46 protein-coding genes and 2 pseudogenes (1 of these 48 running past the window's edge) are annotated in these 57,671 nt (G+C 67.8%); 17 read left to right on the forward strand and 31 right to left on the reverse strand.

Features of this window, described 5'->3' with window-relative positions; translation table 11 throughout:
- Nucleotides 1–827: 827 nt before the first annotated feature.
- Both NF20_RS26130 and NF20_RS26135 read right to left on the reverse strand, forming a co-directional pair.
- The gene (locus tag NF20_RS26130) at nucleotides 828–1,355 is read right to left on the reverse strand and encodes a TNT antitoxin family protein (RefSeq protein ID WP_075362269.1); all 528 of its coding nucleotides are present in this window, start codon (nucleotides 1,353–1,355) and stop codon (nucleotides 828–830) included.
- Nucleotides 1,352–1,588 carry a glycohydrolase toxin TNT-related protein gene (locus NF20_RS26135; protein ID WP_269199412.1) on the reverse strand — a complete coding sequence of 79 codons (237 nt, stop codon included), beginning with the start codon at nucleotides 1,586–1,588 and terminating at the stop codon, nucleotides 1,352–1,354. The genes NF20_RS26130 and NF20_RS26135 overlap by 4 nt, the downstream gene beginning before the upstream one ends.
- Before the next feature lie 9 nt (nucleotides 1,589–1,597).
- Here NF20_RS26135 and NF20_RS28905 point away from each other — a divergent pair.
- Nucleotides 1,598–1,908 (forward strand): annotated as a pseudogene (locus tag NF20_RS28905) (PPOX class F420-dependent enzyme); the annotation flags it as partial.
- Here NF20_RS28905 and NF20_RS27120 read toward each other — a convergent pair.
- From NF20_RS27120 to NF20_RS07445, 4 genes are all read right to left on the reverse strand, one after another.
- Nucleotides 1,889–2,458 carry a hypothetical protein gene (locus tag NF20_RS27120; protein WP_132160240.1) on the reverse strand — a complete coding sequence of 190 codons (570 nt, stop codon included), beginning with the start codon at nucleotides 2,456–2,458 and terminating at the stop codon, nucleotides 1,889–1,891. The pseudogene NF20_RS28905 and the gene NF20_RS27120 sit on opposite strands and share 20 nt — an antisense overlap.
- A gap of 33 nt (nucleotides 2,459–2,491) precedes the next feature.
- Nucleotides 2,492–3,283, reverse strand: a complete 792-nt coding sequence (locus NF20_RS28065) for a TNT domain-containing protein (protein ID WP_224113116.1) — start codon at nucleotides 3,281–3,283, stop codon at nucleotides 2,492–2,494.
- Nucleotides 3,284–3,755: 472 nt separating this feature from the next.
- Nucleotides 3,756–5,513 (reverse strand): hypothetical protein, encoded by a 1,758-nt coding sequence (locus NF20_RS28070; protein ID WP_255343441.1) that lies wholly within the window; start codon nucleotides 5,511–5,513, stop codon nucleotides 3,756–3,758.
- 105 nt (nucleotides 5,514–5,618) lie between these two features.
- On the reverse strand, nucleotides 5,619–6,746 hold the full coding sequence (locus NF20_RS07445) for a M24 family metallopeptidase (protein WP_023861519.1): 1,128 nt from the start codon (nucleotides 6,744–6,746) through the stop codon (nucleotides 5,619–5,621).
- 117 nt (nucleotides 6,747–6,863) lie between these two features.
- Here NF20_RS07445 and NF20_RS07450 point away from each other — a divergent pair, with 117 nt between their 5' ends.
- The gene (locus NF20_RS07450) at nucleotides 6,864–7,820 is read left to right on the forward strand and encodes a 5'-3' exonuclease (protein WP_023869097.1); all 957 of its coding nucleotides are present in this window, start codon (nucleotides 6,864–6,866) and stop codon (nucleotides 7,818–7,820) included.
- 4 nt (nucleotides 7,821–7,824) lie between these two features.
- Here NF20_RS07450 and NF20_RS07455 read toward each other — a convergent pair whose 3' ends face one another.
- The 11 genes from NF20_RS07455 to dop form a co-directional block, all read right to left on the reverse strand.
- Entirely contained in the window at nucleotides 7,825–8,586 is a 762-nt protein-coding gene (locus NF20_RS07455) for a DUF4333 domain-containing protein (protein WP_033712597.1), read from the reverse strand.
- 65 nt (nucleotides 8,587–8,651) lie between these two features.
- Complete coding sequence (locus NF20_RS07460; RefSeq protein WP_023861516.1) at nucleotides 8,652–11,459, reverse strand: DEAD/DEAH box helicase; 2,808 nt, start codon at nucleotides 11,457–11,459, stop codon at nucleotides 8,652–8,654.
- Nucleotides 11,449–12,405, reverse strand: coding sequence for a twin-arginine translocase subunit TatC (gene tatC, locus NF20_RS07465; RefSeq protein WP_009976637.1), 957 nt, complete (start codon nucleotides 12,403–12,405; stop codon nucleotides 11,449–11,451). The genes NF20_RS07460 and tatC overlap by 11 nt, the downstream gene beginning before the upstream one ends.
- A gap of 54 nt (nucleotides 12,406–12,459) precedes the next feature.
- Nucleotides 12,460–12,741 carry a Sec-independent protein translocase subunit TatA gene (tatA, locus tag NF20_RS07470; protein WP_033712766.1) on the reverse strand — a complete coding sequence of 94 codons (282 nt, stop codon included), beginning with the start codon at nucleotides 12,739–12,741 and terminating at the stop codon, nucleotides 12,460–12,462.
- Nucleotides 12,742–12,840: 99 nt separating this feature from the next.
- A complete protein-coding gene (locus tag NF20_RS07475; RefSeq protein WP_023861515.1) occupies nucleotides 12,841–13,809 on the reverse strand; it encodes a helix-turn-helix transcriptional regulator in 969 nt (322 codons plus the stop codon).
- Nucleotides 13,806–14,855, reverse strand: coding sequence for a helix-turn-helix transcriptional regulator (locus tag NF20_RS07480; protein ID WP_033712768.1), 1,050 nt, complete (start codon nucleotides 14,853–14,855; stop codon nucleotides 13,806–13,808). The genes NF20_RS07475 and NF20_RS07480 overlap by 4 nt, the downstream gene beginning before the upstream one ends.
- 55 nt (nucleotides 14,856–14,910) lie before the next feature.
- Nucleotides 14,911–16,269 carry a Pup--protein ligase gene (gene pafA, locus NF20_RS07485; protein WP_003878078.1) on the reverse strand — a complete coding sequence of 453 codons (1,359 nt, stop codon included), beginning with the start codon at nucleotides 16,267–16,269 and terminating at the stop codon, nucleotides 14,911–14,913.
- Between the two features lie 127 nt (nucleotides 16,270–16,396).
- Entirely contained in the window at nucleotides 16,397–17,167 is a 771-nt protein-coding gene (gene prcA, locus NF20_RS07490) for a proteasome subunit alpha (RefSeq protein ID WP_003878079.1), read from the reverse strand.
- Complete coding sequence (prcB, locus tag NF20_RS07495; protein WP_033712769.1) at nucleotides 17,164–18,075, reverse strand: proteasome subunit beta; 912 nt, start codon at nucleotides 18,073–18,075, stop codon at nucleotides 17,164–17,166. The genes prcA and prcB overlap by 4 nt, the downstream gene beginning before the upstream one ends.
- Nucleotides 18,072–18,266: a ubiquitin-like protein Pup gene (locus NF20_RS07500; RefSeq protein WP_003872163.1), complete on the reverse strand. Its 195-nt coding sequence runs from the start codon at nucleotides 18,264–18,266 to the stop codon at nucleotides 18,072–18,074. The genes prcB and NF20_RS07500 overlap by 4 nt, the downstream gene beginning before the upstream one ends.
- A 132-nt stretch (nucleotides 18,267–18,398) precedes the next feature.
- Nucleotides 18,399–19,907, reverse strand: coding sequence for a pup deamidase/depupylase (gene dop, locus NF20_RS07505; RefSeq protein ID WP_023861514.1), 1,509 nt, complete (start codon nucleotides 19,905–19,907; stop codon nucleotides 18,399–18,401).
- 150 nt (nucleotides 19,908–20,057) lie between these two features.
- On the opposite strand from dop, the gene NF20_RS07510 reads away from it, so the two are divergent.
- A complete protein-coding gene (locus tag NF20_RS07510; RefSeq protein WP_033712770.1) occupies nucleotides 20,058–20,702 on the forward strand; it encodes a hypothetical protein in 645 nt (214 codons plus the stop codon).
- Nucleotides 20,703–20,823: 121 nt separating this feature from the next.
- On the opposite strand, the gene arc is transcribed toward NF20_RS07510, so the two are convergent.
- On the reverse strand, nucleotides 20,824–22,653 hold the full coding sequence (gene arc / locus NF20_RS07515) for a proteasome ATPase (RefSeq protein WP_003872166.1): 1,830 nt from the start codon (nucleotides 22,651–22,653) through the stop codon (nucleotides 20,824–20,826).
- Nucleotides 22,654–22,971: 318 nt separating this feature from the next.
- On the opposite strand from arc, the gene NF20_RS07520 reads away from it, so the two are divergent.
- Both NF20_RS07520 and NF20_RS07525 read left to right on the forward strand, forming a co-directional pair.
- Nucleotides 22,972–23,586 carry a hypothetical protein gene (locus tag NF20_RS07520; RefSeq protein WP_033712771.1) on the forward strand — a complete coding sequence of 205 codons (615 nt, stop codon included), beginning with the start codon at nucleotides 22,972–22,974 and terminating at the stop codon, nucleotides 23,584–23,586.
- A gap of 8 nt (nucleotides 23,587–23,594) precedes the next feature.
- A complete protein-coding gene (locus NF20_RS07525) occupies nucleotides 23,595–23,894 on the forward strand; it encodes a DUF503 domain-containing protein (RefSeq protein ID WP_003872168.1) in 300 nt (99 codons plus the stop codon).
- Nucleotides 23,895–23,907: 13 nt separating this feature from the next.
- Here NF20_RS07525 and trmI read toward each other — a convergent pair whose 3' ends face one another.
- Nucleotides 23,908–24,753 carry a tRNA (adenine(58)-N(1))-methyltransferase TrmI gene (gene trmI / locus NF20_RS07530; protein ID WP_019733401.1) on the reverse strand — a complete coding sequence of 282 codons (846 nt, stop codon included), beginning with the start codon at nucleotides 24,751–24,753 and terminating at the stop codon, nucleotides 23,908–23,910.
- 75 nt (nucleotides 24,754–24,828) lie between these two features.
- Between trmI and NF20_RS07535 the strand changes: the two genes are divergently transcribed.
- On the forward strand, nucleotides 24,829–25,734 hold the full coding sequence (locus tag NF20_RS07535) for a PD-(D/E)XK nuclease family protein (protein WP_011724764.1): 906 nt from the start codon (nucleotides 24,829–24,831) through the stop codon (nucleotides 25,732–25,734).
- Here the strand turns inward: NF20_RS07535 and NF20_RS07540 are convergent.
- The 5 genes and pseudogenes from NF20_RS07540 to NF20_RS07560 all read right to left on the reverse strand — a co-directional run bounded on the left by NF20_RS07540 (nucleotide 25,731) and on the right by NF20_RS07560 (nucleotide 29,611).
- Nucleotides 25,731–27,101 (reverse strand): FAD-containing oxidoreductase, encoded by a 1,371-nt coding sequence (locus NF20_RS07540; protein ID WP_019733400.1) that lies wholly within the window; start codon nucleotides 27,099–27,101, stop codon nucleotides 25,731–25,733. The genes NF20_RS07535 and NF20_RS07540 overlap by 4 nt on opposite strands.
- A 52-nt stretch (nucleotides 27,102–27,153) precedes the next feature.
- A pseudogene (locus NF20_RS07545) lies at nucleotides 27,154–27,664 on the reverse strand (DUF4126 domain-containing protein).
- 149 nt (nucleotides 27,665–27,813) lie between these two features.
- A complete protein-coding gene (gene hisG, locus NF20_RS07550) occupies nucleotides 27,814–28,668 on the reverse strand; it encodes an ATP phosphoribosyltransferase (RefSeq protein ID WP_003872173.1) in 855 nt (284 codons plus the stop codon).
- A 2-nt stretch (nucleotides 28,669–28,670) separates the two neighbouring features.
- Nucleotides 28,671–28,952: a phosphoribosyl-ATP diphosphatase gene (locus NF20_RS07555; protein WP_003872174.1), complete on the reverse strand. Its 282-nt coding sequence runs from the start codon at nucleotides 28,950–28,952 to the stop codon at nucleotides 28,671–28,673.
- A gap of 26 nt (nucleotides 28,953–28,978) precedes the next feature.
- A complete protein-coding gene (locus NF20_RS07560; protein WP_019733398.1) occupies nucleotides 28,979–29,611 on the reverse strand; it encodes a TetR family transcriptional regulator in 633 nt (210 codons plus the stop codon).
- Nucleotides 29,612–29,914: 303 nt separating this feature from the next.
- Here NF20_RS07560 and NF20_RS07565 point away from each other — a divergent pair, with 303 nt between their 5' ends.
- Genes NF20_RS07565 through NF20_RS07610 form a run of 10 tightly spaced genes read left to right on the forward strand, consistent with a single transcriptional unit; the run spans nucleotide 29,915 to nucleotide 40,492 of the window.
- The gene (locus tag NF20_RS07565; protein WP_003872176.1) at nucleotides 29,915–30,775 is read left to right on the forward strand and encodes an MlaE family ABC transporter permease; all 861 of its coding nucleotides are present in this window, start codon (nucleotides 29,915–29,917) and stop codon (nucleotides 30,773–30,775) included.
- Nucleotide 30,776: 1 nt separating this feature from the next.
- The gene (locus tag NF20_RS07570; RefSeq protein ID WP_009976617.1) at nucleotides 30,777–31,640 is read left to right on the forward strand and encodes an ABC transporter permease; all 864 of its coding nucleotides are present in this window, start codon (nucleotides 30,777–30,779) and stop codon (nucleotides 31,638–31,640) included.
- 23 nt (nucleotides 31,641–31,663) lie between these two features.
- Entirely contained in the window at nucleotides 31,664–33,256 is a 1,593-nt protein-coding gene (locus NF20_RS07575; protein WP_019732252.1) for an MlaD family protein, read from the forward strand.
- A complete protein-coding gene (locus NF20_RS07580) occupies nucleotides 33,253–34,308 on the forward strand; it encodes an MlaD family protein (RefSeq protein WP_023899548.1) in 1,056 nt (351 codons plus the stop codon). Before NF20_RS07575 ends, NF20_RS07580 begins: the two co-directional genes overlap by 4 nt.
- Before the next feature lie 28 nt (nucleotides 34,309–34,336).
- On the forward strand, nucleotides 34,337–35,392 hold the full coding sequence (locus NF20_RS07585; protein WP_033712774.1) for an MCE family protein: 1,056 nt from the start codon (nucleotides 34,337–34,339) through the stop codon (nucleotides 35,390–35,392).
- A complete protein-coding gene (locus NF20_RS07590; RefSeq protein ID WP_023863786.1) occupies nucleotides 35,389–36,504 on the forward strand; it encodes an MCE family protein in 1,116 nt (371 codons plus the stop codon). The genes NF20_RS07585 and NF20_RS07590 overlap by 4 nt, the downstream gene beginning before the upstream one ends.
- Nucleotides 36,501–37,730, forward strand: a complete 1,230-nt coding sequence (locus tag NF20_RS07595) for an MlaD family protein (protein WP_033712775.1) — start codon at nucleotides 36,501–36,503, stop codon at nucleotides 37,728–37,730. The genes NF20_RS07590 and NF20_RS07595 overlap by 4 nt, the downstream gene beginning before the upstream one ends.
- Nucleotides 37,727–38,986, forward strand: a complete 1,260-nt coding sequence (locus NF20_RS07600) for an MlaD family protein (RefSeq protein ID WP_019732248.1) — start codon at nucleotides 37,727–37,729, stop codon at nucleotides 38,984–38,986. Before NF20_RS07595 ends, NF20_RS07600 begins: the two co-directional genes overlap by 4 nt.
- 31 nt (nucleotides 38,987–39,017) lie before the next feature.
- On the forward strand, nucleotides 39,018–39,728 hold the full coding sequence (locus tag NF20_RS07605; RefSeq protein ID WP_019732247.1) for a tetratricopeptide repeat protein: 711 nt from the start codon (nucleotides 39,018–39,020) through the stop codon (nucleotides 39,726–39,728).
- Nucleotides 39,725–40,492: a mannan-binding family protein gene (locus NF20_RS07610; RefSeq protein WP_019732246.1), complete on the forward strand. Its 768-nt coding sequence runs from the start codon at nucleotides 39,725–39,727 to the stop codon at nucleotides 40,490–40,492. The genes NF20_RS07605 and NF20_RS07610 overlap by 4 nt, the downstream gene beginning before the upstream one ends.
- 15 nt (nucleotides 40,493–40,507) lie before the next feature.
- Here the strand turns inward: NF20_RS07610 and metH are convergent, their stop codons facing one another.
- Nucleotides 40,508–44,296 (reverse strand): methionine synthase, encoded by a 3,789-nt coding sequence (gene metH, locus NF20_RS07615; RefSeq protein WP_019732245.1) that lies wholly within the window; start codon nucleotides 44,294–44,296, stop codon nucleotides 40,508–40,510.
- A gap of 415 nt (nucleotides 44,297–44,711) precedes the next feature.
- On the opposite strand from metH, the gene NF20_RS07620 reads away from it, so the two are divergent.
- Nucleotides 44,712–45,614 (forward strand): PAC2 family protein, encoded by a 903-nt coding sequence (locus NF20_RS07620; protein WP_003872187.1) that lies wholly within the window; start codon nucleotides 44,712–44,714, stop codon nucleotides 45,612–45,614.
- 34 nt (nucleotides 45,615–45,648) lie between these two features.
- Here NF20_RS07620 and NF20_RS07625 read toward each other — a convergent pair whose 3' ends face one another.
- The 6 genes from NF20_RS07625 to pks2 all read right to left on the reverse strand — a co-directional run.
- The gene (locus NF20_RS07625; RefSeq protein WP_019732194.1) at nucleotides 45,649–46,548 is read right to left on the reverse strand and encodes an SDR family oxidoreductase; all 900 of its coding nucleotides are present in this window, start codon (nucleotides 46,546–46,548) and stop codon (nucleotides 45,649–45,651) included.
- Nucleotides 46,549–47,279: 731 nt separating this feature from the next.
- Nucleotides 47,280–49,016, reverse strand: a complete 1,737-nt coding sequence (locus NF20_RS07630) for an AMP-binding protein (RefSeq protein WP_019732196.1) — start codon at nucleotides 49,014–49,016, stop codon at nucleotides 47,280–47,282.
- Nucleotides 49,017–49,018: 2 nt separating this feature from the next.
- Entirely contained in the window at nucleotides 49,019–49,786 is a 768-nt protein-coding gene (locus NF20_RS07635; protein WP_019732197.1) for a siderophore-interacting protein, read from the reverse strand.
- An 11-nt stretch (nucleotides 49,787–49,797) separates the two neighbouring features.
- A complete protein-coding gene (locus tag NF20_RS07640; RefSeq protein WP_009976598.1) occupies nucleotides 49,798–50,133 on the reverse strand; it encodes a hemophore-related protein in 336 nt (111 codons plus the stop codon).
- A 39-nt stretch (nucleotides 50,134–50,172) separates the two neighbouring features.
- Nucleotides 50,173–51,423, reverse strand: a complete 1,251-nt coding sequence (locus tag NF20_RS07645) for a cytochrome P450 (RefSeq protein ID WP_019732198.1) — start codon at nucleotides 51,421–51,423, stop codon at nucleotides 50,173–50,175.
- 41 nt (nucleotides 51,424–51,464) lie between these two features.
- Nucleotides 51,465–57,671: the 3' portion of a sulfolipid-1 biosynthesis phthioceranic/hydroxyphthioceranic acid synthase gene (gene pks2, locus NF20_RS07650; protein ID WP_033712776.1), read on the reverse strand. 168 nt of this gene lie beyond the right edge of the window; the window shows 6,207 of its 6,375 coding nt (coding positions 169–6,375); its start codon lies off the right edge, out of view; its stop codon occupies nucleotides 51,465–51,467.

A 57,671-nucleotide genomic window follows, 5' to 3' on the forward strand; every position in this document is an offset into this window, starting at 1 on the left:
CAGCGGTGTCGCCAATCGCTACGACTATAGCGGTATTGATGACGGATGGGTCCACGCCTCCCCCGGTATTGTTGTTGCTGCAGGGCGCTGTAGAAACAGGTCCTTGTTTTCTCGTCTGGCGGGTTTCAGCGAACCCGACCGCCGAATCATGGAATCGCAGTCTCATCGGCGTTGATTGCTGCGAGCACTTAGCACTTTTTGATCGGGCAGCACCATGGTTGGCGAGTGTCCAAAAGCAATCGCACGTCGAGGTTGACTCTGCATCTATTCCTCTCCGCGACGGGGATCATACTCTGTACACGATATGTCGTCCCAAAACTTTGGTGAAATCTCTGTCGGCCGATCTTCATCGGCAACGGCATCTACCTTCTGCTGAAACTCATCAAGGACTTGCCGTGCACGCGCAAGCTTCTCTTCACTTGGTGGAGGTGCACCCGCCTCCTCTCGAGTTAAAAAGATCTTTCCCGCAATCTCCCGCACGGTTCTACCTCCTCGGGGCGTTGATCTGGCTTAGCCGTGAGTCTTCAACCATGTCGATAATAGTTCGACCCGTTCGCGGATCAACCGTCTTCCGCAACACCAGAAATCGTGTATGCGCCGGAAATAGAATCTCTTGCTCGGCGGAAACATCACGACCGGTAAACGAATGGGGCCGCCCATCTCTAGTACTTGAACCAGGTGTCAGAGTGTAATCAGTTAGCTTCGCCCATTGCTCAAGACGCTGAGAAATGGTTATGCCGCCACTCATTGCAATACACTACGTCGCATCTGATACCTCTGCGAACACTCACCCAACGCATGTGCTAGCTGCGTCTCAACGCTCGAAGTTACGGCTGAGCGTTCTCCCAGATGCAGAACAGGGGCTTACCATCGGGTGCCTGGAATGAAGTCTTTATATCCTCAATCGTTGCGTCTAAATAATGTGACAGTGTGACTAACCGATCAAGCGCTGCGACCGCGATATAGCTACCCGATCGATCTCTTAGAACATGACGTTCACGCCCCGCAAACAACTGCTTCTCTATGCAGTAGCCTGCACGCAATTCATGGCGTTCAAACGGCGCTTTGAGCATCGGAAGATCATTGCGCCGCACTGACCCACCGAACAGCCCATAGAGATACCTCTCAGTGACGCCCATCCACCTTCCCGCAAAGTTAAAGTTTTCGGGACCCATTCGATCAGAAGAATTTACTGTATACCAATTATCTGCAAAGTCGATAAAATATCGACTTTCGCCGCCCGGATTCCAGATAATGGTACGCCCGTCGTTCGTCTCCGAGCCTTGAACAGTATCTAAGCCGGCCAGACGAATCCAGGCTTGCAAGTCGGACGTGAGATCCACACCCTTCGTCACTTTCGTAATACGCCAATCAGCGTCAGTTCCTCGACGGGCCGGGGAACGCCAGTATCGTCCAATATGCGAACTTGAATTGAGCCACCGGGCTGACCCACCCCTGGCGCCACCTCCGACACTTCAATGCTCCAATCCTCTGGCAGCACGCCAAAGGCATACGCGTTGTATGGATCGCGGAGGGAATTCACGTGCAGGGCACGCTCCTCCCAGGAGGCAGGTTCACCATCTTCCATTACGGCGAGGTACTGGCCATTCGTTTTGCCGATCCGATCGACGGAGTTACCGTAGTCCCGTCAGTAGGAGTTCGCATCTGTAACGCCGATCGCGGCGGGCCGGCCGTGCTCAGTCAGGTCGACGGGGCGCTGGAGGGCCGGTCCAACGTGAACAGCGATGTTAACCCGGTGCGCGACGCCGAGCTGCGCTACGCCGAGCGCTACCGCGCGCCGCGGCCCAACCCGCGACGGGTCGTCATCGAGGTTCAGATCGAGCGGGTGCTCGGGTCATCGGATCTGTCGCACCGGGGCGTAACGTCGTCAATTCATTTCAGACTTGAGTCGCGAGACGACGTTGTCCGGGAATCCTTCGAGAAGTGATGCGTTCAGCTCGTCGTAAGAAAGTGGCAGGATGTGACTATACGGCGTATCGCCCCGCGTCATAATGAAGTACGACTGCGGATCACTCCGGAGCACATACTTGACAATTCGATCACTTTCAATTTGCGCGTCGACTCTTGGATCAAGGCCTTCATCATCCCATTTCCAGCTTAAAGGGTCCAGTCTGCAATTAATTCGCAGAGACTCTGCCACTTCATAGATCAAGAATTTGCCCGCATCCCGAATCCGTGAGAAAGTGCCTTGAAGCGATTCGATAGGAACCGCACTGCGTTCAGTCGATACCCTAGATACTGCGTAATCGCCGCCAGCGCTTGCAAGTACATATCCCCACCAGTCAGGGTGAGGAAAGCCGACGCGAAAGAATAAGCGACCGTCGTCCCATGCCGCTTCGTCCGGAGGCGCCTGGCCTGCCCAAATATATATGTGCCGCCAAGTGTCATACTGAGCGACCAACTCGGCAACATCGGGGTCATCTTTTTCTAAAGCCACCGTTTAACTCCCTCGGTATCGATCGCCAGTTTATCATTTCGGCGGCGTTATCTCTCTGAGAAGTCGTCTACGGATCAACTCGTCGACAGGAACGGGCCGGTTTGTTGCTCTGTCGAGGACGATCCATTGGTCGCCGCCTCCAGGTTGTCCGAATGCTTCTTTTGCCGGCCCATGCTGAACGACCCAATCCTTGCCCGCGGGGATTTCGCGGCCGGTTCCCTCGAATACATGGTATTGGGCGGCCAATCCGGGCGGTGTAGCACGCTCTGCCAGCGGAACGCCTTCGGGTGACAGGAAGCCTCCTCCATTTGGGCCTATCCGATCGAAATGGAGACCAGCTGGAATATGGTTGCTTTCTATGGGATTTCCCGCGAATCCGTTTTCAGGTGCCTGAGCTTCCCAGTCCCAACCTCTTTCCCCGTTCGAAGTCTCGATCGTGAATTCTCGATTGAAGTCGTCGACACTGCGACCAGCTAACGGTTCATAACCCTCGAGAATGCTGGACGGAACACCACCGTCAGCCAAACGCTGAAGTTCAGCCCCGGGATGCTCCAGCACACGCAAGGCATCTGATGGCGGCAATGGATAGTCGACACCGGCAACCTTGGCCGGTGTCGACTGGCCGTCATCGCCGGCCGGCCCGTCATCGATTTCACCCGCCGCGCCATCATCACCATTGCCCGGAGTGCCATCAGGATGTGAATCCTCGTCCGGTGGACCGCCATCACCACTTGGCTTGCCGCCGTGCGGTGGCTCGCCCGGCGGGTGCCCGCCCGGAGGGCCACTCTCGCCAGGACCGTGCGCGCCGCCGTTGGGCGCTGGCACTTCTGAGGGTCGCCCGCCCGGGGACTCGAAGTGCGGAGCCGCTGATGAAGCCGACGACGGTGAATGCGCGCCGACAGACGCAGCCTCACCGGACGATCCACCGGCCGACACGGGCACCTGTGACGGCGTGTGGTCGAACAGCTGAGGAGTAGCCGACGGCAGGCCGTCGCCCGCGGCAGCCTGCACAGACGCGAGACGCGACCCGGCGGCCGGAACCGATGCTGGCTCATGCGGACCACCCGTCGGCTCAGCGACCGGGTCGTGCACGCCGCCGGCAGGCACGGATACCGGCTCACGCGGCTCCTCCGCCGGAACCGATGCGGGCTCGTGCGGAGCGCCGGACGGCACCGACACCGGATCGCCCGGGCCGCCCGAAGCAGCAGGGGCCGGCGCGGGCGCGGGCTCAGCCACCGGATCATGCGGACCACCAGAGCCACCGAAAGGAGCGGCCGGCGCTGGCGCGGGCGCCGGATCATGCACACCACCCGAGCCACCAGGACCGTCCGGCGAAGCCGCGGGGGCTGGCGCGGGCGCGGGATCGTGAGGGCCGACGGGGCCACCCGGCGGCGCAGCTGGAGCGGGCGACGAACTCGGACCGTGCGGGCCAGCGCCCGAATCGCCTGCCGGGCCGGGAGAAGCCGGGGACGTTGTCACGGGCGGCGAGCCCCGCTGCGCACCCGGCGTGCCATCCGGCGGACGCGGCGCTGACTCGACCGGCGCCTCGACCGGCTTGCCACCGGGCCCCAAACCCACCGGAGTGCCACCCGTCGGAGGCTTGATCTCGGGCAAGTCCTTGGTGACGCCCTCGAGGTTTTTCGGCAGATCGGCGGTTGACTTGGCGATGTCTGTCAGCGCGCCCCGGGCGCCGGCGATCCGCCGACCCGCCCGGCCGCGCCGCGGCATCCGCCTCGGCCTCGGCGCCGCGGGCGGCCGCGCCGGCGCCGTCCGCTGCCGCGCCGGCCTCACCGAGACCGGGCGCGACGAGCGTGGCCGCATCGAACGCGACTTCACCGGCTCCCAACCCCGGCCGGTCTCGGGTCCAATCGTCCGCGTGCACAAGGCCTTTCAGCTCCTGCAGCCGTGCTTGCGCGAATTCCTGGGGATTGACGGCGGCGTTGACAAAGCTTTCCTTCCACGCGTTCTTGACCAGACCACCCCAGGTCGCGCCCGCACCCTCGGGATCGAGGGCGATCCAATGCGGGCTCAGATCCACAAGGCCCAACCCCATGCCGACCGCACCCTTGACAACGCCCTCCTGGACGTTGATCCCGAAGTCGAGCGCGGTCGCCACCGGATTACCGACGTCTTCTCCCAAAAACGTGATCAGTCCGCGACGCGCATACTTCTGGCAGGTGACGATCTCGCGATCGGCCGCTTGCATGAGCAGCCTGATCTCCTGCTCGAAGGCCCGGGCTTCCCGCCCGAGATGCTGCAGCACGGCGTTGACGTCCCGGGCGATCTTTTCGATCTCGTCCCACGCGTCGCCGTCGATGATGAGCATGATGTCGTGACCGATGTCGCCGAGCGCTTCGATCCGATGCAGCAGATCCCGGATCGCCTGTTGCGCGTGGCCGACCCGGTCCGCGAATTCGTCGACGGTGCGGCCCAGGGCGTCACACTGCTGACCGATAGCCGCTGCGGCAGCGCCTATTTCGGCCAGAGCGTGATCAATTCTCTCGCCTTCGGGAATCTGTTGGCTGTCGAACAGCGCCTTGGACGCGTTGAGAGTTCCCTGCACCCCGTTCATCGCCGCGGCGAAACCGTGCCAACGGGATGCGGCCGCATGCAGGCCCGCCACGTCGCCGTCGGGCCACACCTCGGAAACGAGCGCCTGTATGACCGCCCACAGCAACGGCGGCGGCTCTCCCTTACCCCAGGTCCCCGGAGGCCCGGGCGCGGCAAGGTCAGCGGGCGCGGACGGCGCCGGCAAAACGCCGCTTCCCCCGCCGAGCGTCGAGGCCGCTTCGGCCGCCGAATAATTCGACGCGCCTTGCTGGATCAGGGCCCCGCACTTCCGGCACGCGTTAACGACGGCGGCCGCCGCCTTCAATAACGTCTCGGCCGAGTCCTGATAGCCCAGGCCGAACACCTCGCCGGCACGGTCAACACCCGTGTGGGCCGAAACGCCGGCCGTCAAGATCGTCAGGTTCGCCGCCAACGAATCGCCGATGGCCGCCACGGCGCTGCCGGCGGCATACATCGCCTCCGGATCAACCGCCAAGGGAGCCACGTGCGGAATTTTCGCTCAAGCCCGCCCGTCGCCGCTACTCACCCAATGATCGCTCCGCCAAGCTAACCGCGGCGGCTCAACACCACAAGTCGTTCATGCACAGCGCTACGACACCGGCACCACGATCAGTTCGTGCGGCCGGTTGTTGACAGCCAGGGCGCCGTCGTCCGTCACGACCACGATGTCCTCGATGCGAGCGCCCCACCGTCCCGGGAAATAGATGCCCGGCTCGATGGAGAAGGCCATGCCCGCGGCGAGCGGCAGGTCGTTTCCCGCAACGATGTAAGGCTCTTCGTGCACCGACAGCCCGATGCCGTGCCCCGCGCGGTGCACGAAATACTCCGCGAGTCCCGCGGCGGCCAGCACGTCACGGGCGGCAGCATCGACCTGCTCGGCCGTCACACCGGGCCGGACCGCATCACAGGCCGCCCGCTGAGCGCGCTGCAGAATCGAATACTGTTGGGCCACTTCGTGACTCGGCTCCCCGATGCTGTAAGTTCGGGTCGAATCCGAATGATAGCCCGGCTCGTAGGAGCCCCCGATGTCGACGACGACGATGTCGCCCACCTGCAGCTCGCGATCCGAATACCCGTGGTGCGGGTCGGCGCCGTGCGGGCCGGAGCCGACGATGATGAAGGCCACCTCCGAATGCCCTTCGGCCACAATGGCTTCAGCGATATCGGCCGCCACGTCAGCCTCGGTGCGGCCCGGTACCAGAAACGACGGCACCCGGGCGTGCACCCGGTCGATGGCCGCGCCGGCCTTCCGCAGCGCGTCGACCTCGCACTCTTCCTTGACCATCCGCAGGCCGCGCAACACGTCGGTGGCCAGCACCGGCAGCACGCCGAGCACGCCGGCCAGCGGCAGCAGATGCAGCGCCGGCATGGAGTCGGTGACGGCGGTCGCGGCCGGCGCCCCGCCCAACGCCGCGGCCACCAGCTCGTAGGGGTTCTCACCGTCGACCCAATCCCGCACCGGCAGACCGAGTTCGGCGATCGCCGACCCCTTCAGCGAGGCCACCTCCAGCCGCGGCACCACGACGGTCGGCTCACCGGAGGCGGGCAACACCAGGGCGGTGAACCGCTCCAAGGTCTGCGCCCGCGACCCGACCAGGTAACGCAGGTCATATCCCGGCGTGATCACCAGGCCGACCAGCCCGGCGGCGGCGGTCGCCGAGGCGGCGGCCGCCAGCCGGCGCGCATACACGTCCGCATCAAAACGGTGGGATTCCATGGCAGCCAGGCTAACCTGCGCGCCGACCGTGGACTTGTTGCGCCATTTCGCGAGAACGGGCCGCAACAACTCGACGCTCGACGGCCTGGCAACACGCGGCGTGACAAGATAACCGGCATGCGATCGCCACTGGTGCTGCTCGACGGCGCCAGCATGTGGTTCCGCTCCTATTTCGGGGTGCCGTCCTCGATCACCGCCCCTGACGGCCGGCCGGTGAACGCGGTGCGCGGATTCCTCGATTCGCTCGCCGTGGTGATCACCCAGCAACGGCCCAGCCGTCTCGTCGTCTGCCTTGACCTGGACTGGCGCCCGCAATTCCGGGTGGACCTGGTCCCGTCCTACAAGGCCCACCGGGTGGCCGAGGCGGAGCCGGCGGGCGAGCCGGATGTCGAGGAGGTGCCGGACGATCTGACACCCCAGATCGACATGATCGCCGAACTCCTTGAGGCGTACGGGATCCCGACGGCCGGGGCCGAGGGATTCGAGGCCGACGACGTGCTGGGCACCTTGGCGGCCCGCGAGCGCGACGACCCGGTGGTAGTGGTCAGCGGCGACCGCGACCTGCTGCAGGTGGTGTCCGACGATCCCGTGCCGGTGCGGGTGCTCTACCTCGGCCGCGGCCTGAGCAAAGCCACCCTGTTCGGCCCCGTCGAGGTGGCCGAACACTACGGCGTACCGGTGGACCGGGCCGGGCCGGCCTACGCCGAACTCGCGCTGCTGCGCGGTGACCCCTCCGACGGCCTGCCGGGCGTGCCGGGCGTCGGCGAGAAGACCGCCGCGACCCTGCTGGCCCAGCACGGTTCGCTGCACCGGGTCCTGGCCGCCGCCCACGACCCGAAATCGAGGATGGCCAAGGGCCTGCGGGCCAAGCTGCTGGGGGCGCTCGACTACATCGAGGCGGCGGGCCCGGTGGTGCGGGTAGCCACCGATGCGCCCGTCAAGCTGTCGACGCCCAGCGACGCAGTGCCGCTGGTCGCCGCCGATCCGCAACGCACCGCCGAGCTGGCCACCGAACTCGGCGTCGGCTCGTCGATCGCCCGACTGCAGAAAGCGCTCGACGCGCTGCCCGGCTAACCGGTCACTGGGGGCGGCCGACCTCGTAGGTACCCTTGTTGTCCTGGAAGGTCACCGTCACGTGCTTGGGCGCGCCGTCGATGCTGACGTCACAGTCGAACGTGGCGCCCTTCTTGACCGTCGGGTTCTGGCCGTGGTTGCACTTGACGTCCTTGACGTTCTTCGCTCCGTAGCCGTTGGTCTCGTCGGACAGCACCTGCTGAACCCCGGCCTGCGCCTTGTTGACGTCCAGCTTGGTGGTGACGAAGAACCCGGGCTGCCAGAAACCCAGCACCAGCACGACGGCGATGAGCAACAACGCGATCCCGCCGGCCACCCCGGCGATCAGCCCGACGGGGCGCTTCTTGCCGGGCTGCTCATAAGGCTGGTACTGCTGCGGGTACTGACCCGGTTGGCCGTATTGCCCGTACTGGCCCGGCTGCGGATACTGGCCCGGCTGTGGATACTGGCCGGGCTGCGGGTACTGACCCGGCTGGGCGTACTGCCCGGGCTGGCCGTATTGGCCGGGCTGGCCGTATTGACCGTACTGCCCGGGCTGGGCGTAGCCCTGCTGTTGCGGGTACGGCTGCGGATAGGCCTGCTCGCCCGGCTGCTGATACTGCGGGTACTCGGCCGGCGGCGTGTAGGCCGGGGCCTGCCAGGACGCCTCCTGGGTGGCGTGGTCCTGCCAGGTCGGCGCCACCTGGGTCGGGTCTGACGAGTGGTCGCTACCTTGACCTTGACCGGGCGGTTGCCACTGCTGGTCCGATCCCTGCGGTCCGCTCATCTTTCTCCTCAGCCCCTTGTATCTCGGCATGAACTTTCGGCGCTTAACGGTAGCTCCGGCCTAGCCTACCCGGCGTCAACTGCGACGACGCCGCGCCGAATGTCGTTGATCGCCCGCTTGGCGGTAGCCCGCAGCTCGGTGTCCGGGGCGGCGTTGCGCACCTGGTCGAGCAGGTCGAGCACCTGGCGGCACCAGCGCACGAAGTCCCCGGCCAGCAGCGGGGAGCCGGCACCTCCGGGGTCGGCGGCGGCCAGCGCCGCGGCCAGGTCCGCGGTCCGCGCCCAGCGGTAGATGACGGTGACGAAGCCGTCGTCGGGCTCGCGGCTCGGGGCGATCCGGTGCGTCTGCTCGTCGGCGCGCAGTGCCGACGACAGCCTCGACGTCTGCAGCAAAGCCTGCCGCAACGGCTGCGTCGGCGCCTCGGCCGCGAACGCGGCACCCGGGCCTTCGCCGCCCCGGCTCTCATAGAGCACCGACGACACGACCGCCGCCAGCTCGGCCGGCTTCAGCCCCGACCAGGCGCCGGTGCGCAGGCATTCGGCGACCAGCAGGTCGCTCTCGCTGTAGATGCGGGCCAGCAACCGGCCGTCGTCGGTGACCCGGGGATCTCCGTCGCGGCGTTCGATGAAGCCACGCTCGGTGAGCAGCCCGACGATCCGGTCGAAGGTCCGGGCCAGCGAATTGGTAGCCGTGGCAACCTTTTTCTCCAGTTGCGCGTTGTCGCGTTCGATCCGCAGGTAACGCTCGGCCTGCCGGACCTGCGCCTCGAGGCCCGGCGTGTGGTGCGACGGATGCCGGCGCAGCTGTTCGCGCAGCGACGCCAGCTCCGGGTCGTGGAACCCCTCGTCGGAGTCCCCGCGGCGGCGCTTGGCCGGAATGCTCAGCCCGGCGGCCGCCGACCGCAGCGCCGACGCCAGGTCACGCCGGACCCGCGGTTGGCGGTGCTCGACCCGCTTCGGCAACGGCATCGAACCGACCGGTGCCGAGTTGCCCGAATAGTCGGCCGAGGAAATCCGTCCAGCCCAACGGTTTTCGGTCAGCACCAACGGTCGCGGATCGGAGCTGTCGCGGGCCGATTCCAGGACCACCGCCAGCCCGCCGCGGCGGCCGTGGGCGATGTTGATGATGTCGCCGCGGCGCAGCGCGGCCAGCGCATCGCTGGCCGCCTGGCGTCGGTGCAGCCGCGACGCACGGGATTGCGCGCGTTCCATCTCCGAGATCCGGGCCCGCATCCGCGCGTACTCCAGAATCGGCGCCTTGGGCCCACCCAGCTCGGCGGCGATCTCGTCGAGCATCGCCTGGCCCCGCTCGATGCCCCGCACCAGGCCGACCACCGAGCGGTCGGCCTGGTACTGCGCAAAGGACTGCTCCAGCAGCCGATGCGCCTGCTCGGGGCCCATCTGCTGGACCAGGTTGATCGTCATGTTGTAGGACGGGGCGAACGAGCTGCGCAGCGGGAAGGTGCGGGTGGAGGCCAGCCCGGCCACCGCGGACGGCTCGGTGGTTTCCTCGGTGGGATTCCACAGCACCACCGCGTGGCCCTCGACATCGATGCCGCGCCGCCCGGCGCGGCCGGTCAACTGGGTGTACTCCCCCGGTGTCAGCGCCACGTGCTGCTCGCCGTTGAACTTGACCAGCCGTTCGAGCACCACCGTGCGGGCCGGCATGTTGATGCCGAGCGCCAGCGTCTCGGTGGCGAACACCGCCTTGACCAGGCCCGCGGTGAACAACTCCTCGACCGTGTGCCGGAAGGCGGGCAGCATGCCGGCGTGGTGGGCGGCCAAACCGCGCAGCAGCCCCTCGCGCCACTCGTAGTAGCCGAGCACCGCCAGGTCGGCGTCGGCGAGATCGCCGCACCGGTGCTCGATCACCTCGGCGATCTGGACCCGCTCCTCCTGAGTGGTCAGCTGCAGCGGCGAACGCAGGCATTGCTGGACGGCGGCGTCACAACCGGCCCGGGAGAACACGAAGGTGATCGCCGGCAGCAGCCCTTCGGCGTCCAGGGTGGCGATCACGTCCGGGCGCCCCGGGGTCCGGTAGAAGCGCGGCCGTCCGGCCCGGGCGGGTGGACGGCCGCGTCCGGCGCCGCGGCGCGGTTGCCAATCCGAGAGCCGATCGGCTTCGCGGCGATGCGCGATGTGGCGCAACAGATCCGGGTTGACCCGCGGCTCGCGGCCCGCGCCCGGCTGCCCGGGTGCTTCGGAGTTGCGGTAGTCGAACAGGTCGAACAGTCGCTTGCCCACCAGCACGTGCTGCCACAGCGGCACCGGCCGGTGCTCGTCGACCACCACCGTGGTGTCACCGCGCACGGTCTGGATCCAGCCGCCGAACTCCTCGGCGTTGCTGACCGTCGCCGACAGGCTGACCACCCGCACCTCGTCGGGCAGGTGCAGGATGACCTCCTCCCACACCGGGCCCCGCATCCGGTCGGCCAGGAAATGCACCTCGTCCATCACCACATACGAAAGCCCTTGCAGCGCAGGTGAATCCGCGTACAGCATGTTGCGCAGCACCTCGGTCGTCATCACCACGACGGGCGCATCCGCGTTCACCGACATGTCCCCGGTGAGCAGGCCGATGCGGTCGCGGCCGTAGCGGGCGGTCAGATCGGTGTGCTTCTGGTTGCTCAGCGCCTTTAGCGGCGTGGTGTAGAAGCATTTGCCGCCGGCCGCCAGCGCCAGGTGCACCGCGAATTCGCCGACCACGGTCTTACCGGCCCCGGTCGGCGCGCAGACCAGCACGCCGTGTCCGCGTTCCAGCGCCGCGCAGGCCCGCCGCTGAAAGCCGTCGAGCGCAAAGGGCAGTTCGGAGCTGAACCGGGTGAGCTCGACCAGTTCGGTCGCGGCGTCGGGTGCCGACGGGTCAGGTGACATCGTCATGCTGGCCGGCCGACAGCGACGGCTCCGGTATGGCCGTGGGCGGTTCGATGACCGAGGCTTGGTCGTCGGGAATCACGGCCTGGGCTTCGCGTTTGGCCTTGCGCTTGTCGTGCAGCCGGGCGATCTGGATGGCGAACTCGAGCAGCACCGACAACGCCACGCCCAGCGCCGTCATCGAAAAGGGATCGGAGCCGGGCGTGAAGATCGCGGCGAACACGAACATCGCGAAGATCAGCCCGCGCCGCCACGCCTTGAGCCGCGGGTAGGTCAGCACGCCGATGGTGTTGAGCATGACGATCAGCAGCGGGAATTCGAAACTCACCCCGAAAACGATCAGCAGGTTGATCAGGAAGCCGAAATACCGGTCCCCCGACAGGGCGGTCACCTGCACGTCGCTGCCGACCGTCAGCAAAAAGCCCAGCGCCTTGGACAGCACGAAGTAGGCCAGCACCGCGCCGGCCACGAACAGCGCCACGGCCGGGATCACGAACGCGATCGCGAAGCGGCGCTCCTTCTGGTACAGCCCGGGCGTGATGAACGCCCACAACTGGTAGAACCACACCGGACAGGCCAGCACCACCCCGGCCGTCAGCCCCACCTTGAGCCGCAGCATGAACTGGTCGAACGGCGCCGTGGCCAGCAGCCGGCATTGCCCGTTGGCGCTGATCTCCGCCCGCGCCGACTGCGGAAGCGCGCAGTAGGGATGGCGCAGCCACTCGCCGAGGCTTTCCAGCCCGAAGATCGAATGCGAGTACCAGAAGAACCCGAAGATGGTGGTCAGCGCGATTGCGGCCAGGGAGATCAGCAGCCGGGTGCGCAGCTCGGTCAGGTGGTCGACCAGCGACATGGTCGCGTCCGGATTGGTGCGGCTGCGTCTGTTGCGCGGATTGAGACGCTTCAGCAGGCCGGATGTGCGCGCTGAAACCTTGAATGCTTTCACGATGCTCGGTCGGAGCTGGTCAGGGGCGCTCGGGCACCGCGACGGGACGTCGGGCTACGACGCCGGGCGTGCTTCGCTGTGCCCCTGCTCGCTGGGCGCCGGAGGGTCGACGCGCTGCGACTGCACGGGCGTGGGGTTGGCCGCGGAGGACTCGCTCTGCGCACCCCGCGCCGACGTTTCCGTCTTGTTCTCGCTCTGCATCTCGCGCAGTTCGGACTTGAAGATCCGCATCGACTTGCCCAACGAACGCGCCGCGTCGGGGAGCTTCTTGGCACCGAACAGCAAGATCACCACGACCGCGAGGATCGCCCAGTGCCACGGACTAAGACTGCCCACTTTGATTACCTCCAGACGTTCACCCGATGCTACCGCAGTGACGTGAACTGGCGGTGGGCCCGCGCCGCGCCGGCGCCGGGCGGGACGGCCCGGATTTTCTCAGCTCAGGGCCTCATACGCCGCGAGGGCGGCCGCCGCGGCCTCGCGCACCCGCTGCGCCAGCGAGTGCGGCGCCAGCACCTGCACGCCGGATCCCAGGCCCAGCACCAGCCGCGTCATCCAATCTTCGGAGGCGTAGGTCATCACCGCCTCGCAGGAGCCGTCGGGCAGCTCGCGCACGTCGCGCATCGGGTAGTACTCGAACATCCAGGACGCGTGCGGCGCCACCCGCAGCGTGGCCGACGGCAGCGACGGGTCCCCGTCGAACAGCGAGGTGTCGGGCGGCGCGTGCAGCACCGGTTCCGGTGGCGCGGCCGGCTCGTCGAGCTCGCTGGCCTCCACGATCCGGTCGAAGCGGAACAGCCGGACTCCCTCGGCCTCCCGGGACCAGGCCTCCAGGTAGCTGTGCCCGCCGATCAGCAGCACCCGGATGGGGTCGACGACCCGGCTGGTCAGCGTGTCGCGCGAGGCGGAGTAGTAATCGATGGCCAGCGCGTGTCGGGACTGCACGGCCGCGCGCACCGCGGCGGCGGCCCGGCTCTCCGCGGGAGCGGGTTCGTCGACGGCGGTCGCCGCCTGGGTGGTGTCGTGCCCGACGGCTCCGGCGGCGCCCTCGATCTTGGCGATCGCGCTGCGCGCCGCTTCGGGGTCGACGACGCCGGGGATGTCGGCCAGCGCCCGCAACGCCACCAGCAGGCCGGTGGCCTCCGGCGAGGTGAGCCGCAGCGGGCGGTCGATGCCGGCGGAGAAGGTCACCTCGATGGTGTCGCCGGAGAACTCGAAGTCGATGAGGTCGCCCGGGAAATAGCCGGGCAGACCGCACATCCAGAGCTGGTTGAGGTCCTCCTCGAGCTGCTTGGCCGACACCCCGAGGTCGGCGGCGGCCTTGGCCCGGGTGACCCGCGGGTTGGCCTGGAAATACGGGACCATGTTCAGCAGCCGGACCAGACGGGTGGAGATGGGCGTCATGCCGACACTCCCCCGCGGCCGCCGGGCCGGCCGGCGCCGACGGCATCGGCACCGGCATGCGCGCGCAGCCGGGCCAGCACGTCGTCGCGCAGCGACGGCGGCTCGAGCACCACCGCGTCGCCGCCGTAACCGGCGATGTCGCGGGCGAGCTGGTCGGTGCCGCGGATGTCCAGCTCGATCACCTCGCCGTCGCGGCCGCCCAGTTGCCGGGTGCCGACGGGCCGCCCGGCCCGGCGCAGCGCGGTCGCCCGCCCGTCGGCCACCCACACCCGGGCCTGCCCGCCGGCCGGCGTCGCGGACACGTCGGTGACGGTCTGGGCGACGATCCTGCGCAGGTCGACGCCGTCCGGCACGGTGACCGCGCCGGGCGGGCCGATCGGGGTGACGCCCGGTCCGATCCGGGACAGCCGGAAGGTGCGGGTGGCGTCGCGGTCGCGGTCGTGGCCCACCAAATACCAGCGGCCCTTCTGGGTGACCACGCCCCAGGGCTCGACGGTGCGCGTGGCGTACGGCTCGGCCCGCGACGGCCGGTGCGGAAACTGCACGGCCTGACGGGAGTCGATGGCGGACAACAGGATTCCGAGCACTTCTTCCGAGCCGCGCAATCCGGGCACTCCGGCCGGGGAGGCGATGGCGACCGGCGCCCCGTCATCCAGGGGGTCGACGTCAACGCCGGCCGCGCGCAGCTTGAGCAGCGCGCCCTGGGTCGCGGTGATCAGTTCGGGCGACTCCCACAGCTGGGTGGCCACCGCCACCGCCGCCGCCTCGTCCGGGGTCAGGTCGACCGGCGCGAGCGCATAGGCGTCGCGGTTGATGCGGTAGCCCTCGGTGGGGTCCATCGGCGAGACCCGCCCCACCTCCAGCGGGATGCCCAGGTCACGCAGCTCGTTCTTGTCCCGCTCGAACATGCGGGAGAACGCCTCGGCGCTGGCGCTCTCCGAGTAACCCGCCACGCTCGACCTGATCTTTTCTGCCGTGATGTAGCCGCGGGTGGACAGCAGGGCAATGACCAGATTCACCAGCCGTTCGACTTTTGACGTCGCCATCGGCACCAGGTTATTCGATGGTCAGCACCCGGCGCTTGCACCGACGCACGCGTCGCTACATGCTCGCGATCAGCCGCTTGACCCGCTCGTCGACGGCCCGGAACGGGTCCTTGCACAGCACGGTCCGCTGCGCCTGGTCGTTGAGCTTGAGGTGCACCCAGTCAACGGTGAAGTCGCGGCCGGCGGCCTGGGCGGCGCTGATGAACTCGCCGCGCAGCCGCGCCCGGGTGGTCTGCGGCGGCGTGTCGACCGCCTCGGCGATGTCCTCGTCGGTGGTGACCCGGGCGGCGAGCCCCTTGCGCTGCAGCAGATCGAAGACGCCGCGGCCGCGCTTGATGTCGTGGTAGGCCAGGTCCAGCTGGGCGATCTTCGGGTCGGACAGCTCCATGTTGTAGCGGTCCTGGTAGCGCTGGAACAGCTTGCGCTTGATCACCCAGTCGATCTCGGTGTCCACCTTGGCGAAGTCCTGGCTTTCGACCGCGTCGAGTTGGCGGCCCCACAGGTCGACGATCTGTTCGATCTGGGCGTTGGGCTCCCGGGTCTGCAGGTGTTCGACGGCGCGGCTGTAGTACTCGCGCTGGATGTCCAGCGCGCTGGCCTGACGCCCCCCGGCCAGCCGGACCGGCCGCCGGCCGGTGATGTCGTGGCTGACCTCGCGGATCGCACGGATCGGGTTGTCCAGCGAGAAGTCCCGGAACGGGACGCCGGCCTCGATCATCTCCAGCACCAGCGCCGCGGTGCCCACCTTGAGCATGGTGGTGGTTTCGCACATGTTGGAGTCGCCGACGATGACGTGCAGCCGCCGGTATTTCTCGGCGTCGGCGTGCGGCTCGTCGCGGGTGTTGATGATCGGGCGGCTGCGGGTGGTGGCGCTGGAGACGCCCTCCCAAATGTGCTCGGCGCGTTGGGAAAGGCAGAACGTCGCGGCCTTCGGCGTCTGCAGCACCTTGCCGGCCCCGCAGATCAGCTGGCGGGTGACCAGGAACGGCAGCAGTACATCGGAGATCCGGGAGAACTCGCCGGCCCGCACGATCAGGTAGTTCTCGTGGCAGCCGTAGGAGTTGCCCGCCGAGTCGGTGTTGTTCTTGAACAGGTAGATGTCGCCGCCGATGCCCTCGTCGGCCAGCCGCTGCTCGGCATCGACGAGCAGGTCCTCGAGCACCCATTCCCCGGCGCGGTCGTGGGTGACCAGCTGCACCAGGTTGTCGCATTCGGCGGTGGCGTACTCGGGGTGGCTGCCCACGTCGAGGTAGAGCCGGGCCCCGTTCCGCAGGAAGACGTTGGAGCTGCGGCCCCAGGACACGACGCGGCGGAACAGGTAGCGGGCCACCTCGTCCGGGCTGAGCCGGCGATGCCCATGGAATGTGCACGTGACCCCGAACTCGGTCTCGATGCCCATGATTCGCCGCTGCACGTAATCGAGCGTACTGGTTGTCCGACCGCGGCGGTGGGCAAGCCGCGCCTATCGGTGTGACGAAGTTTCCGGGCGCGGTTTCCGGCGGCGGTGTCGGGCGGCGTTTTCGGGTGCGGGCGAAGGGGCGCTAGTCGGAGGAGCCGCCGTTGAGCTCCGGCGCGTCGCCGTTGCCGTCCGAACCGTTCGAGTCGAGTTCGCGCAGCAAATTCTCCAGCGTGGGCCGGTTGATCCGGCGGAACGCCCGGCGGGGCCGGTTGACATCCAGGATGGCGACTTCCAGGCTGCCCACGTCCAGGGCGGACTGGTCGCCGTTGGAGGATTCGCTGCCGGCCCGCAACGCCCGCACCGCGATGCGGGTGGCCTCGCGCAGGTTGGCGTTCTCGGCGTAGGAGTCCTTGAGCGCGGTGGTGATCGGCTCGGTGGTGCCGCCCATGACCACGAAATGCGGCTCGTCGGCGATCGACCCGTCATAGGTGATCCGGTACAGCTCAGGCGGTTTCGTCTCGCCGTAGTGCGCGACCTCGGCGACGCACAGTTCCACCTCGTAGGGCTTGGCCTGCTCGGTGAAGATGGTGCCCAGCGTCTGCGCGTACACGTTGGCCAGTTGCCGCCCGGTCACGTCGCGGCGGTCGTAGGCGTAACCGCGGGTGTCGGCGAATTGGATGCCGCCGCGGCGCAGATTGTCGAATTCGTTGAACTTGCCCGCCGCGGCGAAGCCCACCCGGTCGTAGAGTTCGCTGATCTTCTGCAACGACCGCGACGGGTTCTCGGCGACGAAGAGCACACCCCCGGCGTAGACCAGCGCGACCACGCTCTTACCCCGGGCGATGCCCTTGCGCGCGAGCTCGCTGCGCTCGCGCATCGCCTGCTCGGGCGAGATGAAATACGGGAAGCTCACTTGTCACCACCCGCGGCGTCGGGGCCGAAAGTGTCTGCGCGCGAACGGCTTTGGATCACCTCGCGGGCCAGCTCGGCGATGCGGCTCTCCGGCACCTCGAGCGCACCCTCGGCGCCGATGGTGACCGCGGTGGGATAGATGCCGCGGACCAGATCCGGTCCGCCGGTCGCGGAGTCGTCGTCGGCGGCGTCGTAGAGCGCCTCGATCGCGACGCGCACCGCGGAGTCGGCGTCGACGACCTGTGAGTACAACTTCTTCATCGACGACTTGGCGAAGATCGAGCCCGACCCCACCGACTGGTAGCCCTCCTCTTCCAGGTTCCACCCGCCGGCGGCGTCGAACGACACGATGCGGCCGGCGCCTTCCGGGTCCGGCGCGTCGATGTCGTAGCCGGCCAGCAGCGGCAACGCCACCAGTCCCTGCATCGCGGCGGCGAGGTTTCCGCGCACCATGATGGCCAGCCGGTTGACCTTGCCGGCAAACGTGAGCGGCACGCCTTCGAGCTTCTCGTAGTGCTCGAGTTCCACGGCATACAGCCGGGCGAACTCCACGGCGATGGCGGCGGTGCCGGCGATGCCGGTGGCGGTGTAGTCATCGGTGATGTACACCTTCTTGACGTCGCGCCCGGCGATCATGTTTCCCTGCGTCGAACGCCGGTCGCCCGCGAGCACCACGCCGCCGGGGTATTTCAGCGCGACGATGGTGGTCCCGTGCGGCAGCTGACCCGTGCCGCCGCTCGACGAAGCCGGGCCGGACTGCGCCCCGCCGAGGGCCGCCGGCAGCAACTCCGGCGCCTGGCGGCGCAGGAAGTCGGCGAATGACGACAGATCTACGGCGGGTTGTCCGGAGAATGCGGGGCCCGGAAGTGCGGAATCGGTGGACAGGCGATCAGGGAACTGCCAGGTCACTGGCCGCCCTTTTGGACGTATGCCCGGACGAAGTCCTCCGCGTTCTCCTCCAGAACGTCGTCGATTTCGTCCAGCAGATCGTCGGTGTCCTCGGCCAGCTTCTCCCGGCGCTCTTGGCCCGCGGCCGTGCTGCTGGCGAAGTCGTCCTCGTCGTCGCCGCCACCGCCACGCTTGGTCTGCTCCTGAGCCATCGCCGCCTCCTGCTTCGTCTGGGCCTGTTGAGTGGCTTGTCCCAATTATCGAGTTCGATTGCCAAGCCACGCTGCCCGTTGGTCTTCTCTACCCTACCGGTCAACTCCGACGTTGCCCGCCTGAACCGGCGTCTAGCTGGTGAGTTGTTCGACCAGCTCGGCGGCGCTATCCACCGAGTCCAATAACGCTCCGACATGCGCCTTGCTGCCGCGCAGCGGCTCCAGCGTCGGAATGCGGACCAGCGAATCGCCGCCCAGGTCGAAAATCACCGAATCCCAGCTGGCCGCGGCGATGTCGGCGCCGAACCGGCGCAGGCATTCGCCCCGGAAGTAGGCGCGGGTGTCGGTGGGCGGATTGTCCACCGCTTCGAGCACCTGGTGTTCGGACACCAGCCGTTTCATCGAGCCGCGCGCCACCAGCCGGTTGTAGAGGCCCTTGTCCAGCCGGACGTCGGAGTACTGCAGGTCGACCAGGTGCAGCCGCGGCGCCGACCAGCTCAGGTTCTCCCGCTGGCGGAATCCTTCGAGCAGGCGCAGCTTGGCGGGCCAGTCCAGCAGCTCGGCGCATTCCATCGGGTCGCGCTCCAGCTGGTCGAGCACGTGCGCCCAGGTCTGAACGATGTCGGCCGCCCGCGGATCAGGGTCGCGGCTGTCGACCAGCTTGGCCACCCGGTCGAGGTAAACCCGTTGCAGCGCAAGCCCGGTCATCTCGCGGCCGTCGGCCAGCGCCACGGCGGTGCGCAGCGACGGGTCGCGGCTGATCGCGTGGACCGCGTGCACCGGCCGCGCCAGGGCCAGGTCGCTGAGGTCGATGCCGTACGCCGGGCCTTCCTCGATCAGGTCGAGCACCAGGGCCGTGGTGCCCAGCTTCAGATAGGTCGACGTCTCGGCCAGGTTGGCGTCGCCGATGATGACGTGCAGCCGCCGGTACCGGTCGGCGTCGGCGTGCGGCTCGTCGCGGGTGTTGATGATGCCGCGTTTGAGCGTGGTCTCCAGGCCGACTTCGACCTCGATGTAGTCCGAGCGCTGGGACAGCTGGAAGCCGGGCTCGTCACCGGAGGGCCCGATGCCGACCCGCCCGGAGCCGGTGACCACCTGACGGGACACGAGGAACGGGGTGAGCCCGGCGATGATCGCGGAAAATGGCGTCTGCCGCGACATCAGATAGTTTTCATGTGCGCCGTAGGAGGCGCCCTTGCCGTCGACGTTGTTCTTGTAGAGCTGAAGTTTGGCGGCGCCGGGCACGCTGGCGACGTGCCGGGCGGCGGCCTCCATCACCCGCTCGCCGGCCTTGTCCCAGATCACCGCGTCGAGCGGGTCAGTGCATTCGGGCGCGGAGTATTCCGGGTGGGCGTGGTCGACGTAGAGCCGCGCCCCGTTGGTGAGGATCATGTTGGCGGCGCCGACCTCGTCGGCGTCCACCACCGGCGGCGGGCCGGCCGAGCGGCTCAGGTCGAAACCGCGGGCGTCGCGCAGCGGCGACTCCACCTCGTAGTCCCAGCGGGTGCGCTTGGCGCGCTGGATGCCCGCTGCGGCCGCGTACGCCAACACCGCCTGCGTCGACGTGAGGATCGGGTTGGCAGTCGGGTCCGATGGCGATGAAATGCCGTATTCGACCTCCGTCCCGATAATCCGTTGCATGACCTAAGCGTAGGCCGGACGACGATGCGCCCCGCGCAGCGGGGCGGGAGGAGCCGGCCCATCAAACCCCGCCGGACGACGATGCGCCCCGCGCAGCGGGGCGGGACGCTGCTTGTTGACGGCACCGACACCAGTGATTAATTTCACCCTGTGTCCGCACCCGGATCCGATGGCGCCGTCGGGAAACATGCCCTGGACCTGGCGGGGAAGCGTTACGGCGAAGTCCTGCTCGTCACTCCGGGTGAGGCGGGCCCGCAGGCAACGGTTTACAACAGCTTTCCGCTCAATGACTGTCCGGCCGAGCTGTGGTCGGCGCTCGACCCGCACGCGATCGCCAAGGAGCACGGGGCGGCCATGGCGTTGCTCAACGGCCCGCGCTACTGGCTGATGAACGGCATCGAGAAGCAGCCGCAAGGCCCCCGGATCACCAAAACCTTCGGCGGCATCGAGATGATCCAGCAGGCCACCGTGCTGTTGTCGTCGATGCATCCCGCGCCCTACAGCCCCAACACGGTCCATCGCCACACCGTCTTCGTCTTCGACGCGGGCCAGGAGATTTACGAGCTGATCGACCCCGAGAACCAGCACTGGGTGATGCAGACCTGGAGCCAGGTGTCCGACCCGACGTTGTCGCGAGCGGATCTACCCGGCCTCGCCGGCCGCCTCGACCTGCCCGCCGGGTGGAGTTACCAACCTCGGGTGCTCACCAGCGAGCTGCGGGTGGACACCACCAGCCGGCCCGCGCGGGTGCTGCAGGACGACCTGACCAACAGCTATTCGCTGGTGACGGCCTGACGGCCTGACGGCGGGCAGGGCCCACGAGCACGAGACTGAAACTACGCACATCCGCCGCGGCGTGTCGTGTGCGTAGTTGCAGTGTCGCGGAAGCGGAGCCGGCAGCCGGCACCCGCGACCGCTACAGGTACTGGCCCAGGTTGGACTCGGTGTCGATGGCCCGCGACGCGCTCGAGCTCTTGCCGGTGACCAGGGTGCGGATGTAGACGATCCGCTCGCCCTTCTTGCCCGAAATCCGCGCCCAGTCATCGGGGTTGGTGGTGTTGGGCAGGTCCTCGTTCTCGGCGAACTCGTCGACGATCGAGTCGAGCAGGTGCTGGATGCGCAGACCCGGCTGGCCGGTCTCCAGCACCGACTTGATCGCGTTCTTCTTCGCGCGGTCGACGACGTTCTGGATCATCGCCCCGGAGTTGAAGTCCTTGAAGTACATGACTTCCTTGTCGCCGTTGGCGTAGGTGACCTCCAGGAACCGGTTGTCGTCGATCTCGGCGTACATCCGCTCGACGACCTTCTCGATCATCGCCTTGATGCAGGCGGTGCGGTCGCCGCCGAACTCGGCCAGGTCGTCGGCATGCAGCGGCAGCTCCTCGGTCAGGTACTTCGAGAAGATGTCTTGCGCCGCTTCGGCATCCGGGCGCTCGATCTTGATCTTCACGTCGAGGCGGCCGGGCCGCAGGATGGCCGGGTCGATCATGTCCTCGCGGTTGGAGGCGCCGATCACGATGACGTTCTCGAGCCCCTCCACGCCGTCGATCTCGGACAGCAGCTGCGGGACCACCGTCGTCTCGACGTCCGAGCTGACCCCGGTGCCGCGGGTGCGGAAGATGGAGTCCATCTCGTCGAAGAACACGATCACCGGCGTGCCCTCGGAGGCCTTCTCGCGGGCGCGCTGGAAGATCAGCCGGATGTGCCGCTCGGTCTCGCCGACGAACTTGTTGAGCAGCTCGGGGCCCTTGATGTTGAGGAAGTACGACTTGGCTTCGCGGGCGTCGTCGCCGCGCACCTCGGCCATCTTCTTGGCCAGCGAGTTCGCCACCGCCTTGGCGATCAACGTCTTACCGCAACCGGGCGGGCCGTAGAGCAGCACGCCTTTGGGTGGCCGCAGCGCGTACTCGCGGTAGAGCTCCTTGTGCAGGAACGGCAGCTCGACGGCGTCACGGATCTGCTCGATCTGGCGGGTCAGGCCACCGATGTCCTCGTAGCTGACGTCGGGGACTTCCTCGAGCACCAGGTCCTCGACCTCGGCCTTGGGGATGCGCTCGAAGGCATAGCCGGCCTTGGTGTCCACCAGCAGCGAGTCGCCGGGCCGCAGCTTGCGCGGCCGGGTGTCGTCGTTGAGGGCGTCCGGGTGACCGTCGGGCAGGTTGTCGGCGACCAGCGGCTCGGCCAGCCACACGATGCGCTCCTCGTCGGCGTGGCCGACCACCAGGGCCCGGTGCCCGTCGGCCAACAGCTCGCGCAGGGTGGAGATCTCGCCGACCGATTCGAAGGTGCCGGCTTCCACCACCGTCAGCGCCTCGTTGAGACGAACCGTTTGGCCCTTGCGCAGCAACGAAACATCGATGTTCGGCGAGCAGGTCAGCCGCATCTTGCGGCCCGAGGTGAACACGTCGACGGTGTCGTCCTCGTGCGTGGCGAGCAGGACGCCGTAGCCGCTGGGCGGCTGCCCGAGCCGGTCGACTTCCTCGCGCAGGGCCAGCAGCTGTTGACGGGCCTCTTTGAGGGTCTCCATCAGCTTCGAGTTCCGGGCCGCAAGGGAGTCGATGCGGGCCTCCAGCTGATGCACGTCACGCGCGGAGCGGGCGCCGCCGTGCGAGCCGACGGCGTGCTCGAGTTGCTCGCGCAGCATCGCCGCCTCGCGACGCAGTTCCTCCAGCTCGGCCTCGTCGCCGCTGGACATGTCTGATTCGCGGGGGGTCCCGAAAGCTTCAGAACGCTCTGAGCTACCCATCTTGCGCTCCTTTCCCACACCGAATTGGCGCGGCGGATACTTCAAAGCTACCGGCGATTGCCGATTGATGTGGGTAGTCAAATACCCACGAAAAGTTAAGATTTTCGTCACGCTGGTAATCTCGGCCACTAATCCTGATGATCGAAAGGGCCGGGAGGAACACCGTGACCGCAAAAAGCCTCGCCACGGGCTCGGCTCCGGTCGCAGCCGTCGGCGCCGGCGCCGCAGGTGTGACTTCGGTTGCACCCATCGGCCCGACCTTAGCGAGTTCCCCGATCCGCGCAGCGGCCAGAGCCGCCTAGCCGGCCGACCGACTGGATGCACCGAGCACTGTCCGTAGCGTTGAGCGCCGCCACCGCGCTGGCGGCGGTCGGACTGGCGGCGTGTTCGACGTCGCACCCGAGAAGCGAGACGTCGGCCGCCTCGTCGCTGCCGCCCGCCACGTCGACTCCGATCGCGCCGCCGGCCACGACTCCCCTGCCGCCCCCCGAAGCCCTCACCGACGTGCTCGGCCGGCTGGCCGACCCGAATGTCCCAGGCGCCAACAAGGTGAGTCTGGTCGAGGGCGCGACGCCGGAGAGCGCGGCCACGCTGGACAAGTTCACCAATGCCTTGCGCGACAACGGCTACCTGCCCATGACCTTCACCGCGAACGACATCGCGTGGTCGGACCAGAACCCGTCGAACGTGAAGGCCAGCATCGCCGTCCACACCAATCAGCCCAACAACGCCAACTTCACCTTCCCCATGGAGTTCACTCCCTTCCAGGGCGGTTGGCAGCTGTCCCGGCACACCGCCGAAACGCTGTTGGCCCTTGGCAAGTCGCCGCAGGCGCCGACGTCTGCGGCTCCCGAGGGCCCGGGGGCCCCGGCACTGCCGGCCGAACCCGCCCCGCCCCCGGAGCCCGCTCCCACCCAAACCCCGCCCGGGTGAGCCGCGGGATGTGGGTCGGCTGGCTCGAGTTCGACGTCTTGCTGGGCGACGTCCGCTCGCTCAAGCAGAAGCGGTCGGTCATCCGTCCCGTCGTCGCGGAGTTGCAGCGCAAGTTCAGCGTCTCGGCTGCCGAGACGGGTTCGCACGACTTGTATCGACGGGCGGGCATCGGCGTCGCCACGGTCTCCGGCGACCGCGGCCATGCCGTCGACGTCCTGGACGCGGCCGAACGGCTGGTGGCCGCGCATCCGGAGTTCGAGCTGCTCTCGGTGCGGCGCTCGCTGGTTCGCAGCGACGACTTGGGCTAGCCGAGCCGTCGGATCAGCCGTCGCGGCCTTCGCGTTTGCGGCCCAACGGCGCCGGCGCGATGACGCCGGGCGCCAGCCGCCGGGTGAAGATCAAAAAGGCGGTGTGCCCGCGCATCGAATGCTGCGGCCGCACCGCGAGACCGACGACGTTCCAACCCCGTTGCAAGGTTTCCCAGGAGCGTGGTTCGGTCCAGCACTGCTGGGCCCGTAACGCCTCGACGGCCCGCGACAGCTGGGTGACCGTGGCCACGTAGATCATCAACACCCCGCCGGGGATCAGCAGCCGCGCGACCGACTCCAGCACCTCCCACGGCGCCAGCATGTCCAGCACGGCGCGGTCGACGGACCGGTCCGGCAGATCCGAGTCGGCGACGTCGTCGACGATCAGTTGCCAGTTGTCCGGTGCCTCGCCCCCGAAGAACACCGACACGTTGCGCTGGGCGTGCTCGGCATGGTCGGCGCGCTGTTCGTAGGAGATCACCCGCCCCTGGGGTCCGACCGCGCGCAGCAGCGAGCAGGTCAGCGCGCCCGAGCCGGCCCCGGCCTCCAGCACCCGCGCCCCCGGGAAGATGTCGCCCTCGTGCACGATCTGGGCGGCGTCCTTGGGGTAGATCACCTGCGGCCCGCGCGGCATCGACATCACGTAGTCGATCAGCAGCGGCCGCATCACCAGGTAGACGGCGCCGTTGCTGGACTTGACCACGCTGCCCTGCTGGAGCCCGATCACCGCGTCGTGGGGGATGGACCCGCGATGGGTGTGGAACTCGGCGCCGGCGGCGAGCACCATCGTGTAGTGCCGACCCTTGGCGTCGGTGAGCTGCACACGCTCGCCCACGGTGAACGGGCCGGTAACGGACACGCGGTCCAGCGTGCCAGCCGACTCGCCGCAACCGGTGCTTGGGGGTTGTCGGCGCCCGGTCCTAGGCTGCCGAACATGATCGTCCAGCCGGAGGCACGGCAGTCGGCGGCGCGGCCGGCGGGCCAGGTGTCGCGCCCGGCTCTGTCGCCGTCCCGGGCGGCGGACTTCAAGCAGTGCCCGCTGCTGTACCGGTTCCGGGCCATCGACCGGCTGCCCGAGGCGCCGTCGCCCGCCCAACTGCGCGGCTCGCTGGTGCATGCCGCCCTGCAGCAGCTGTACGAGCTGCCGGCCGCCCAGCGCGGCCCCGAGACGGCCCTGGCGCTGGTGGGCCCCGCCTGGGAACAGCTGCTCGCCGCGACGCCGGAGCTGACGGCGGACCTGGATCCCACCCAGCACGGCCAATTGCTGGCCGAGGCGCAGGCGCTGCTCGCCGGTTATTACCGGCTGGAAGATCCCACCCGTTTCGACCCGCAGTGCTGCGAGGAGCGGGTGGAGGTCGAACTCGCCGACGGAACGCTGCTGCGCGGATTCATCGATCGCATCGATGTCGCCGCCACCGGCGAGCTGCGGGTGGTCGACTACAAAACCGGCAAGGCGCCGCCGGCTGCACGAGCCCTGGCCGAGTTCAAGGCCATGTTCCAGATGAAGTTCTACGCGGTGGCCCTGTTGCGTTCGCGCGGTGTGCCGCCCACCCGGCTGCGGCTCATCTATCTGGCCGACGGTCAGGTGCTGGACTACTCACCCGAGTACGACGAGCTGCTGCGCTTCGAGAAGACCCTGATGGCGATCTGGCGGGCCATCCAATCCGCCGGTCGGACAGGCGATTTCCGTCCCACCCAGTCACGGCTGTGCGACTGGTGTCCGCATCAGCAGCTCTGCCCGCTGTTCGGCGGAACCCCGCCGCCCTACCCTGGCTGGCCGGATACGCTTGGCGCGCAAGACAATTCGACTCTGTCCGACCCCGTCGACCTGGCCGGCTAGGCCAGCGGCGACATTTCCTGCAGCATCGTCGGGATCAGTTCGCTGACGGTGGGGTGGATGTGCATGGTGCGCGACAGCGTGGTGTAGGGCGCCTTGGCGGACATGACGTCCAGGATGCCGTGTATCGCCTCGTCGCCGCCGACGCCCAGGATGGCGGCGCCCAGGATCTCCCGGGTGTCGGCGTCCACCACCACCTTCATGAAGCCTTGTGTCTCACCCTTTTCCACCGCCCGGCCCACCCTGGTCATCGGGCGCTTCCCGACTAGGGCCCTGCGCCCTGACGCACGGACCTGCGCGACGGTCATCCCGGCGCGCCCCAGCGGCGGGTCGATGTAGAGCGCGTAGGTGGTGATCCGGTCGCTCACCCGGCGCGGATCGTCGTCGAGCAGATTGGCGGCGACGATCTCGAAGTCGTTGTAGGAGGTGTGCGTGAACGCGCCCCTGCCGTTGCAGTCGCCCATCGCCCAGATGTGTTCGACGTTGGTCTTCAGCTGGTCGTCGACGAGGATGTAGCCGCGGGCGTCGGTCCGCACGCCGGCCGCCGCCAGGTCCAGGTCGTCGGTGTTGGGTCGCCGGCCCACCGCCAGCAGCAGGTGGCTGCCCCGGATGGGCGGGGCGCCGTCACGCGGGGTCAGTTCGAAACCGTTGCCGGTCTTGGCTATTCGCACGTCGTCGGCGTTGACGACGATGTCGATGCCTTCGGCCCGCAGGATTTCCTGCACCGCGGCCGACACGTCCTCGTCTTCGCGGGAGGCCAGCCGCGGGCCGCGCTCCACCATGGTCACCGCGGCCCCGAAGCGCCGGTACATCTGGGCGAACTCCAGCGCGATGTAGCTTCCGCCGACGATGACGAGATGTGTTGGCAGCGTGTCGAGTTCGAGGATCGACACGTTGGTGAGGAAGTCGACCTCGGCCAGGCCGGGGATGTCGGGCACCACCGCGCGGCCGCCGACGTTGAGGAAGATGCGCTCGGCCCGCAGCAGGTCCTCGCCGACCTGCAGGGTGTGCGGATCCCGGAAGCGGGCGTGGCCGCGGACCACGGTGCAGCCGGCCATGCCCGCCAACCAGTCTTCGACGCCCTTGCGGTCGCCCAGCATGATCTCGTCTTTGCGTGCCTTGACTTTCGCCATGTCCACGCTGATCGCCCCGGTCCCGACGCCGTAGTCCGCGCCGCGACGGGCCAGGTGGGCCGCATGCGCCGAGGCGACCAGCGTCTTGGTGGGAATGCACCCGGTGTTGACGCAGGTGCCGCCGATCAGTTTGCGTTCGATGATGGCGACGCGCTGCCCGGCCGCGGTCAACCGCCCGGCCAGCGGCGGGCCGGCCTGGCCGGCGCCGACGATGATCGCGTCGAAATGCTTTGTCACTTAACGACTGTCACTTAACGACTGTCACTTAGGGGCTGTCACTTAGGGGCTGTCACTTAACGGCCGTCAGCAGATAATCAGTCAGCACGTGCCCGGTCGCCGCGAGAATGGCGAACCCGCCCGCGATCGCCACCACGTCTTCGAGCAGCGCGATCGGCAGGTCCTTGCCGCCGGTCGCGGCGACCAGCCGCCGACGGGCGTGGTAGCCGCCCAGGGTGCCGAGCACCGCGCCGATAACACCGGCCCCGAGCGCGGTGAAGGTCCAATGCGGCCAGGCGCCCAGCGCCGCCCCGGCCAGCCCGCCGAGCACGATCCGGGCCGCGAAGATCGGCGCCGCCGTGCGGGCCGGGGTCTTGGGCAGCTTGTCGTTCACCAGTTCACCGACGGCAAGCACGGTGAAGACGATCACCGTGATGATGTTGGCCATCCAGGACGCCCAGGTGCCGTGCAGATCGACCCAACCGATGAAGGCGGCCCAGGCCACCACGGCCGGCGCCGTCAGCGACCGCAATCCGGCGACGACACCGATCAGCAAAGCGCAATACGATAAGCGCGTGTGTCACGGGGATCCTCCTCCGAGGGTGAACAACCGGCGGCCGGTGCGGGGACGGCCCATTCGCCAACCCGGGCAATCCCCTGAGCCGGACGCTAACACAGCGACCCGGGCGGCACGATGCCCACGCGGCCCGCACCCGGCCGGTACGGAGTGCGATCAGAACCGGCAAAACCTGATGTCGGACGCCAGGATCGCCTTGGCGCCGATGGCGGCCAGTTCGTCCATGATCTCGTTGACGCCGCGGCGCGGCACCAGCGCCCGGATGGCGACCCAGTCCGCGTCGGCCAGCGGCGCGATGGTGGGCGACTCCAGCCCCGGCGTGATCGCCGTGGCTTTGTCCAGCACCGCCCGGGGGCAGTCGTAATCGAGCATCAGGTATTGCTGCCCGAACACCACACCCTGGATCCGCGCCACCAACTGATCGCGTGCGGCCTGTGTGTCGTCCTGGCCACCCCGGTCGCTCTCGATGAGCACCGCTTCGGAATCGCACAGCGGCTCACCGAAGGCCACCAGGTTGTGCAAGCTCAGGGTGCGCCCCGACCCGACCACGTCGGCGATGGCGTCGGCCACACCGAGCTGCACCGAAATCTCCACCGCGCCGTCGAGTCTGATGACGGTGGCCTCAATACCGCGCTCTGCCAAGTCTTTTCGGACCAGGTTGGGATATGCGGTGGCGATCCGCTTGCCGGCCAGATCGGCGATCTTCCAGTCCCGCCCGGCCGGCCCGGCGTAGCGAAAGCTCGACGACCCGAATCCCAGCGCCAGGCGTTCCCGCACCGGGGCGTCGGAATCACCCACCAGGTCCCGTCCGGTGATGCCGAAGTCCAACTCGCCCGAACCCACGTAGATTGCAATGTCTTTGGGCCGCAGGAAGAAGAACTCGACCTGGTTGACCGGATCAATGACGGTCAGGTCCTTGGAATCGGTGCGGCGCCGATAGCCGGCCTCCGCGAGGATCTCGGTGGCCGGCTCGCTCAGCGTGCCCTTGTTGGGAACCGCGACGCGCAGCATCGTCACAGCTTCCGGTACACGTCGTCGAGGGACAGCCCGCGCGCGATCATCAGCACCTGCGTCCAGTACAGCAATTGGCTGATCTCCCCGGCCAGCGCGTCGTCGGATTCGTGCTCGGCGGCCAGCCACACCTCACCGGCCTCCTCCAGGATCTTTTTGCCCAGCCCGTGCACGCCGCCGTCCAGCGCGGCGACCGTCGCGCTGCCGGCGGGCCGGGTACGGGCACGCTCGCCCAGCTCGGCGAACAGATCCTCGAAGGTCTTCACGGCCAGCGATTGTTTCACGCGCCGGCCGGCAAAGTCACGGCGGTTTAGCCCCGGCCGGGCGTGGCGTCGCTGGGCCGGTCGAATCCGGCGAGCGTGATACGCAGCGCTTCTTCCAATTGCTCGTGAAAGGGCCGGCTCTCGTCGCTGTCCGAGCTCAGCCATCCGTCGAGGACGAATTGGACGGTGGCCAAACTCGTGTGCACCAGCAGGGCGGGCCGAATGTCAAGCGCCGCAGTGACATTCATTCGCTGCGCGACCTGTTGGATCAGGTTGCTGTGATCGGTTTCGCTCATCAGCACGGACTTACGCAGCAGGTGGGGCGCGGTCGCGACGGCGTGCCGCCAAGTATCGAAGTCGCCCGCCGCGCCGACCTCCTTGGCATGCGTGACGAACAGTTGGATCAACGCTTCGACCGCCGACTCGTGCGCCGGCCTGGTGCGGTACGCGCCCACGATTGTGGCCGCCACCTCCCGGGCGGGATCGACCAGCAGACCCTCCTTGGTGGGCGCGTACCGGAAATAGGTGCTGATCGAGATCCCGGCGGCCGCGGCGATGTCCTCGGTGGTCACCGCCTCGAAGCCGCGCTCGGCGAAAAGCTGGTGGGCGGTCTGCTGGATCTGCGAGAGCAGCTCGGCCCGGCGCCGGTCCCGCAACGAGCTGCTATTTGCTGAGGGCATGCCATCACCTTCGTCAATCCGACATTCAAACCCCACGGCGCCGTCCAGCGACGAACTGAGATGAGTGACTCTACACTATTGAAAGCCCCTCTCACGTAGGCTAATGTGATGCAGCACACGCCAATGAACTGCGGACTTGTGGGGCCTGTTGACACTATTTTAATAAAGTTAGAGTCAATGGCGCCCAACGACGTTCGCGCGGCACTCAGGATTCAGGGGTGGGAAGAGGGCCGATGAACGCGGTAGCTGGTACGCAATGACCTGTGCCATGGGTTTGCTGAACGGACCGCTGGTCACGCCGCGATGACCGCGACCTTGACCACGCCACTCGACGGCGTCGACGGCGTTGCTGCCATCCGGAACTGGTCGGTCGGCTACGTCAAACGTCACCCGGTGGCCTCACTGACGACGGTCGGCGAGCAGTTCGTGCTGGGGGTGCGCACCATCCAGTACTTCTTCTACGACCTGATCACCGGGCGATTCCAATGGCAGGAATTCGTCCGCCAGGGCGCGTTCATGGCCGGCACCGCCGTGTTGCCCACCATCCTGGTCTCGCTGCCGATCAGCGTCACCCTGTCCATCCAGTTCGCGTTGCTGGCCGGGCAGGTGGGCGCCACCTCGCTGGCCGGCGCGGCCAGCGGGCTCGCCGTGATCCGGCAGGGCGCGTCGCTGGTCGCCGCGGTGCTGATGGCGTCGGCGGTCGGGTCGGCGATCACCGCCGACCTGGGTTCGCGAACCATGCGCGAAGAGACCGACGCGATGGAGGTGATGGGCGTCTCGGTGGTCCGTCGCCTGGTGGTGCCCCGCTTCGCCGCGGCGGTGATGATCGGCGTGGCCCTCACCGGCGTCGTGTGTTTCGCCGGATTCTTCGCCAGCTACATGTTCAATGTGTACTTCCAGAACGGGGCGCCGGGCAGTTTCGTGTCCACCTTTGCGTCGTTCGCGACGACCGGTGACATGATCCTGGCGCTGCTCAAGGCGATCGTGTTCGGCGCCATCGTGGCGATCGTGTCGAGCCAGAAAGGCTTGTCCACCAAGGGCGGACCGACCGGCGTGGCCAATTCGGTGAACGCCGCTGTGGTGGAGGCGATTCTGCTGTTGATGATCGTCAATGTCGCGATCAGCCAGCTCTACATCATGTTGTCGCCCAGGACGGGGCTGTGACGTGACGGCCTCGGCATACCAACCCTTCGCGCCGATCTCGGTGCCGCTGGCGCGGCTCTACCGCAGGGGCAAGGTCCCGGTCATCCGGCTCGGCCATCTGCTGGTCTTCTTCGTCCGGGCGCTGGTGGCCGTCCCGCTGGCCCTGCGCCAGTACAGCGGCGAGTTCCTGCGGCTGCTGTCGAACATCACCTGGGGCAACGGGTCGATCGTGGTGGGCGGCGGCACCGCGGGCGTGGCTGTGGTGCTGGGGATGACGGTCGGCGCACTGGTCGGCATCGAGGGCTACAACTTCCTGGACCTGCTCGGCCTGGGGCCGGCCACCGGATTCGTCTCCTCGTTGGTCAACACCCGCGAGCTGGCCCCGCTGATGGCGTCGCTGGCCTTCGCGATGCAGGGCGGCTGCCGCTTCACCGCCCAGCTGGGATCCATGCGCATCGCCGAGGAGATCGACGCGATGGAATCGATTGCCATTCGCCCGATCCCCTACTTGGTGACCACCCGGCTGATCGCGTCGGTGGTGGCGATCGTCCCGCTGTACGCGGCATGCCTGGCGATTGGTTACCTGAGCACCCAGATCGTGGTGAGCATCGGCAGTGGCGGCTCGACCGGGTCCTACCTGCACTACTTCACCCTGATGCTGGCTGGCCAGGACATCGTCTACTCGCTGTTCAAGGCGGTCGTCTTCGTGTGGATCGCCTCCACGATCCAGTGCTACTACGGGTATTACGCGAGCGGCGGGCCCGAGGGCGTCGGGGTGGCCGCGGGGCACGGCATGCGGGCCAGCATCACGGTGGTGATCATCGTGAACATGCTGCTCACCATGGCGCTGTGGGGCGTCGATTCCGGCGCAAGGTTCGGCGGGTAGGCCGGTGGCGAGGTCGGTGGACGATGCCCAATTCCTTTGAGCTGGACGGACGCGGCCCCTCGGACCGGCAGCTGTTCGGCATCGGCATCGCGGTGCTGGTGGTCAGCGCCCTGCTCACCACCGTGATGTTGGTGAAATCGACTGGCAGGCTGGACGATTACGTGCGGGTGGTGGCCGACCTGGTCAACGTGGGCGACGGCCTGCCGCAGAAGTCGGACGTCAAATACCACGGCGTGCTGGTCGGCATGGTCGACGACGTCGTCCCCGCGGCCCACGGCAAACCCAACTATGTCCACATCAACCTGAAAGAGGACTACGCCAAGTCGATTCCGGCCAGTGTGACCGCACGAGTAGTGCCCAGCAACGTGTTCGCCGTGTCGTCGGTGCAACTGGTGGGTAACGGGCCCGGCTCGAAAATCCGTGACGGCGCCCATATTCCGGAGGACAAGCGGCTGCCGACCGTGTTGTTCCAGACGACGGTCAGCAAGCTGCGCGATCTGCTCGCCGCCGCGGGGCGCGGCCGCGATGACAGGTCGGTGGGAATTCTGGCCGCCCTGGGGGCGGCTACCGATCATCGGCGGGTCAGCCTGCTCAACGCCGGGGCGCAACTGAATCGCCTTCTCGATCAACTCAATTCGATTGTCAGCACCGACACCGGCCCATCCACGGTGTCGGCCCTGTTGGATGCGACGCGGGGCCTGGCGCAGACGGCGCCGGATCTGTTGGACGCGTTGCACCAGGCCGTCGAGCCGATGCGGACCTTCGCCGAGACGCGCGGCCAGCTGGCGTCGCTGCTGTCGGGCGCCGACTACACGGTGGGGACGACGCGTCAGTCCTTCGACAACCACATCGACCAATTGGTCAGGATCACCGCAGATTTCACACCGGTGCTCGGTGTGCTGGCGCAGAAGTCGAACAACTTCGTGCCCGCGGTCACCAAACTGGACAACCTGGCCAACCAGTTCATGGAGCAGGTCTGGAACCCGCAGACCAACCTGGGCAACATGCGCGCGATGCTGACCTTCACCCCCAGCTCCACCTACACCCGCGCCGACTGCCCGCATTACGGAGAGCTGAAGGGGCCCAGCTGCTTCACCGCCCCGCTGATTCCGGTGCGGCCCGACCTGCCCGACGTTCTGCTGCCACAGAACTATCAGCCGCCCAAGGATCTGGCGCCGCCGCCGGGCACGGTGATCGGCCCGGACGGGAACCTCGTCGCGGTGGGCCCGCCGCTGATCAACCCCACCCCGAATTTGACCGATCCCAATCCCCCACTGGCCCCGGGGATCACCCCGTCGCCGCCGGTGCCCGGGAGCGCCAATCCGGACAACCCGTCACCGGGGGCGCCGGCGACACCGCAACCGCAGCAACCGTGGGTCGCGCCGGTGGCGCCCAAGGCCCCGTGGATTCCCCAGTCCTCGTTCCGGCCGTCGTTCGGCGGCAACGTGGGTCCCGTTGGGAGCCAATACGAACGAACCATGCTGGGCGTGATCACCGGTGGACCCGCGTCGGAGGCCACCGAGTTGCTGCTGGGCCCGGTCGCCCGCGGAACGACGGTGTCGCTGGCGCATCCGCGCGGGCCGTCGCCCGCGCCTCGACCCGGGGAGGGCAAATGAGGTTTCGCGGCCCGCTCATCGCGCTGACGCTGTTCATGATCGTCTCGCTGACGCTGACCTGGCTGGTGTATGTGAGCCTGCGCCGCGACGTGGCCGGCGACACGGCCCGGTATTCGGCGGTGTTCAGCGATGTGTACGGGCTGCGCGAAGGTGACGACGTCCGGATGGCCGGGGTGCGGGTGGGCCGGGTCGAAAAGATCCAATTGGACGGGAAATTGGCGAAGGTCTCCTTCGTGGTGCAGTCCGAACAGCGGCTGTATGGAAACACCCTGGCGTCGGTCACCTACCAGAACATCGTCGGCCAGCGCTATCTCGGCCTGTCGTTGGGCAAGGAGGGCAATCCAGCGCAGCTTCCGCCGGGCAGCACCATTCCGCTGGAACGCACCGAACCCTCGTTCGACGTCACCACGCTGCTCAACGGCTACGAACCGTTGTTCAGCCTGCTCAACCCGCACGACGCCGACAACCTGACCAAGGGCATCATCGCCTCGCTGCAGGGCGACACGTCGTCGCTGGCCACCCTGGTCGGCCAGACTTCCACGCTCACACAGACTTTCGCGGGCCGCGACCAGGCGCTCGGCAACGTGATCACCAACCTGAACAAGGTGGTGGGCAACCTGGCGGCGCAGAACGACAACCTCGACGGGGTCATCACCCAGACCCGCAGCGTGGTCGGGGAACTCGACCGGCGACGCCCAGACCTGGTGGCCTCGGTGGGGTCGCTGGCCCGGCTGAGTGATCGGCTGTCGGCCTCGGCCGCCGACGTGTACCCGGCGCTGCGTGAGTTCATCGACCGCCAACCGGGCGTCACCAAACACATCATGGACGTCGAACCGCAGGTCGCCTTCTTCGGCGACAACATCCCGCTGCTGTTGAAGGGGCTCACCCGGGTGGGCAATCAGGGCGCCTACGGCAACGCCTACGTGTGCGACGTGAACTTCATGGGATTTTTTCCGGGGCTCAACGACGTCGTGCCGATCATCGTCAACGCCGCCACACCCGGCAACCGGGCCTGGCACACCCCGAGATGCAGGAGCACCGTCGATGGTTGAGTTGATGGCCGGGACCACGGCAGGATCGATGGTCGACAGGTCTGTGCGGCAACGGCTTTCGGCACTGACGAAGCGCCCGCTGGAGAGCTACAACAAGACCTGGCTCGGGTTCGTCGCCGTCGCGGTGGTCGCGGCGGTGATCGCGGTCATGCTGGTGGTGCACGCGCTCGGCGCCGGATACCGGCACTACACGGCCGAGTTTGCGCAAGCGGCGTCGCTGCGCGCCGGCAACCCGATCGTGGTGGCGGGCATCCCGGTGGGCACGGTCACCAGCATGAAGCTCGTCGGCGACCACGTCGAGGCGGGTCTGAAGGTGCGCGACAACATCAGCTTCGGTAAGGATTCCCGGGCCCAGATCCGGGTCACCACCATCCTGGGTTCGCGCTACCTGGCGCTGGAACCCAATGGCCCGGCGCGCCTGCCCGGCAACACCTTCGACCTGGCGCACACCGAGGTCCCCTACGACCTGCAGGCCGCATTGCAGGACGCCACCACCACCTTCGAGCAGGTCGACTCCGACCGGTTCGCCCAGTCGCTGGCGGTGCTGGGCAAGCAACTCGAGGGCCTGCCGGCGGTTGTGCCGCAGGCGATCACGAACATCGACACGCTGTCGTCGATCATCGCGACCCGGCGCGATCAACTCGGGCAGCTGCTGCGCAGCACCGAACAGGTGACCAACACGCTGCGCCGCCAGCAGGCCGGCATCGGCGCGCTCGTCGACCAGGGCGAGGACCTGCTGGGCCAATTCGTGGCACGACGCGCGGTCTTCCACGCCATGATGCGATCCCTGTCCAGCCTGGTCGACACCCTCAGTCGGGTGGCGGTCAACGACCGGTCGGGGGTGGACGCGCTGCTCAAAGACATCCGCGATTTCACCGGCCTGGTGTCCGCGCACGACGACCTGCTGCACAGCCTGCTGCAGGTCAGCCCGATCTTCTTCCGCGAGGCGGCCAACCTCACCGGTGACGGCAACGCGATCAATTTCAACGCGCCCAACGTCCCGCTGATCGACTCGTGGATGTGCGCGATCAGCGGGCGTGCCAAGCAGTTCGGCATGATCCAGTACTTCAAGGACTGCAAGTGACGCGGCTCGGCACGAAGGCACTGGCCGTGGTGGCCGGCGTGGCTGTGGTCGCCGCCGCCGTCGGCATCGGATGGTGGCTGCTGCGCCCCGACGACGACACGATCACGGTGACCGCCCAATTCGACAGCGCCTCAGGGCTTTACGAGGGCAATGTGGTGGCGGTGCTGGGCATGCCGGTGGGCAAGATCACCAAGATCAACCCCAGGGGCGGCTACGTCGAGGTCGAGTTCACCGTCGACCGCGGCGTCAAGGTTCCCGCCAACGCGCAGGCCGTCACCGTGTCGACCTCCATCCTCACCGACCGGCAGATCGAACTCACGCCGCCCTACCGCGGCGGCCCCGTCCTGGGTAACCACGACACCATCGGGTTGCCGCGGACCAAGACGCCCGTCGAATTCAGCAGTGTCCTCAATGTTTTGGACAAGGTGACCAAGTCGCTGGAGGGCGACGGCCACGGCGGCGGCCCGATCGCCGACGTGCTGGGCGGCGGTGCCGAGGTGGTCAACGGCAACGGCGAAAAGATCAAGGCGGCCCTCGGTGAGCTGTCCAAGGCGTTGCGGCTGTCCAGTGACGGCGGCGCGGCCACCCGCGAACAGATCACCACGATCGTCAAGAACCTCAGCACCCTGTTCGACGCCGTGGCCAGCAACGACACCAAACTGCGCGAATTCGCCTCCACCATCCACCAAGTCAGCCAGATCATGGCCGACGAGGACCTCGGCAGCGGCAACACCGGACACAAACTCGACCAGCTGATCCAGCGGGCCGGCGACCTGCTCGGCGCCAACCGCGACAACATCAAGCACGCCGTGCTCAGCGGCAACGACACGCTGAAGACCGTGACCGACCAGCGGCGCGACCTGGCCGAGCTGCTGGACCTGGCCCCCCTGGTGGCCGACAACGCCTACAACATGATCGACCGGGCGAACGGCAGCGTCCGCGCCCGCTTCCTCACCGACCGGTTGCTGTTCGACAGCCAGTACACCAAAGAGATCTGCAACCTGATGGGCCTGCGACAACTCGGCTGCAGCACCGGCACGATCCAGGACTTCGGCCCGGACTTCGGGCTGACCTATGTGCTCGACGGCCTGGCCGCCATGGGACAGAAATGACGGCGACGGGCGCGCGGGGAAGGCTCACGGCGCTGGCCGCGGCGATGGCTGTGACGACGGCTGTGACGATGGCCACCGCGGGCTGCGCCACGAATGGCCTTGCCAGCCTGCCACTTCCGGCCCCGGGGCTGGGATCGGGGGGTTATTCGCTGAACGCGGTGTTCTCCAACGCGCTCAACCTGCCGATGAACGCCAAGGTCAAACTCGCCGGCGCGGACGTCGGGCAGCTCGAATCGATGGTGGCCCGCAACTACACCGCGCTCACCCGGCTGCGCATCCGCGACGGAGTGCAACTGCCCCGGGGCAGCACGGCCGAATTGCGCACCGCCACACCGCTGGGCGACGTGTTCGTCGCGCTGAAACCCCCGCCGGGCGATCACGACGCGCCCCTGCTGAAGAACGGCGACACCATCGGCCTGGACTCCACCGCGGCGGCCGCGACGGTCGAGTCGGTGCTCAGCTCGGCGGCGGTGCTGGTGAACGGCGGCGCGGTGCGCAATTTCACCAACATCATCAACGGCTTCGGCAAGGCGACCGGCGACCAGGGCCAGGCCTTCGGGGACCTGATCCGCAAGTCCAACGAGCTGCTCGGGACGCTGGATGCCCGGTCCGACCAGATCTCGGCCGCGTTGACGCAATTGTCCACTCTCGCCGACCAACTCGACGCCAAGAACCACACCATCACCGATCTGATGACGGCCGCCGGTCCCGCCACCTCGGCCCTGGCCGACAACACCACCGAGCTGTCCGAGGTCGCCCAGCAGGTGGGCGACACCTCGCGGCTGCTGGCCCGCTTCCCCGCGCTGGGCGGGACCGACACCAGCGGGCGCAGCATGATCCGCGACCTGAACACGATCGCCGGGGCCGCCAACGACGTCGCGGTGAGCCCGGACACCAGCTGGCAATCGATCAACCGGCTGATCCCGGCGTTGGTCAAATCGACGGCGGGAAACTCGATTTCGGTGAACGTCAGCGTGGACAAGATCATGCTGGGATCGCTCCCCGACATCGGCTTCCCCGGCGACATCGGGCTGCACGGGCCGCACCACTACAACGTCAACCTGCTGGTCGGCACCCTCAAGTACACGCTGTGGCGGCTGCAGGAGCGCGTGGTCGGCCGCGGGCCCAACTCGCCGCAGGTTCCCGTCGTGCCGGATCCCACCATCCCCGGCCAGATCGACGTCGCCCCCGGACCTCCCCCGCCGCAGCCGGGATCGCCGCCATGATCCGCGCCGTCGCCGGCTTCGCCAATCTCGTTGTCCGTGCGGTGCGCACGGGTCATCGACAGCAGGTCTGGCTGTCCGTGGCGGGGTTGGTGCTGATCCTCGTCGTCGCGACCGCCTATCTGTTGATCGGCGCATTGCGGGTGACGCCGTTCGCGTCGTCCTACCGCGTCACCGTGCAGTTGCCGGAATCCGGTGGGTTGCTGCCGAATCAGGATGTGGCGCTGCGCGGGGTGCGGATCGGACGAATCGAGTCGCTGCAGATCACCGACAACGGCGTCAACGCCGTCGCCGCCATCACGTCGAAGGTGCGCATCCCGGCCAACAGCGTCGCGCACGTGTCGGCGCTGTCGCCGGCCGGCGAGCAATTCATCAATTTCGAGGCCGCCTCCGACGCCGGGCCCTATCTGCACGACGGCAGCTTCATCACCTCCGAGCGCACCACCGTCCCGGTCAGCCTGGCCCAATTGCTCGGTGACGCCGACGGATTGCTGGCCCAGGTGGATCCGCGCAAGATCGAGCTGATCAAAAAGGAGCTGAGCCTGAGCAAGGAGGGCCCGGCGAAGTTGACGGCGATCGTCGACGGCGGTCTGTTCCTGCTCTCCACGCTCGACTCGGTGCTGCCCGAAACCACCAGCATCATCAAGACCAGCCGCGTCGTGCTGAATCTGGCCAGCGACAAGAACAACGGATTAGGCGCCGCCGCAACCGAACTCAACCACACGCTGACGGGTGTCGCCCGGATGCAGGCCGGCTACCGCCGGTTGACTTCGCAGACGCCGCAAACACTTTCGGCCGTCGACAATCTGTTCGCTGACAACTCCGACACCATGGTGCAGTTGCTGGGCAGCATGGCCACCATGTCGCAGCTTCTCTATCTGCGCGTCCCGGCGCTCAACGCGCTGTTCCCGGATTACCGCGGCTCGGTGCTGGACGCGGTGACGAGCGTCTTTCACGACCACGGCGTGTGGGCGACGGCCGACCTCTACCCCCGCTATGTGTGCGACTACGGCACACCGGCGCACGCCTCCTCCGCCGCCGACTACTACGAGCCGTTCATGTACACCTACTGCCGGGACGACGATCCCGCGGTGTCCATCCGGGGCGCCAAGAACGCGCCGCGACCGGGCGGCGACGACACCGCCGGCCCGCCGCCGGGGGCAGACCTGGGCCGGCGAACCGATCCCACACCCCGGGGCCGCTACACCATCCCCACCCCTTACGGCGGCCCGCAGCTGCCGATCGAACCGCCGCACTGAGCCGGAAACCAGCCGAGCCGATCCCTAGGAGATGATCGTGATCGTGACCACCGAGAAGAACCCGAAGCCCGACACGGCCGCCGAGACCGAGCCGGCCGACGACGCCGCGGGCGACGACGTCGAGAACGCGATCGCCGAGCAGGCCGACGAGGCCGAAACCGACGAAGCCGAAGACGAAGCCGAAGGCGAAGCCCTAGACGAAGCCGAAGACGGGGGCGAACTGCTCACCGGCAAGCGTCGGGGGCGCGAGCGCCGCAAGCGGCCCTGGCGGCGCTACCTGCGTCGCAGCGTGCTGCCGTTGTTACTCGTTGCCTCCCTTGCCGTTTCGGGCTTCCTGGGCTGGCGGCAATGGCAGGAGCATCAGGTGAAGGCGGCCGGTGAACAGGCCCAGCAGGCCGCCATCGCCTACGCGCAGGTGCTCACCAGCATCGATTCCAACAAGGTCGACGAGAACTTCAAGCAGGTGCTCGACGGTGCGACCGGGGAGTTCAAGGACATGTACACCCAGTCCAGTGTCAAGCTTCGGCAATTGCTGATCGACAACAAGGCCACCGCCCACGGCGTGGTGGTGGATTCTGCCATTCAGTCCGCCTCCACCGGCAAGGTCGTGGTGCTGCTGTTCATCGACCAGACCGTCACCAACACCGCCGCGCCCGACCCGCGCATCGACCGCAGCCGGATCAAGATGACCATGGAAAAGGTCGACGGTCGTTGGCGCGCAAGCAAAGTGCAGCTGCTGTGATCCCCCGGATCCTTGCGGCGCTGGTATTGCTCACGGCCGCAACCATTCCCGGCAGCGGCAAGGCCCACGCGTCGGCACCGTCGTTCTGCGGCGAGCTGGGCGGCGACTGGGACGGCCAGTACTGCCACACCTCGGTGACGTCGGAACGCAACGCCGTCCGCGACATCAAGGTCGCCGTGCCCGACGACCTGGTCGACAACCCGACCACCGGACCGGTGATCCGCGACTACCTGCGCACGCTGGTCAACAACTGGCGAAATGCCAACTCCAGCATGGCCGCCGACAGTTACGGCGAGGAGAACTTCGAGGTGTTCCGGCATGCCAGCCTGCTCAGCGCGGTGTTCCACGAGGACTATCACGCCGACGGGCCCAAGCCCAACAACGCCTACCGGACCTTCACCTTCGACATGGCAAGCGGCCGAAGGGTACAACTCGCGGACCTGACGACGTCAAACCCGCTGACCGCCATTCCCCCACTGGCGCAACCGTTTATCGAGACGGCACTCAACCAGGCACCGCCGCCGCACGACCCGGGCACCTACCCGTTTGTCGTCGACCGGTGGACGCCGGACAAGGTCTACTCCGGGGCGTACAAGGCCTGGGCGATCACCCCCGACGAGTTGATCCTGTACATGCCGGACTATCCCGTCGGCCACGACGAACCGATCAACTTCGCCACCGGTCTGCCGCAGTGGTTCATGGACGGCGGCACCGTGCAGGCGCATATCCCGTTGTCCGCCTTGGGTTCCGTGCTGCGCGTCTAGCCGGCGGCGTACCGCTCAGTCCTCGGGGTTGTAGCCGAGGTTGGGGGCCAGCCAGCGCTCGGCCTCGGCCAGCGTCCAGCCCTTGCGCTTCGCGTAGTCGGCGACCTGGTCCTGGGCCAACCGCCCGACCACGAAGTACTGCGACTGCGGGTGCGAGAAATACCAACCGCTGACGGCGGCGCCGGGCCACATGGCCATCGACTCGGTCAGCTCGATGCCGGTGCGCTCCTTGACGTCCATCAACTTCCACAGGGTCACCTTCTCGGTGTGCTCCGGGCAGGCCGGGTAGCCCGGCGCGGGCCGGATTCCCCGGTACTTCTCGTCGATGAGTGCGTCGTTGTCCAGTTGCTCGTCGGGCTGGTAGCCCCAGAACTCCTTGCGGACCCGCTGGTGCATCCGTTCGGCGAACGCCTCCGCCAGCCGGTCGGCGATCGACTCCAGCAGGATCGCGCTGTAGTCGTCCAGGGCCGCCTTGAACTCCGCGATCTTCTCCTGGCTGCCCAGCCCCGCGGTCACCGCGAAGGCGCCGATGTAGTCCCGGTGACCCGTTTCTTTGGGGGCGATGTAGTCGCCCAGCGACCGGTTCGGGATTCCGTCGCGGTGCTCGCCCTGCTGGCGCAGGTTGTGCAGCGTGGTCAGCACCTCGGTGCGGGTGTCGTCGGTGTACAGCTCGATGTCTTCGAAACCCGGGCCGATTGCGTTCGCCGGGAAGAACCCGATCACCGCGTTGGCCGTCAGCCACTTCTCCTTGATCAGGGTGTCGAGCATCTCCTGGGCGTCGTCGTAGAGCTTGCGGGCCGCCTCGCCGGTGGCCGGGTTGTTGAGGATGTCGGGGAAGCGGCCCTTCATCTCCCAGGCGTTGAAGAACGGCTGCCAGTCGATGTACTCGCGCAGCTCGGCGAGGTCGTAGTCCTGAAATTCCCGTATTCCCGCACCGATCGCGGGCACCGGCGGCGTGTAGCCGTCCCAGTCGATCGGCGTCCGGTTGGCGCGGGCCTTTTCCAGCGTCACCATCGGCCGCTCGTTCTTCTGGGCGTGCCGTTCCCGCAGCGACGCGTAGTCCTTCTCGGTGGCCTCCAGCAGGGCGGGCCGCTGCTTGTCGTCCAGCAGCGCGGCGGCGACCGGCACCGAGCGGGAGGCGTCCTTGACCCAGACCACCGGGCCGGAACGGCGCGGCGAGATCTTCACGGCCGTGTGGGCGCGCGAGGTGGTCGCGCCGCCGATCAGCAGCGGGATCTGCAGGCCCTCGCGTTCCATCTCGGCGGCGAAGTTGGACATCTCGTCCAGGGACGGGGTGATCAGGCCGGACAGCCCGATGATGTCGGCGTCGTGCTCTTTCGCAGCATCGAGGATCTTCTGGGCCGGCACCATCACACCGAGGTCGATCACCTCGAAGTTGTTGCACTGCAAGACAACCCCGACGATGTTCTTGCCGATGTCGTGGACGTCGCCCTTGACGGTCGCCATCACGATGGTGCCGTTGGTGTCCTTGGAACCGGACACGCCGGACTCTTCCTTCTCCGCCTCGATGAACGGCAGCAGGTAGGCGACGGCCTTCTTCATCACCCGGGCCGACTTCACCACCTGGGGCAAAAACATCTTGCCCGAGCCGAACAGGTCGCCGACGACGTTCATGCCGTCCATCAGCGGGCCCTCGATCACCTCGATCGGCCGGCCACCCGCGGCGGCAATCTCGGCCCGCAACTCCTCGGTGTCCTCGTCGACGTGGGCGTCGATGCCCTTGACCAGGGCGTGCGTGATCCGCTCGCGGACCGGCAGGCCGCGCCACTCGGCCGCCGCCGAATCCTCCGAAGCATCTGCGGACTTGTTGAACCGCTCGGCGATCTCCAGCAGCCTCTCGGCCGCGTCCTCGCGGCGGTTCAGCACGACGTCCTCGATGCGGTCCCGCAGCTCGGGGTCGATCGAGTCGTAGGGCACCAGCGCGCCGGCGTTGACGATGCCCATGTCCAGGCCGGCCTTGATGGCGTGGAACAGGAACACCGAGTGGATCGCCTCGCGGACGGGGTTGTTTCCCCGGAACGAGAACGACACGTTCGAGATGCCGCCGGAGAGGTGCACCCCCGGCAGGTTCTCCTTGATCCAGGCGCAGGCCTCGATGAAGTCGATGCCGTAGGTTGCGTGCTCCTCGATGCCGGTCGCCAGCGCGAAGCAGTTGGGGTCGAAGATGATGTCCTCGGGCGGGAAGCCGACCTCTTCGGTCAGCACGCGGTAGGCGCGTGCGCAGATCTGTTTGCGGCGCTCCAGGTTGTCGGCCTGACCCTGTTCGTCGAAGGCCATCACGACGACCGCGGCGCCGTACTTGCGGCACAGCCGCGCCTCGCGGACGAACTTCTCCTCGCCCTCCTTCAAAGAGATCGAGTTGACGATCGGCTTGCCCTGCACGTTCTTCAGGCCGGCCTCGATGACCTCCCACTTGGAGGAGTCGATCATCACCGGGACCCGGCTGATGTCCGGCTCGGCGGCGATCAGCCTGGTGAACCGGTCCATCGCGGCGACGCCGTCGATCATGCCCTCGTCCATGTTGATGTCGATGACCTGGGCACCGACCTCCACCTGCTGCAGGGCGACCGACAGCGCGGTGTCGTAGTCCTCGGCCTTGATCAGGTTGCGGAACCGGGCCGAGCCGGTGATGTTGGTGCGCTCGCCGATGTTCACGAACAGCGAGTCGTCGGTGATGTTGAGCGGCTCGAGGCCCGAGAGCCGGGTGGCCACCGGAATCTGCGGCACCTCGCGCGGCGGCTTGCCCTCGACGACCTTGGCGATCTCGGCGATGTGCGGCGGCGCGGTTCCGCAGCAACCACCGACGATGTTGACCAGGCCGGCCTCGGCGAAGTCGGCGATGTAGGAGGCCTGACGCTGCGGGGACTCGTCGTACTCGCCGAAGGCGTTGGGCAGGCCGGCGTTCGGGTAGCAGGAGACGAAGGTGTCCGCGATGCGCGACACCTCGGCGATGTAGGGCCGCATCTCCGGTGCGCCCAGGGCGCAGTTGAGCCCGACCGCGATCGGCTTGGCGTGCCGGATCGAGTTCCAGAACGCCTCGGTGACCTGCCCGGACAGCGTTCGCCCGGAGGCATCGGTGATGGTGCCCGAGATGATGACCGGCCAGCGGCGCCCGCGCTGTTCGAACAGCGTCTCGAGGGCGAACACCGCGGCCTTGGCGTTCAGCGTGTCGAAGATCGTCTCGACGATCAGGAGGTCGACACCGCCGTCGACCAGGCCGTTGGCCGCCTCGAGGTAGGCGGCGACCAGCTCGTCGTAGGTGACGTTGCGGGCCCCGGGATCGTTGACGTCCGGCGAGATCGACGCGGTCCGCGACGTCGGCCCCAGCGCCCCGGCGACGTAGCGGGGCTTGTCCGGGGTGCTGAACTCGTCGGCGGCCTTACGGGCCAGGGCGGCGCCGGCGTAGTTCAGCTCGTAGCTCAGCTCCTCCATGCCGTAGTCGGACAGCGAGATCGCGTTCGCGTTGAAGGTGTTCGTCTCGAGGATGTCGGCGCCCGCCTCGAGGTACTCGCGGTGAATGCCCTCGATGATCTGCGGCTGCGTCAGGTTGAGCAGGTCGTTGTTGCCGACCAGATCGCTCGGCCAGTCCTTGAACCGCTCGCCGCGGTAGCCGGCCTCGTCGGGGCGGTCCCGCTGGATCGCGGTGCCCATGGCGCCGTCGATCACCATGATCCGCTGGCGCAGCGCCGCCGTCAGTTCGTCGGTGCAGTCGGGGCGGATGTTTGGCGCGAAGCTGTCCGACGCCGGGGTGGTCACGGGGGCGGTCACGTGCACTCCTTCCATAACGGAAGGCGTCCTTGACTTCGCCGAGCGTGGCGGATGCCGGCGGGAACCCGGATCCGTTGCAACGCCTCTCGACCAGAAAAGTCTACGTCGTCACCCGATCGACGTTCGGACGCCCAACTCATCGCCGGGATCGACAGCTCGCAGATCCTGTCGGCGACATAATAGTTACCAAGGTTAACGAGATTGCGGCCGGGCGTATTTCTGCGCGACGGTGTCGACGCCGGTTGGTGAAACCGTCCGGGCTCGGGTCGGCCGCCATTGACGCGGTGCCCGTCGCGGCGTGTTCGTCGGCGGCAGTCACGCCGTAAGGATAGTCCGCCTATGCAAAGGCCCGGGTAAACCGCCGATCGGCCGCCGATACACGGCCACGCCGCCTCGGACATTGTCGCGGGGAAGGCCGTACGCTAAATCTGTGACCCCGCCCGACGGCCCACCCTATGGCGCACCCAGTGGCCAGGCCGCTCTGCCCGAACTGCACCACACCGTCGTCGTGGCTGCGTTCGAGGGCTGGAACGACGCCGGCGATGCGGCCAGCGACGCCCTCGAGCACCTCGAGGCCATCTGGGAGGCCGACCCGATCCTGGAGATCGACGACGAGGCCTACTACGACTACCAGGTGAACCGTCCGGTGATCCGGCAGGTAGACGGGGTGACCCGCGAGCTGGTGTGGCCGGCGATGCGGATCTCGCACTGCCGGCCGCCGGGCAGCGACCGCGACGTGGTGTTGATGCACGGCGTGGAACCCAACATGCGCTGGCGCACCTTCTGCGCCGAACTGGTGGCCATCGCCGACAAGCTCAACGTGGACACCGTGGTGATCCTGGGCGCCCTGCTGGCCGACACCCCGCACACCCGGCCGGTGCCGGTATCCGGCGCGGCCTACTCGCCCGAGTCGGCCAAACGCTTCGGGCTCGAGGAGAGCCGCTACGAGGGCCCCACCGGCATCGCCGGGGTGTTCCAGGACGCGTGCGTGGCCGCCGGGATCCCGGCGGTGACGTTCTGGGCGGCGGTGCCGCACTACGTGTCCCAGCCGCCCAACCCGAAGGCCACGGTGGCGTTGCTGCGCCGCGTCGAGGACGTGCTCGACATCGAGGTGCCGCTGGCCGATCTGCCGACCGACGCCGAGGAGTGGGAGCAGGCGGTCACCGAGATGACCGCCGAGGACGAGGATCTCGCCGAATACGTGCAGTCGCTGGAACAGCGCGGCGACGCCGAGGTCGACATGAACGACGCGCTGGGCAAGATCGACGGCGACGCGCTGGCCGCCGAGTTCGAGCGGTATCTGCGCCGCCGCCGGCCCGGCTTCGGGCGGTAGGTATTTCGCGTGCCTTTAGCTCGCCGAGCGTCGACTAGTTGCGCGCCGCCCCGCGATCCGGCCGCAACAATTCCACGTTGGCGGCCGACATCGAACGGCCCAGCGCGGCGACTTGGGCGTCCAGTGCGGGCAACAGCTCGGCGGTCGGTGAGTGCAGCGGCATTTCGCCGAGCCGACTGGACAGCACCGGCTTGGCCCAGCGGAACAGCGCCACCCAGCGCGGGCAGTAGATGCGGGTGCGGCGGAGCTGGATGCCCTTGACGAACGCGGCCGCGCATTTGTCGACCGTCGTCGTCTTGTTCAGCGGCCAGGGCAGGCTGGCGAGCAGTCGATCGAAGGCCGGCAGGTCGTTCTGGGTGTCGCGAACCAACGCGGTGTTGATCCAGGACATGTGCGCCGAGCCGACCTTGACGCCGTGCCGGGCCACTTCCAGTCGCAGCGCGTTGGCCAGCATCTCGACGCCGGCCTTCGACGCGTTGTAGGGGGCCAGCCCCGGGCAGGCCGCGTAGGCGGCCAGCGACGAGACGATCAGCACGTAGCCGCGGCGCTCGATCACCGCGGGCAAGGTCGCTCGCACGGTGTGAAAGACGCCGAGCACGTTGATGTCGAGGACTCGCCTGAACGCGTCCGGGTCGACCTGGGCCACCGAGCCGTAGCTGGCGATGCCGGCGTTGGCCAGCACCACGTCGATGCCACCGAATCGCTCGACGGCGCGGTCGGCGGCGGCCTGCATGGCCGACAGATCGCGCACGTCCGCGACGGCCGTCAGCACCCGCTCCTCGCCGAGTTCCGCGGCAAGCGAGGTCAGTTCGGCGTCGTTGAGGTCGGTCAGCACCAACCGGGCGCCTTTCGCGTTCAGCCGGCGGGCGACCTCGGCGCCGATTCCCCGGGCGCCGCCGGTGATGAAGACGACTTTGTCCCGCAGCGATGTCATGACGCAAACGTACCGGTGCGGTCGGACGGATCGCGGTCGGGCCGGCTGGTGCGGGCTGGCGCGAATTTGCGGCTATTTTGCGGATGTCGAGTATGCCTGTGTTTTTCGTCTTTGGCGGCGGTTAGCGGTGGCGTTATTCGCCGCGTGCCAAGTTAATTCGACCTCACTACCCTAAATCGCCTCTCGCACTACTCTATTTGGCTCGCGCCGTCCCAGTAGCGGCGGCCGCGACCATAGGCTCCGAGCATGACACGGAATCGCGCATGCCACGCGGCGACGCGAGACGACGGACGGCGGCGTGCCGCCACGCCCGGCGGCGTTGGTAGACGCTTGTCGCACAAGGCCGGTCGTTATCGAACCGTGTCGAATTCGATCCGCTCCGGTCCGGTCAATTGCGCTTCTCAACGCGCTTCTCGACGCGCTGCAACGCTTTTTCTGAGGGAGGGATGATGCACCGAAAATCGACTCCGTCAGATTTTCCGATGTGGAAGTTTGTGGCGCGCAGCAACTTGGGTGATCTCGACACCTATCTCTGGCACCGTCAGGGCAGCAACCAGTTTTGCTGGCGGCCGGTAGGAAAGCCCTGGGGCGGACGGAAAAAGCCCGACGACGCGGACTGACGGACGAAATCACCCGTCACCCCAACAAGAGACCAGCCCGCGGCCGGGTGCCGTTGGCGCGCAAGTCTATTGCCGCCCTCCCCCGCCGTGTCGGCGGCGAACCCCGCCGGGCTAACGGCTCAGCCGGGCGAACCGACCCTGCCGGTATTGCTCGACGCACGACGCGCGCCGCACCTTGCCGCTCGTGGTGATCGGTATCGAACCAGGCGCCACCAGGACCAGATCCGCCACCCCGATGCCGTGGGAGTTCGAGATCGCCGAGGTGACTTCGCGCTCGACGAGCGCAAGCTTGTCCGCCGCCTCGCGGGACGGGTCCTGATTCTTGACTTCGATGATGACGACCAGCTTTTCCATGCCCCCCTGCGGAACCGCGATCGCCGCGCACCGGCCCCGGGTGATCTCCTGAACCGTTGCTTCGATGTCGTCGGGTGAGTGGTTACGCCCGTAGACGATCAACAGGTCCTTGATGCGGCCGATGATGAACAGCTCGCGATCGGACAAGAACCCCGAGTCGCCGGTGCGCAACCACGACGCGTCGGGCGCGCCCGACGACGCGGCGGCCAGCCGACCGCCGAAGGTGCGTTCGGTCTCTTGCGGCTTCTTCCAGTAGCCCATCGCGACGTTGTCGCCGTGGATCCAGATCTCGCCGACGGTCCCCTCCGGACACTCGATCCCGGTGTCGGGATCGACGATGCGGATCATCGGTGACCGCGGCACCCCGTAGCTGACCAGTGGTGTGCCGGTGGGGCTTTCGCACCGCTCCGCGGTGCCGGTGACCAGCTTCTCGGAATCGAAGTGCGCGATCTCGGGCGGCTGCGCCGGTGTGCGGCTCAACGCATAGACCGTCGCCTCCGCCAGTCCATAGGCGGGGCGTACCGCCTTGCCGGGCAGGTTGAAGCGCGCGAACTTCTCGGTGAAACGCCGCAGCGTCGCGGGATGCACCCGTTCGCTCCCGCTGAGGATCACCAGCACGTCGGCCAGGTCCAGCCCGGCCATGTCCTCGCCCGATGTTTTACGCGCCGCCAACTCGAAAGCGAAGTTCGGTGCCGCCGAGAATGTGTGACTTTCCTTGGCCAGCAACTGCATCCACCGGGCCGGTCGCTGCAGGAACGACACCGGGCTGGTCAGCACGGCGGGAATACCACCCAGGACCGGTGCACACACGCCCAGGATCAAACCCATGTCGTGATAAAACGGCAGCCACGACACGATGGTGGTGTCCGGCGGGGCGACCCCCCCGTACTCCGCGCAGAAGTCGGACATGATCTGCCCGAAGTTGGCCAGCAGGTTCCGCTGCGAGACCATGACCCCGGCAGGTTGACGAGTCGACCCGGACGTGTATTGCAAATAGGCCAGCTCCGGGCGATTCTGGCCCCCGGCGCCGGAGGCGGCTTGGGTGTCCAGATCCAGCAGGTCGACCTCGACGACGGATGGCACCGGTCGGCCGGATTGCGACTTGACATACCCCGCAACGGTTTCCGCGGCGGAGGACGTGGTGAGGATGACGGTCGGCGACGCGTCACGCAGCACCGAGTCGACGCGCTCGTCGCTGACGCCCCCCAGCGGCAGCGCCAGCGGAACCGCGACCTGTCCCGCGTGCAACGCGCCAAGGAACGCCACGATGTAGTCAAGGCCCTGCGGGGCCATGATCACGACGCGGTCGCCCGTCGCCCCGCAATGTTGAAGCGCTCGTGCGGCATTCACCGTTCGCCGGTACAGCTGCGACCACGTCAGGGTCTCGGCGACCCCGTTCCAGTCCCGCTCGTAATCGATGAACGTGAACGCCGTGTCGTTGGGCTGCAGACTGGCCCGTTCACACAGCAGGTCCGAAATAGACGTCTCGACCATGATTACTCCATGCCGGTGCGGCCCGGCGACCAGAAAGGCTTGGTGCGTACCTGGTTTCGCTTCCAGCCGCGTTCGGTGATCAATATCTGGCGTAGGGCTTGCACGGTGCGGGCCTCGCCGGCAAGGTAGGCGACGCCCAGATGGTCCGGCAGCGGAAGGCGGCGCAGCGCGTCGGCGAGCACGGCGGAGTTCGCGGCCGGGGCGCCGCCACGCTCGACCCGTTCGAGGGGCCGGGCCAGGGGCAGGTGGTCGGCTTCGGTCGCGGCCTCCACCACTCCGTAGACCTCCGCGGTGGGGGGCAAAGAGCGAAGCATCGCGGCGAACGCGACCGACGCGGTTTCCTCGCCGGCGAACACGTGATAGGGCGCGTCGTCCCGGATGACGAACTTGCCCTGGGGCCGGGTCATACGGACGTGATCTCCGAGGGGGGCGGCCATCGCCCAACGTCTGGCGGGCGTCGCGCCCTTCGGGTCGCCGTCGTGGTCGACCATCACGATGTCCAGCGCGCCGCGGTCGGGGTCGGCGGCGTAGATGGAATACGTGCGCAGCACGGGGTATGGGTGCAGCCGCAGCACGGACTCCCGCAGCCTTTCGACCTGCAGCCGGATGTGCTGACCCGGGGTCCAGCCCAGTCCTTGCAGTCGCGGGCCGCTGAACCGGATGCGGCGCATTCGCGGTGTCAACGCTTCGATCTCGCTGACGGTTGCGGTGAGGAACACCGCGTCGCGCAGCGTGCTGATGAGGGGGAAGCCTTCGATGAGGGTGGCCACGGAGAACCTGCTCAGTAGTTGTTGCAGGTGCTGAAGACCCGCTGGACAAGCCCGAACTGTTGGTCGGCCCCCGGCTGGCTCGCCAACATCTGGGCCATCTGCTGGCGTTGACCCGGCGGTGACGCGAGGAACTGACGCAGAAACGAGACGCTCTCCGGTGAAGCGCTGAATTGTGCGGCGGCCTGCGGATCTGCCGCCTGCAGCGCCGACATCACCTGCCCGTAATCGCAGGTTGTGTTGACGAACGGACTCAGATCCCGATCGGCGGACGCCGGCCCGGCCGCGGTCAACGCTAGTGCCAGGCCGCAAACCGCGACGGCCGATCGGGTCACCGCTTGCGTGGCCATTCGGTGGGCACCTCCAGCTGGTCTTCGCATCGGAACGGCTCACCGAATCGGGGTGAACTCGAGGTGTAATTCCTTGAGGCGCCGGAACAACAGGGTGGGATCCCATCTGAGCCGGCGAGCGCCTGCCGGACCGTGCTTGGCCTCGCAAAGGCGGATGTCGGCCATCCGGCTGAGGATCCGCTCCAGGCTGACCCGCACCTCGGCGCGGGCAATCGGAGCGCCCGGGCACGTGTGAATTCCGCGGCCGAATGCCATGTGATGCAGTATGTTCGGGCGGTCGAGGCGGAATTCGTTGGGTTCGTCGAACCGCCGCGGATCACGGTTGGCCGCACCGTTCATCACCAGAATGCTGGTGCCGGCCTGCACCTCGACGTCGCCGATCCTGGTGGTGCGCCGCGCGAGACGGAAATTCGATTTGATCGGGCTTTCGATGCGCAGCATCTCCTCGATGAAGGCGGGGATCTTTGAGTTGTCCTCGCGGAGCAGGTCTTGCAAGTCCGGTCGCTCCGCGAGCGTGAGCATCGACAGGCTCAGCAGGTCGATCGTCGTGCCGTGGCCGGCGGCGAACATGAACGTGGCAACGCGGGCGACATCGATCGGTTCGGGTGTCGTGCCGTCGGGAAACTTCGCCAGCGCCAACTCGGTGAGGACGTCGTCGCGCGGATTGCGCCGCCGTTCCTCGACGTAGTCGACGAACCACTCCTCTTTCACCCCGACGAAGCCGCTGCGATCACCTTCGAGCCTGCTGGCGATCGCGGCGCGGCGGAATCGCTCACGGTCGGCCTCCGGCACGTCCAACAGGTCCGTGATCGCGTCGAGCGTGAACGGAAAGTTGTAGTCGATGACCATCTCGCACTTGCCATTCGCGATGAAGCGGTTGAGTTGTTCGTCCGCAAGCCGCCACAGGAAGTCCTCGTTGTTCTTGAGCTGCTTCGGGGTGAACAATCTGCTCAACAGCGAGCGGTGCGCGGTATGCATCGGCGGATCGAACGTGATGAAGTAATCGCCGAACGTGACCTTCTTGCGGTACCGCTCGATCAGTTCCGAGATGTCGTCGCTGCCGGTGTTGACCGGAATTCCCGACCAAGGCCCGCTGACAATGTTGCATACCGACAGGGCGTGGTCGGTGTCGCGCTGCACCGCGAGGGCCTCGTCGTACCCCGAGACCATCACCACGCCGTGCGCCGGCTCACGCCACACCGGGCAACGACGGATCGCGTCGTAGTAGTCGTAGGGGTCGTCGACAACCGACTTGTCGGTGAAGAAGTCAAGGTTCTCGGGTGCGCTCACTTCTCCTCCTTTGTGCCGCAACGTAAGTCGATCCTCATGAGCTAAACCCTGTCCGCCTGGGCCGCGCCCGCGGGCGTCAGCTTGTCCCGCAGCAGGTCCGCCAAACCGCGTATGGTGCCGATGGCGGCGATGTCGGCGGGCGACACCCGGATGCCCGTTTCGGTCTGGATGCGGGTGAGCAGTTCGAGGCCGCCCAACGAGTCCAGGCCGTATTCGGGCAGCGGGCGGTCGGGGTCGACGTTGCGGCGCAGGATCAGACTGACCTGATCCGAGATCAGCCGCCGCAGCCGGGTGGACCACTCTTCCGGCGGCAGCTCCTCGAGCTCGGCACGCAGCTTGCTTGTGCCCGTTGCGCTTTGCCCGTTGGCGCGGAACGCCTCGGCGAAGGGACTGCGTTGCGCGAATGCGGTCAACCACGGTGTGCCCGTTATCGGGGCGTAGCCGGTGCAGGCCCGGTCGTGGCGCAGCAGCGCTTCGAACGCGTAAGCGCCCTCGTCGGGAGTGATCGCAACATCGGCACTATCGGCCAGGGCGGCACCGCGCCCGATCTGCGCCCAGGCGCCCCAGGCGATGGCGGTGGCCTTCAGGCCCCGGGCCCGGCGCCAGCGGGTGAAGGCGTCCAGCCAGCTGTTGGCCGCGGCGTAGGCGCCCTGGCCGGGCGAGCCGACCAGCGCGGCCGCCGAGGAGAACGAGCAGAACCAGTCCAGCGACTGCTCGGCGCCGGACTCTTGCAGCGCTAAGTGCAGATTCCATGCGCCGTAAACCTTTGCCGCCCAGTCCCGCTCGATGAGCTCGTCGGTGATGTTGGCCAGCGTGGCGTCCTCGATGACCGCCGCCAGATGTAGGACGCCGCGCACCGGAAGCCCGGTGGCGGTCGCTACGTCGAGCAACCGCTGCGCCGTGCCGGCCTCGGCGATGTCGCCGCGCTCGACCACGATGTCGGCACCCATCTGGCGGATCCGTTCGAGCGTCGCCAGCGCCTTGGGATTGGGCAGCGCGCGCGAGCACAGCACGATGCGCCCGCAGCCGACGCGAGAACCGGGAGAAGCCATCTTTTCGGCCAAAAACAGCCCCAGGCCGCCCAGCCCGCCGGTGACGATGTAGGCGCCGTCGCTGCGGAAGGCGCGGACCTGCGCCGGCGGCACCACCACGCGGCTGCGGCCGGCGTGCGGGACGTCGAGCACGAGCTTGCCGGTGTGCTGGGCGGCGCTCATCACCCGAATCGCGCTGGCGGCGTCGGCAAGTGGATAATGCGTGCTTTCCGGCATCGGCAATGCTCCGTCCGCGGTGAGCCGGTACACCGTTCTGAGCAAGCCGCGCAGTTTGTCCGGGTGGCTAAACGACATCAACGCCAGGTCGAGGGCGTAGAACGTCAGGTTGCGCCGGAACGGCAAGAGTCCCAATCGGGTGTCGCCGTAGATGTCGCGTTTGCCGATCTCGACGAATCGCCCACCGAAAGCCAGTAATTCGATGCCCGCGCGCTGGGCGGCGCCGGTGACCGAGTTGAGCACGATGTCCACGCCGTAGCCGTCGGTGTCATGGCGGATCAGGTCCGCGAACTCCACGGTTCGCGAGTCGTAGACGTGCTCGATACCCATGTCGCGCAGTAATTGTCGGCGTTGCTCGCTGCCGGCGGTGGCGAAGATCTCGGCTCCGGCGGCGCGGGCGATGGCGATCGCCGCCTGTCCGACCCCGCCGGTCGCGGAGTGGATCAGCACCCGGTCGCCGGCCCCGATTCGGGCCAGCTCGTGCAGGCCGTAATAGGCGGTGGCGTGCGCGGTCGTCACCGCCGCCGCCTGGTCGTCGGCCAGTCCGGGCGGCACGGTGACGGCCAGGCGCGCGTCGCAGGTGAGGAAGGTGCCCCAACACCCGTTGGCGCTCAGGCCGCCGACATGATCGCCCACCTTGTGGTCGGTCACGTCCGGCCCGACCGCGGTCACCACGCCCGCGAAGTCGGTGCCCAGTTCCGGCAGCCGCCCCTCAAAAGCGGGGTACCGGCCGAATGCGACCAGCACGTCGGCGAAGTTGATGCTGGACGCGCTGACGGCCACCTCGATCTGTCCGGGTCCCGGTGGAACGCGGTCGCAGGCAACGAGTTCGAGTGACTCCAGATCGCCGGGGGTGCGGATCTGCAGGCGCATCCCGTCGCACTCGTGGTTGGCGACGGCCGTGTGCCGCTCCTCGGGCAGCAGCGGAGCGGGGCACAACCGGGCGGTGTACCAGGCGCCGTCTCGCCACGCCGTCTCGTCCTCCTCACAGCCGGCGAGCAGTTGCCGCGCCAGCGCTTCGGCGTCGGTGGATTCGTCCACGTCGATCTGGCCGGCGCCCAATTGCGGGTGTTCCATGCCGATGACCCGGACCAGGCCCCGCAGCCCCGCCTGGCCCAGGTTGGGCACGTCGTCGGGCAGCACGGTTTGGGCGTTGCGGGTCACGACATACAGCCGCGGCGGTTCGCCGGGCAGGTCCGTCAGCTCGCGGGCGATGCGCACCAGATGTTGCACATGGTCTCGGCTGAGCAGTGCCGACTCCTGGTCGTTATCACCGTTTTTCGGCCCGGTGAGCACCACCACGCCGGTGAATCCGTCGCCACGCCATTGGTTTCGCAGCTGTTCGGCGTGCGCGGTGTGGTCGGCCTGCTGCGGCCAGGCCATCGTGGTGCATTGCGCCCCATGGTTTTTCAGCGTGTCGGCCAATGTGCTGGCCAGTACGTCGGCCGTGGCGGTAGTGCCGATCAGCAGCCAGCTTGCGGCGTCGGCGTGCTCCGGCTCGGGCAATTCCCGTTGCCGCCATTCGATGTTCAACAGCCGTTCGGTCAGCACACGGTCTCTGGTGCCGCTCTCGGATGCGCTGGTGCCCACTCGCAGACCCTGCACGGCCAGCAGGACCGCCCCGTGTTCGTCGAGCACGTCGATGTCGGCCTCGACGCCGGACGTGTCGGCCTTGGTCACCCGCGTGTAGCAGTAGTGGGCGTTGCGTGCCGCGCTGTAGGCGCGCAGGCGACGGATGCCCAGCACCAATCCCAGCGCGCCGTCGCCGAGCGCCCGAACAGCCGGATGAGCTTCGACGGACTGGAAACAGGCGTCCAGCAGCGCCGGGTGCACGCCGTAAGCGGCTTGCTGCGAGCGGATTTGGCGCGGCAACGCCACCTCGGCCAGGACGGTGCCGGTCTCGTCGCCGGTATGGACGGCGCCCAGGCCGGCGAACGCGGGACCGTACTGGACGCCGCGTCGGTCCATCCGCCGGCGCACCTCGGCGCCGTCATCGTCATGCGGGTGCGCGGTCAGTAGCGCGGACAGGTCGTGGGCGGCCGGCTGCTCGTCGACCGCGGCACCCAGCACCGCCGACGCGTGCCGCGCCTGTTCGCCGCCCTGATGCGACTGCACGGTGAAGTGCAGGACTCCCGGCGAGGACACCGACGCCGAGGCGTCGATCGTGGTCTGCTCGTCCAGCAGCAGCGCCTGCTCGAACCGGATGTCGCGGACCTCGGCCGCCGCGCCCAGCACGGATCGCGCGGCCGCCAAAGCCATCTCGCAGTAGGCGGCCCCCGGCAGCACCACCACGTTGCGGATCTGGTGGTCGGCGAGCCACGGCTGGGCGGCGGTGCCGACGTCGGCCTGCCACAGGTGGCGCTCGGGTTCCTCCTGCAGGTGGACGTGCGGGCCGAGCAGCGGATGGACCGCGACGGTGCAGCCGCCATGTGTCGGGGACTCCAGCCCGCCGTCGGTCAACCACAGCCGGCGGTGCGTCCAGGTCGGCAGCGGCGCGTCCACCAGCCGCCCGGTCGGGTAGAGCACGGAGAAATCGACCGCGGCGCCGGCATTGTGCAGGTCCGCCACAAAGCCGCGCAGCCCGTGCGGCAGCGCTTGTCCGCGCCGCATGCCGGCCAGGGCGGCCATCGGTATTTCGCGGCTGCGGGCGGTCTGCTCGAGCGCGCGGACGAGCAACGGGTGGGGCGCCAGTTCGGCGAAGACCCGATAGCCGTCCTCCAACGCGGCCTGGACGGCCGTGGCGAACCGCACCATGCGGCGCATGTTGTTCGCCCAATAGCGGGCGTCACACACCGGCTGCTCGCGCGGGTCGAACAGGGTCGCCGAGTAGTACGGCACCTCGGGTGGCCGCGGGCTGATCTCGGCGAGCGCGTCGGTCAGGTCGTCCATGATCGGATCGACCTGGGGCGAGTGGAAGGCGACGTCGGTGGGCACCTCGCGGGCCATCACGTCGCGCTCCTGCCAGGCCGTGACCAGGTCGCGAACCGTTGGGGCGGCGCCGGCGATCACGGTGGACTGCGGTGAGGCCACCACCGCCACCACAACATCGCTGATACCGCGTGCCGTCAGCTCCGAAAGCACTTGCTGTGCAGGCAGTTCCACGGATGCCGTGGCACCGGTACCCGCGACCCGGGACATCAGCCGAGAGCGCCGGCAGATCACCCGCGCCCCGTCCTCCAGCGACAAGGCGCCGGCGACGACGACGGCGGCGGCCTCGCCGAGGGAGTGCCCGATCACCGCGCCCGGACGCACCCCGTGGGCTTTCATGGTGGCGGCCAGCGCGACCTGCATGGTGAACAGCGTCGGCTGGACCCGGTCCTGACCGGTGACGGTCTGCGGCGCCGACATCGCCTCGGTGACCGAGAATCCGGACTCCCGGGCGATCAACGGTTCGGCCTGCGCGACGGTGGCGGCGAACACCGGTTCGGTGGCCAGCAGGTCGGCGCCCATCGCCGCCCACTGCGAACCCTGACCGGAGAACACCCATACCGGCCCTCGGTCGCCCCGTCCGACCGCGGCCGGGTAGGGGGTGTCGCCGTCGGCGACCTCGCGCAGGGCCTCGATGAGTTGGGCCCGGTCGCCCGCGAGGACGGCGGTGCGCACGGGGCGGTGCACGCGCCGGCGCGCCAGGGTGTAGGCCAGGTCGGGCAGCGCCAGATCGTCGTGTGCGTGCACCCAGTCGGCCAGCCGGCCGGCGGTGCGGCGCAGTTCGTCGGCGGAGGTGGACGACAGCGGGAACAGCAGGGGCGATTCTGCCGAGATATGTTCGGGTGCAACGGTTTCGGGAGCAGGCTCGGGTGCTTGTTCCAGGATGGCATGGACATTGGTTCCCGACAGCCCGTAGGACGAGACGGCGGCCCGTCGCGGGTGGCCGCCGTTGCTGACCCACGGTGTGGTCTGCTGCGGCACAAAGAGTTTGGTAGCGATGCGGGCCAGGTCGTCGGGCAGCTGGGTGAAGTGCAGGTTCCGGGGTACCACGCCGTGCTGCAGCGCGAGGATCGCCTTCATCATCCCGAGTGCTCCGGAGGCCGCCTGCGCATGGCCGAAGTTGGTCTTCACCGACGCCAGCGCGCAGGGGCCGTCGATGCCATAGACCTCAGCCAGGCTGGCGTATTCGATCGGGTCGCCCACCGGGGTGCCGGGGCCGTGCGCCTCGACCATGCCGACCGTGCCGGCGTCCACGCCCGCGGCGGCCAACGCCGCCCGGTACACCGCGGTCTGCGCGGTCTTGGACGGGGTGGCGATGTTCACGGTGTGACCGTCCTGATTGGCGGCCGTGCCGCGCACCACCGCCAGGATCCGATCACCGTCTCGGAGCGCGTCGTTCAACCGCTTGAGGAGCAGCATGACGCTGCCCTCGCCGCCCACGAACCCGTCGGCCGCGACGTCGAAGGCGTGGCAGCGTCCGGTGGGCGACAGCATGCCCTCGGCCGACCCGGCGGAGAACTTGCGCGGGTCCAACGCCAGGGTGGCGCCGCCGGCCAGGGCGAGATCGCTTTCGCCCTCGTGCAGGCTTCGGCAGGCCAGGTGGATGGCGGTCAGGCCGGACGAACACGCGGTGTCCACCGTCAGTGCGGGACCGTGGACGCCCAGAGCGTAGGCGATGCGCCCGGAAGCCAGGCTGAAGTTGCTCCCGGAGAAGCCATAGGCGCCTTCCACGGAGCGGGTGTCGGCGGCCAGCAATTGGTAGTCGCCGTGCGTCAACCCGATGAACACCCCGGTGCGGGAGTCGGCGACGCGCTCCTCGGTGAGACCGGCGTGTTCCATTGCCTCCCATGAGGTCTCCAGCAGCAAGCGGTGTTGCGGGTCCATCGCGGTCGCTTCCCGCTCGTTGATCCCGAAGAACTCGGGGTCGAAGCCGGCGACGTCGTCGATGAATGCGCCCCAGCGCGATACCGACCGGCCCGGCACACCCGGCTCGGGGTCGTAGTATTCGTCGGCGTCCCAGCGGTCGGGCGGGATTTCGGTGACGAAGTCGTC

This window comes from Mycobacterium sp. MAC_080597_8934 (assembly GCF_000523975.1).
In the GTDB taxonomy this organism is placed as follows: Bacteria; Actinomycetota; Actinomycetes; order Mycobacteriales; family Mycobacteriaceae; genus Mycobacterium; species Mycobacterium avium.

Excerpts from the sequence above, each read along its gene's own strand:
- NF20_RS26135 (WP_269199412.1), bottom strand. The coding sequence starts at position 1,588 with ATGGAAGATGGTGAACCTGCCTCCTGGGAGGAGCGTGCCCTGCACGTG.
- NF20_RS07445 (WP_023861519.1), bottom strand. The coding sequence starts at position 6,746 with ATGGAATCCCACCGTTTTGATGCGGACGTGTATGCGCGCCGGCTGGCG.
- NF20_RS07450 (WP_023869097.1), top strand. The coding sequence starts at position 6,864 with ATGCGATCGCCACTGGTGCTGCTCGACGGCGCCAGCATGTGGTTCCGC.
- NF20_RS07455 (WP_033712597.1), bottom strand. The coding sequence starts at position 8,586 with ATGAGCGGACCGCAGGGATCGGACCAGCAGTGGCAACCGCCCGGTCAA.
- NF20_RS07460 (WP_023861516.1), bottom strand. The coding sequence starts at position 11,459 with ATGTCACCTGACCCGTCGGCACCCGACGCCGCGACCGAACTGGTCGAG.
- NF20_RS07475 (WP_023861515.1), bottom strand. The coding sequence starts at position 13,809 with ATGACGCCCATCTCCACCCGTCTGGTCCGGCTGCTGAACATGGTCCCG.
- NF20_RS07480 (WP_033712768.1), bottom strand. The coding sequence starts at position 14,855 with ATGGCGACGTCAAAAGTCGAACGGCTGGTGAATCTGGTCATTGCCCTG.
- NF20_RS07500 (WP_003872163.1), bottom strand. The coding sequence starts at position 18,266 with ATGGCTCAGGAGCAGACCAAGCGTGGCGGTGGCGGCGACGACGAGGAC.
- dop (WP_023861514.1), bottom strand. The coding sequence starts at position 19,907 with ATGCAACGGATTATCGGGACGGAGGTCGAATACGGCATTTCATCGCCA.
- arc (WP_003872166.1), bottom strand. The coding sequence starts at position 22,653 with ATGGGTAGCTCAGAGCGTTCTGAAGCTTTCGGGACCCCCCGCGAATCA.
- NF20_RS07520 (WP_033712771.1), top strand. The coding sequence starts at position 22,972 with ATGCACCGAGCACTGTCCGTAGCGTTGAGCGCCGCCACCGCGCTGGCG.
- NF20_RS07525 (WP_003872168.1), top strand. The coding sequence starts at position 23,595 with ATGTGGGTCGGCTGGCTCGAGTTCGACGTCTTGCTGGGCGACGTCCGC.
- NF20_RS07535 (WP_011724764.1), top strand. The coding sequence starts at position 24,829 with ATGATCGTCCAGCCGGAGGCACGGCAGTCGGCGGCGCGGCCGGCGGGC.
- hisG (WP_003872173.1), bottom strand. The coding sequence starts at position 28,668 with ATGCTGCGCGTCGCGGTTCCCAACAAGGGCACGCTGAGCGAGCCGGCC.
- NF20_RS07560 (WP_019733398.1), bottom strand. The coding sequence starts at position 29,611 with ATGCCCTCAGCAAATAGCAGCTCGTTGCGGGACCGGCGCCGGGCCGAG.
- NF20_RS07565 (WP_003872176.1), top strand. The coding sequence starts at position 29,915 with ATGACCGCGACCTTGACCACGCCACTCGACGGCGTCGACGGCGTTGCT.
- NF20_RS07575 (WP_019732252.1), top strand. The coding sequence starts at position 31,664 with ATGCCCAATTCCTTTGAGCTGGACGGACGCGGCCCCTCGGACCGGCAG.
- NF20_RS07580 (WP_023899548.1), top strand. The coding sequence starts at position 33,253 with ATGAGGTTTCGCGGCCCGCTCATCGCGCTGACGCTGTTCATGATCGTC.
- NF20_RS07585 (WP_033712774.1), top strand. The coding sequence starts at position 34,337 with ATGGTCGACAGGTCTGTGCGGCAACGGCTTTCGGCACTGACGAAGCGC.
- NF20_RS07595 (WP_033712775.1), top strand. The coding sequence starts at position 36,501 with ATGACGGCGACGGGCGCGCGGGGAAGGCTCACGGCGCTGGCCGCGGCG.
- NF20_RS07600 (WP_019732248.1), top strand. The coding sequence starts at position 37,727 with ATGATCCGCGCCGTCGCCGGCTTCGCCAATCTCGTTGTCCGTGCGGTG.
- NF20_RS07605 (WP_019732247.1), top strand. The coding sequence starts at position 39,018 with ATGATCGTGATCGTGACCACCGAGAAGAACCCGAAGCCCGACACGGCC.
- metH (WP_019732245.1), bottom strand. The coding sequence starts at position 44,296 with ATGGAAGGAGTGCACGTGACCGCCCCCGTGACCACCCCGGCGTCGGAC.
- NF20_RS07625 (WP_019732194.1), bottom strand. The coding sequence starts at position 46,548 with ATGACATCGCTGCGGGACAAAGTCGTCTTCATCACCGGCGGCGCCCGG.
- NF20_RS07630 (WP_019732196.1), bottom strand. The coding sequence starts at position 49,016 with ATGGTCGAGACGTCTATTTCGGACCTGCTGTGTGAACGGGCCAGTCTG.
- NF20_RS07640 (WP_009976598.1), bottom strand. The coding sequence starts at position 50,133 with ATGGCCACGCAAGCGGTGACCCGATCGGCCGTCGCGGTTTGCGGCCTG.